The 56080-nt window shown below is 59.9% G+C and carries 53 protein-coding genes (2 of these 53 only partly in view); 27 read left to right on the top strand and 26 right to left on the bottom strand.

The genetic code is table 11. The features are described from left to right. Positions 1–1044, bottom strand: the 5' portion of a protein-coding gene (sapA, locus tag ACUTQY_RS00770; protein WP_033643238.1) for an ABC transporter substrate-binding protein SapA. It extends 606 nt beyond the left edge of the window; the window shows 1044 of its 1650 coding nt (coding positions 1–1044); its start codon is at positions 1042–1044; its stop codon lies off the left edge, out of view. Positions 1045–1248: 204 nt separating this feature from the next. Between sapA and folE2 the strand changes: the two genes are divergently transcribed. The 5 genes from folE2 (at position 1249) to ACUTQY_RS00745 (ending at position 6428) form a co-directional block, all read left to right on the top strand. Then, positions 1249–2175 carry a GTP cyclohydrolase FolE2 gene (gene folE2, locus ACUTQY_RS00765; protein WP_046687140.1) on the top strand — a complete coding sequence of 309 codons (927 nt, stop codon included), beginning with the start codon at positions 1249–1251 and terminating at the stop codon, positions 2173–2175. Then, positions 2165–2725 carry a carbonate dehydratase gene (locus tag ACUTQY_RS00760; RefSeq protein WP_033643236.1) on the top strand — a complete coding sequence of 187 codons (561 nt, stop codon included), beginning with the start codon at positions 2165–2167 and terminating at the stop codon, positions 2723–2725. Before folE2 ends, ACUTQY_RS00760 begins: the two co-directional genes overlap by 11 nt. 10 nt (positions 2726–2735) lie before the next feature. Continuing rightward, positions 2736–3923: a zinc metallochaperone GTPase ZigA gene (zigA, locus tag ACUTQY_RS00755; protein ID WP_046687139.1), complete on the top strand. Its 1188-nt coding sequence runs from the start codon at positions 2736–2738 to the stop codon at positions 3921–3923. Between the two features lie 378 nt (positions 3924–4301). Beyond that, complete coding sequence (locus tag ACUTQY_RS00750; protein WP_046687138.1) at positions 4302–5267, top strand: SDR family NAD(P)-dependent oxidoreductase; 966 nt, start codon at positions 4302–4304, stop codon at positions 5265–5267. Positions 5268–5297: 30 nt separating this feature from the next. After that, entirely contained in the window at positions 5298–6428 is a 1131-nt protein-coding gene (locus ACUTQY_RS00745) for an MFS transporter (protein WP_046687137.1), read from the top strand. Between the two features lie 155 nt (positions 6429–6583). Here ACUTQY_RS00745 and pspF read toward each other — a convergent pair whose 3' ends face one another. Continuing rightward, a complete protein-coding gene (gene pspF / locus ACUTQY_RS00740) occupies positions 6584–7591 on the bottom strand; it encodes a phage shock protein operon transcriptional activator (protein WP_046687136.1) in 1008 nt (335 codons plus the stop codon). A gap of 184 nt (positions 7592–7775) precedes the next feature. Between pspF and pspA the strand changes: the two genes are divergently transcribed. The 7 genes from pspA (at position 7776) to tyrR (ending at position 13776) form a co-directional block, all read left to right on the top strand. Continuing rightward, the gene (pspA, locus tag ACUTQY_RS00735) at positions 7776–8441 is read left to right on the top strand and encodes a phage shock protein PspA (protein WP_046687135.1); all 666 of its coding nucleotides are present in this window, start codon (positions 7776–7778) and stop codon (positions 8439–8441) included. A 63-nt stretch (positions 8442–8504) separates the two neighbouring features. Continuing rightward, complete coding sequence (pspB, locus tag ACUTQY_RS00730) at positions 8505–8732, top strand: envelope stress response membrane protein PspB (RefSeq protein WP_004930553.1); 228 nt, start codon at positions 8505–8507, stop codon at positions 8730–8732. Further along, a complete protein-coding gene (gene pspC, locus ACUTQY_RS00725; protein WP_033643233.1) occupies positions 8732–9091 on the top strand; it encodes an envelope stress response membrane protein PspC in 360 nt (119 codons plus the stop codon). The genes pspB and pspC overlap by 1 nt, the downstream gene beginning before the upstream one ends. Positions 9092–9188: 97 nt before the next feature. After that, entirely contained in the window at positions 9189–9455 is a 267-nt protein-coding gene (pspD, locus tag ACUTQY_RS00720) for a phage shock protein PspD (RefSeq protein ID WP_072055823.1), read from the top strand. Continuing rightward, positions 9436–10833, top strand: a complete 1398-nt coding sequence (locus ACUTQY_RS00715; RefSeq protein WP_046687134.1) for a YcjX family GTP-binding protein — start codon at positions 9436–9438, stop codon at positions 10831–10833. Before pspD ends, ACUTQY_RS00715 begins: the two co-directional genes overlap by 20 nt. Continuing rightward, the gene (locus tag ACUTQY_RS00710) at positions 10830–11891 is read left to right on the top strand and encodes a YcjF family protein (RefSeq protein ID WP_046687133.1); all 1062 of its coding nucleotides are present in this window, start codon (positions 10830–10832) and stop codon (positions 11889–11891) included. Before ACUTQY_RS00715 ends, ACUTQY_RS00710 begins: the two co-directional genes overlap by 4 nt. Before the next feature lie 313 nt (positions 11892–12204). Continuing rightward, positions 12205–13776 carry a transcriptional regulator TyrR gene (gene tyrR, locus ACUTQY_RS00705; RefSeq protein ID WP_033643230.1) on the top strand — a complete coding sequence of 524 codons (1572 nt, stop codon included), beginning with the start codon at positions 12205–12207 and terminating at the stop codon, positions 13774–13776. Positions 13777–13832: 56 nt separating this feature from the next. Here the strand turns inward: tyrR and tpx are convergent, their stop codons facing one another. Beyond that, on the bottom strand, positions 13833–14336 hold the full coding sequence (gene tpx, locus ACUTQY_RS00700) for a thiol peroxidase (RefSeq protein WP_004930536.1): 504 nt from the start codon (positions 14334–14336) through the stop codon (positions 13833–13835). Positions 14337–14561: 225 nt separating this feature from the next. On the opposite strand from tpx, the gene ycjG reads away from it, so the two are divergent. Further along, complete coding sequence (gene ycjG, locus ACUTQY_RS00695) at positions 14562–15536, top strand: L-Ala-D/L-Glu epimerase (protein WP_046687132.1); 975 nt, start codon at positions 14562–14564, stop codon at positions 15534–15536. Positions 15537–15539: 3 nt separating this feature from the next. On the opposite strand, the gene mpaA is transcribed toward ycjG, so the two are convergent. Next, positions 15540–16247 carry a murein tripeptide amidase MpaA gene (gene mpaA, locus ACUTQY_RS00690; RefSeq protein WP_033643228.1) on the bottom strand — a complete coding sequence of 236 codons (708 nt, stop codon included), beginning with the start codon at positions 16245–16247 and terminating at the stop codon, positions 15540–15542. Between the two features lie 206 nt (positions 16248–16453). Between mpaA and ACUTQY_RS00685 the strand changes: the two genes are divergently transcribed. After that, positions 16454–16804 carry a hypothetical protein gene (locus ACUTQY_RS00685; protein ID WP_015378006.1) on the top strand — a complete coding sequence of 117 codons (351 nt, stop codon included), beginning with the start codon at positions 16454–16456 and terminating at the stop codon, positions 16802–16804. A gap of 158 nt (positions 16805–16962) precedes the next feature. Next, on the top strand, positions 16963–18597 hold the full coding sequence (locus ACUTQY_RS00680; protein ID WP_046687130.1) for a peptide ABC transporter substrate-binding protein: 1635 nt from the start codon (positions 16963–16965) through the stop codon (positions 18595–18597). Between the two features lie 158 nt (positions 18598–18755). Here the strand turns inward: ACUTQY_RS00680 and ACUTQY_RS00675 are convergent, their stop codons facing one another. From ACUTQY_RS00675 to ACUTQY_RS00665, 3 genes are all read right to left on the bottom strand, one after another. After that, on the bottom strand, positions 18756–19004 hold the full coding sequence (locus ACUTQY_RS00675; protein WP_004930507.1) for a hypothetical protein: 249 nt from the start codon (positions 19002–19004) through the stop codon (positions 18756–18758). 194 nt (positions 19005–19198) lie between these two features. Next, positions 19199–20290, bottom strand: coding sequence for a hypothetical protein (locus ACUTQY_RS00670; protein ID WP_103101517.1), 1092 nt, complete (start codon positions 20288–20290; stop codon positions 19199–19201). Then, positions 20242–20946, bottom strand: coding sequence for a hypothetical protein (locus ACUTQY_RS00665; RefSeq protein WP_033643225.1), 705 nt, complete (start codon positions 20944–20946; stop codon positions 20242–20244). The genes ACUTQY_RS00670 and ACUTQY_RS00665 overlap by 49 nt, the downstream gene beginning before the upstream one ends. Before the next feature lie 155 nt (positions 20947–21101). On the opposite strand from ACUTQY_RS00665, the gene zntB reads away from it, so the two are divergent. Beyond that, complete coding sequence (gene zntB, locus ACUTQY_RS00660) at positions 21102–22085, top strand: zinc transporter ZntB (RefSeq protein WP_033643224.1); 984 nt, start codon at positions 21102–21104, stop codon at positions 22083–22085. A 217-nt stretch (positions 22086–22302) separates the two neighbouring features. Here zntB and ACUTQY_RS00655 read toward each other — a convergent pair whose 3' ends face one another. From ACUTQY_RS00655 to nifJ, 3 genes are all read right to left on the bottom strand, one after another. Further along, on the bottom strand, positions 22303–22701 hold the full coding sequence (locus ACUTQY_RS00655) for a VOC family protein (RefSeq protein WP_033643223.1): 399 nt from the start codon (positions 22699–22701) through the stop codon (positions 22303–22305). A 147-nt stretch (positions 22702–22848) separates the two neighbouring features. Further along, positions 22849–23787 carry a tRNA 2-thiocytidine(32) synthetase TtcA gene (gene ttcA, locus ACUTQY_RS00650; RefSeq protein ID WP_033643222.1) on the bottom strand — a complete coding sequence of 313 codons (939 nt, stop codon included), beginning with the start codon at positions 23785–23787 and terminating at the stop codon, positions 22849–22851. 229 nt (positions 23788–24016) lie between these two features. Next, entirely contained in the window at positions 24017–27550 is a 3534-nt protein-coding gene (gene nifJ, locus ACUTQY_RS00645) for a pyruvate:ferredoxin (flavodoxin) oxidoreductase (RefSeq protein WP_128868464.1), read from the bottom strand. 237 nt (positions 27551–27787) lie between these two features. On the opposite strand from nifJ, the gene ssmE reads away from it, so the two are divergent. Together ssmE and ACUTQY_RS00635 are read left to right on the top strand one after the other, a co-directional pair. Beyond that, complete coding sequence (gene ssmE / locus ACUTQY_RS00640; RefSeq protein WP_046687127.1) at positions 27788–28120, top strand: multidrug efflux SMR transporter SsmE; 333 nt, start codon at positions 27788–27790, stop codon at positions 28118–28120. Positions 28121–28621: 501 nt separating this feature from the next. Next, positions 28622–28876 (top strand): DUF333 domain-containing protein, encoded by a 255-nt coding sequence (locus ACUTQY_RS00635; RefSeq protein WP_015377999.1) that lies wholly within the window; start codon positions 28622–28624, stop codon positions 28874–28876. Between the two features lie 29 nt (positions 28877–28905). Here ACUTQY_RS00635 and hslJ read toward each other — a convergent pair whose 3' ends face one another. Then, on the bottom strand, positions 28906–29331 hold the full coding sequence (hslJ, locus tag ACUTQY_RS00630) for a heat shock protein HslJ (protein ID WP_033650286.1): 426 nt from the start codon (positions 29329–29331) through the stop codon (positions 28906–28908). Between the two features lie 52 nt (positions 29332–29383). Then, on the bottom strand, positions 29384–30376 hold the full coding sequence (locus ACUTQY_RS00625) for a 2-hydroxyacid dehydrogenase (RefSeq protein WP_033650287.1): 993 nt from the start codon (positions 30374–30376) through the stop codon (positions 29384–29386). 443 nt (positions 30377–30819) lie between these two features. On the opposite strand from ACUTQY_RS00625, the gene ACUTQY_RS00620 reads away from it, so the two are divergent. The 3 genes from ACUTQY_RS00620 to ACUTQY_RS00610 are packed head-to-tail and all read left to right on the top strand — an operon-like array spanning position 30820 to position 33958. After that, positions 30820–33432, top strand: a complete 2613-nt coding sequence (locus ACUTQY_RS00620) for a YdbH family protein (protein ID WP_046687126.1) — start codon at positions 30820–30822, stop codon at positions 33430–33432. Continuing rightward, positions 33429–33626: a YnbE family lipoprotein gene (locus ACUTQY_RS00615; RefSeq protein ID WP_025302979.1), complete on the top strand. Its 198-nt coding sequence runs from the start codon at positions 33429–33431 to the stop codon at positions 33624–33626. The genes ACUTQY_RS00620 and ACUTQY_RS00615 overlap by 4 nt, the downstream gene beginning before the upstream one ends. An 8-nt stretch (positions 33627–33634) precedes the next feature. Then, the gene (locus ACUTQY_RS00610; protein WP_033643218.1) at positions 33635–33958 is read left to right on the top strand and encodes a YdbL family protein; all 324 of its coding nucleotides are present in this window, start codon (positions 33635–33637) and stop codon (positions 33956–33958) included. A 119-nt stretch (positions 33959–34077) separates the two neighbouring features. Here ACUTQY_RS00610 and azoR read toward each other — a convergent pair whose 3' ends face one another. Beyond that, positions 34078–34683, bottom strand: a complete 606-nt coding sequence (gene azoR, locus ACUTQY_RS00605; protein WP_015377994.1) for an FMN-dependent NADH-azoreductase — start codon at positions 34681–34683, stop codon at positions 34078–34080. 269 nt (positions 34684–34952) lie between these two features. Here azoR and hrpA point away from each other — a divergent pair, with 269 nt between their 5' ends. Further along, a complete protein-coding gene (gene hrpA, locus ACUTQY_RS00600) occupies positions 34953–38840 on the top strand; it encodes an ATP-dependent RNA helicase HrpA (RefSeq protein WP_072055822.1) in 3888 nt (1295 codons plus the stop codon). A gap of 96 nt (positions 38841–38936) precedes the next feature. Here the strand turns inward: hrpA and ACUTQY_RS00595 are convergent, their stop codons facing one another. Then, complete coding sequence (locus ACUTQY_RS00595) at positions 38937–39749, bottom strand: trypsin-like serine peptidase (RefSeq protein WP_046687125.1); 813 nt, start codon at positions 39747–39749, stop codon at positions 38937–38939. A gap of 295 nt (positions 39750–40044) precedes the next feature. Further along, positions 40045–40323, bottom strand: a complete 279-nt coding sequence (asr, locus tag ACUTQY_RS00590; RefSeq protein WP_033643216.1) for an acid resistance repetitive basic protein Asr — start codon at positions 40321–40323, stop codon at positions 40045–40047. Between the two features lie 185 nt (positions 40324–40508). On the opposite strand from asr, the gene ACUTQY_RS00585 reads away from it, so the two are divergent. Further along, entirely contained in the window at positions 40509–41414 is a 906-nt protein-coding gene (locus ACUTQY_RS00585) for an alpha/beta fold hydrolase (RefSeq protein WP_046687124.1), read from the top strand. 170 nt (positions 41415–41584) lie between these two features. Here ACUTQY_RS00585 and ACUTQY_RS00580 read toward each other — a convergent pair whose 3' ends face one another. The 4 genes from ACUTQY_RS00580 to folM form a co-directional block, all read right to left on the bottom strand. After that, entirely contained in the window at positions 41585–43084 is a 1500-nt protein-coding gene (locus tag ACUTQY_RS00580) for a carboxypeptidase M32 (protein WP_046687123.1), read from the bottom strand. Positions 43085–43119: 35 nt separating this feature from the next. Next, on the bottom strand, positions 43120–44424 hold the full coding sequence (gene rstB, locus ACUTQY_RS00575) for a two-component system sensor histidine kinase RstB (RefSeq protein ID WP_033643213.1): 1305 nt from the start codon (positions 44422–44424) through the stop codon (positions 43120–43122). After that, positions 44421–45146 carry a two-component system response regulator RstA gene (gene rstA, locus ACUTQY_RS00570; RefSeq protein ID WP_004938307.1) on the bottom strand — a complete coding sequence of 242 codons (726 nt, stop codon included), beginning with the start codon at positions 45144–45146 and terminating at the stop codon, positions 44421–44423. Before rstA ends, rstB begins: the two co-directional genes overlap by 4 nt. Positions 45147–45221: 75 nt before the next feature. After that, the gene (gene folM / locus ACUTQY_RS00565) at positions 45222–45944 is read right to left on the bottom strand and encodes a dihydromonapterin reductase (RefSeq protein ID WP_033643212.1); all 723 of its coding nucleotides are present in this window, start codon (positions 45942–45944) and stop codon (positions 45222–45224) included. Positions 45945–46127: 183 nt separating this feature from the next. On the opposite strand from folM, the gene ACUTQY_RS00560 reads away from it, so the two are divergent. Then, positions 46128–46538: a hypothetical protein gene (locus ACUTQY_RS00560; protein ID WP_033643211.1), complete on the top strand. Its 411-nt coding sequence runs from the start codon at positions 46128–46130 to the stop codon at positions 46536–46538. A 99-nt stretch (positions 46539–46637) separates the two neighbouring features. Here the strand turns inward: ACUTQY_RS00560 and ACUTQY_RS00555 are convergent, their stop codons facing one another. From ACUTQY_RS00555 to ACUTQY_RS00545, 3 genes are all read right to left on the bottom strand, one after another. Next, positions 46638–47033, bottom strand: a complete 396-nt coding sequence (locus ACUTQY_RS00555) for a pyridoxamine 5'-phosphate oxidase family protein (RefSeq protein ID WP_033643210.1) — start codon at positions 47031–47033, stop codon at positions 46638–46640. A gap of 31 nt (positions 47034–47064) precedes the next feature. Beyond that, entirely contained in the window at positions 47065–47550 is a 486-nt protein-coding gene (locus ACUTQY_RS00550) for a hypothetical protein (protein WP_046687122.1), read from the bottom strand. A gap of 221 nt (positions 47551–47771) precedes the next feature. Beyond that, the gene (locus tag ACUTQY_RS00545) at positions 47772–49163 is read right to left on the bottom strand and encodes an amino acid permease (RefSeq protein ID WP_046687121.1); all 1392 of its coding nucleotides are present in this window, start codon (positions 49161–49163) and stop codon (positions 47772–47774) included. A 57-nt stretch (positions 49164–49220) separates the two neighbouring features. Between ACUTQY_RS00545 and ACUTQY_RS00540 the strand changes: the two genes are divergently transcribed. After that, positions 49221–49415 carry a hypothetical protein gene (locus ACUTQY_RS00540; protein WP_127897184.1) on the top strand — a complete coding sequence of 65 codons (195 nt, stop codon included), beginning with the start codon at positions 49221–49223 and terminating at the stop codon, positions 49413–49415. Here the strand turns inward: ACUTQY_RS00540 and ydgH are convergent. Then, on the bottom strand, positions 49408–50358 hold the full coding sequence (gene ydgH / locus ACUTQY_RS00535; RefSeq protein ID WP_025302966.1) for a DUF1471 family protein YdgH: 951 nt from the start codon (positions 50356–50358) through the stop codon (positions 49408–49410). The two genes, ACUTQY_RS00540 and ydgH, sit on opposite strands and share 8 nt — an antisense overlap. A gap of 537 nt (positions 50359–50895) precedes the next feature. Between ydgH and pntA the strand changes: the two genes are divergently transcribed. Together pntA and pntB are read left to right on the top strand one after the other, a co-directional pair. Then, positions 50896–52425, top strand: coding sequence for a Re/Si-specific NAD(P)(+) transhydrogenase subunit alpha (gene pntA, locus ACUTQY_RS00530; RefSeq protein ID WP_033643207.1), 1530 nt, complete (start codon positions 50896–50898; stop codon positions 52423–52425). A gap of 10 nt (positions 52426–52435) precedes the next feature. After that, complete coding sequence (gene pntB / locus ACUTQY_RS00525; RefSeq protein WP_025159771.1) at positions 52436–53830, top strand: Re/Si-specific NAD(P)(+) transhydrogenase subunit beta; 1395 nt, start codon at positions 52436–52438, stop codon at positions 53828–53830. 61 nt (positions 53831–53891) lie between these two features. On the opposite strand, the gene uspE is transcribed toward pntB, so the two are convergent. The 3 genes from uspE to ogt all read right to left on the bottom strand — a co-directional run. Then, a complete protein-coding gene (uspE, locus tag ACUTQY_RS00520; protein WP_004938281.1) occupies positions 53892–54854 on the bottom strand; it encodes a universal stress protein UspE in 963 nt (320 codons plus the stop codon). Positions 54855–54980: 126 nt separating this feature from the next. After that, entirely contained in the window at positions 54981–55745 is a 765-nt protein-coding gene (locus tag ACUTQY_RS00515) for an FNR family transcription factor (protein WP_004938278.1), read from the bottom strand. Between the two features lie 280 nt (positions 55746–56025). Next, a protein-coding gene (gene ogt / locus ACUTQY_RS00510) for a methylated-DNA--[protein]-cysteine S-methyltransferase (RefSeq protein WP_004938274.1) crosses the window boundary here: on the bottom strand, positions 56026–56080 show its final stretch. It continues 470 nt past the right edge of the window; the window shows 55 of its 525 coding nt (coding positions 471–525); its start codon lies beyond the right edge, outside the window; it ends in the stop codon at positions 56026–56028.

Genomic DNA, 56080 nt, shown 5'->3' with positions numbered 1-56080 from the left:
GCGCGGCAAGATCGAGGCGGCGGTTTCCGCCGTGCCGTAATAGATAGACTGCATCAACCGCTGGTTGTTGATCGCCAGCGAGATCGCCTGGCGCACATTGAGGTTGTCGAGCGGCGGTTTGCGGGTGTTGAACGCCAGATAGGCGATGTTCATCCCCGGACGCAGCGTCAGGCGCAGGCGCGGATCGTCGCGCAGGATAGACAGCTGGCTGGCCGCCGGATAAGCCAGCACGTCGCATTCGCCGGTCAGCAGTTTGGAGAGGCGGCCGGTACCGCCGGCGCCCAGATCGATCACCACCTGCGGCATGCGCGGCAGCCCTTTCCAGTAGGCGGCGTTGCGCGCCAGGCGAATATATTGCCCCGAGCGGTATTCGTTGAGCAGGAACGGGCCGCTGCCGACCGGCTCGCGGTCGATCAGCTCCTGATGGCCCTCACGCGTCAGCAGATCGGCGTACTCGGCGGACAGCACCGGCGCGTAGTGGGTCGCCAGATGCCACAGGAACGAGGCGTCCGGCGACTGCAGGCGAATCTCCACCGTATAGTCGTCGAGCTTTCTCACGCTCTGCACCGAATCGCCGAACTGCAGGCTGTCGAAATAGGGGTATTCGCCGCCGTTCACGTCGTGATACGGGTGTTTCTGATCGAATACGCGGGCGAAGCTGAATACCACGTCGTCGGCGTTCATCTTGCGGGTGGGCGTGAACCAGGCGGTGGTCTGAAACGGCACGTCCTTGCGCAGATGGAAGCGGTAGGTGGCGCCGTTGTCCAGCACCTCCCAGCTCTGCGCCAGCTCGGGGATCAGGCGATAGGTGTAGGGGTCGACGTCCAGCAGGCGATCGTACAGCTGGGCGGCCAGGGTATCCACCGTCAGGCCACTGCTGGCCATTTGCGGGTTGAAGGTATTCAGTATGCCGCTGACGCAATAAACAAAGCCGCTCTGGCGAATGTCCGGCAGCGGCGCCGCGCTGGGCGCGGGCGGTGTTGTCGCGGCCAGGGCAGAGCCCGTCAGGCACAACGACAGTATCCAAAAGGGTAAACCACGCATAGAGGCTCATGGGTTAATCAGCAATAGCGTTAGTGTATCGCACTCTGACCAGCAGCCCAATCCATTGAGCAAAATCGCTGAGTTTTCTGCGACTTGATTGATCAGCCCGTTCAGCGGCAAGAAAAAAGTTTTCCATGTTATGTTATAATATAACAAAATCATGTTACCGTTCCCCGGCAAAGTCACAATAACGCAAGGGGATGTATGAACGAAGTTGCACTTCCACCACGCCGTTCGCTGCCGGATGCTCAGGCATGGCGCGGCGAAATGAGTGATGTCGGGCTCGATTGGGTCGGGATGCAAGGGATCGCGCTGCCGCTGGAGCTGGCCGGCAAGCCATTGATGGCGAAGGTCGACGCCGGTATCAACCTGCGCGCCGAAGCGGCGGGCGAGCGCGGCATTCACATGTCGCGGCTGTATCTGGCGCTGGACGAGTTGACGCAGGGCGAGCTGACGCCGCAGCGCATCGGCCGAACGCTGCAGGCCTTTTTGGCTTCGCAGCCGGAACACAGCGATCGCGCCAGCTTGTCGATCGGCGGCGAGCTGTTGCTGTCACGCCCGGCGCTGCTGTCGCCGCAGCGCGGCTGGAAAGCCTATCCGCTGCGCATCGAGGCCACTCTGACGGATACGCTGACGCTGGCACTGACCGTCGGCGTGCCTTATTCCTCCACCTGCCCGAGTTCGGCGGCGCTCAGCCGTCAGTTGGCGCAGCAACAGTTCCAGTTTGATTTTGAACAGGCGGCGGAGCGGGTCAGCCAACGGCAGGTGAGCGAGTGGCTGTTGGAGCAAGGGATGCCGGCCACCCCCCACAGCCAGCGCAGCTGGGCCTGGGTCACCGTGACGCCCGAGAATGAACGGGCGTTTGAGCTGGTGAAACTGATTGACCGCATCGAACACGCGCTGGGCACGCCGGTGCAAACGCTGGTGAAACGCCGCGACGAACAGGCCTTCGCATTGGCCAACGGTCAGAACCTGATGTTTTGCGAGGACGCGGCGCGCCGTCTGTATCGCATGCTGCGCAGCCAGTGCGACTACCGCGCTTTTTCGCTGCGCGTCGAGCATCAGGAGAGCCTGCATGCCCACAATGCGGTGGCGGAGCTGAGCTGGCGGGGAGAACACCATGCTGCGTAAAAATCCCAGCGGCCATCTGCCGCAGGTCTCACCGCTGGCCTACATCGATCCCACCGCCATTATTTGCGGCCGGGTGATCGTCGAAGACTTCGTTTACGTCGGCCCTTATGCGGTAATTCGCGCCGACGAATTGAACGCCGTCGGCGACATGGAGCCGATCGTCATCGGCTCGCACTCCAATATTCAGGACGGCGTGGTGATCCATTCCAAGAGCGGGGCGGCGGTGACTATTGGCCGTTACAGCTCGATCGCCCACCGCGCCATCGTGCACGGCCCGTGCCGCATCGACGATCGGGTGTTTATCGGCTTCAACAGCGTGCTGTTCAACTGCCACGTTCAGTCCGGCTGCGTGGTGCGCTACAACGCGGTCGTGGACGGCGTAACGCTGCCGGAAAACCGCTATATCCCCTCGACCGAGCGCGTGGGGCCGGACAGCGACCTGTCGCGCTATCGCCAGGTCGATCGCGGCGCGCTGCAGTTTTCGGAAGAAGTGGCCGCCACCAACGTCGAACTGGTGCGCGGTTACCAGGCATTACGCAATGAATTTTAATGAGGTCCTCATGAAACAACTTCCCGTGACCGTGCTTTCCGGCTTTCTCGGCGCCGGCAAGACCACGGTGTTGAACCACATCCTGAACAACCGGCAGGGCATGCGCGTGGCGGTGATCGTCAACGACATGAGCGAGGTGAATATCGACGCCGCGCTGGTGGAGAATGAAGTGCGCCTCGATCGCCAGCAGGAGAAGCTGGTGGAGATGAGCAACGGCTGCATCTGTTGCACGCTGCGCGAAGACCTGCTGGTGTCGGTGCGCGAGCTGGCGCAGGACGGGCGCTTCGATTATCTGTTGATCGAATCGAGCGGCATCTCCGAACCGCTGCCGGTGGCGGAAACCTTTACCTTTGAGGATGAACAAGGGGAAAGCCTGTCGCAGTTCGCCCGGCTGGATACCCTGGTGACGGTGGTCGACGGGGTGAATTTCATCCGGCAATACCAGCAGGCGCAAAGCCTGCAGGAAGCTGGCCAAAGCCTGGGCGAGGACGATCTGCGCAGCGTGGCGGACCTGTTGATTGAGCAAATTGAATTTTGCGACGTGATCCTGGTCAGCAAGACCGATCTGTTGACGCCAACGCAGCAGGGCGAAGTGATGGCGCTGCTGGCCAGCCTGAATCCCGAAGCCCGCATTGTGCCGATCGCGCCGGGCAAACTGCCGCTGGAGGCGGTGCTGAATACCGGCAGCTTCAGCTTTGAAAAGGCGCAGCAGGCACCCGGCTGGCTGAAAGAGCTGCGCGGCGAACACGTGCCGGAGACGGAAAGCTACGGCATCAGCAGCTTTGTCTATCAGGCGCGGCGGCCGTTTGCGCCGGACAAGTTCTACCGCGTGATCAACGGCGACTGGGGCGGCGGCAAGCTGCTGCGTTCGAAAGGCTTCTTCTGGCTGGCGACGCGGCCGCGGCAGGCCGGGCAGTGGAGCCAGGCCGGCGGCATCGCCCATTACGGCCTGGCGGGCACCTTTTGGCGCGCGATCCCGCAAGACAATTGGCCGCAGGATCCGCAAACGCGGGCGCATATACAGGAGAAATGGGTGGAGCCGTTCGGCGACATGCGCCAGGAGCTGGTGTTTATCGGCCAGCACTTGCAACAGGCGGCGATCGTGCGTCTGCTGGACGACTGCCTGCTGAGCGACGACGAAATGGCCGCCGGCGTGGACTATTGGCTGGAGATGGCAGACCCGTTCCCTGAGTGGTAATTGCGCAATCTTCGTGTGGTAATGAGAAAAATTCTCAACAAAGTGCTTTACAGACGATACTGATAACTATTATCATCGCCTGGCAGTTCACGGAAGGCCACAGTTTGCGGCTCTGATGTGGAAGGCACGACATTGCTCACATTGCTTCCAGTGTTTTTTAAGCCAGCTCGGGTGCTGGCTTTTTTTTTGCCTGTTTCAGACCGGAAACCTCGCCTGGCGAGCCGCCATGCCCCACTTTCTTCTTTTTTGCCGTGTAACCTGGACGATCTCGACAGAAGTTCGGGGTTTCATGCATTCACAGTCCCGTGACGGAATTTCATACTCCTTCTCATCGACGCGCCGGCTGCGTTTGGCCGGCCACTGTTAACCGTGAGGAGAATGCCTGTGATTACCCAACAAACCCCCATCAAGTCAGGATTCGGGCCCAAAACGACCGCCGGCGAGGTGCTCGCGGGCCAGGATCTGTCAGGCACGCTGGCCATCGTCACCGGTGGCCATTCAGGCCTCGGTCTGGAGACGACGCTGGCGCTGGCCGACGCCGGCGCACGGGTTATCGTCGCTTGCCGGGCACCGGCGGCAGCCAAAGCGGTGTTAGGGCTGAGCGCCGGCGTCGAGATCGCCGAACTCGATCTCGCCGATTTGAACAGCGTGCGTCGTTTCGCTGCAGACTTTACCGCATCGAGCCTACGGGCGGATATCGTCATTAACAACGCCGGGGTGATGGCATGCCCGGAGGCGCGGGTAGGGCACGGTTGGGAAAGGCAGTTCGCCACCAACCATCTCGGCCACTATGCGCTGACCAATTTACTGTGGCCGACCATTGCCGATGGCGGGCGGGTGGTCACCGTCTCCTCCGCCGGGCATCACCATTCGGCGATCCGCTGGGAAGATGTGCAGTTCGAGCGCGGTTACGACAAGTGGCTGGCGTACGGTCAGTCGAAGACGGCGAATGCCCTGTTCGCCGTCTGGTTGGATCTTCTGGGCCGCTCGCGGGGGATCCGCGCATTTAGCCTGCATCCGGGCAGCATCGCCACGCCGCTGCAGCGGCACATATCGAGAGCAGAGATGATAGCCCTGGGCTGGATGGACGAAGAGGGCAATCCGGCCGATCCCGATGCCCTTAAAACGCCTCAGCAGGGGGCTGCTACGCAGATCTGGGCCGCCACCTCACCGCAGTTGCAGGGATTAGGGGGCCTCTACTGCGAGGATGGCGATATTGCCGGCATCGCCGTCCACGACAGTCAGGCGCTGGTCGGCGTGAAGGAATACGCGATCGACCCGGAACAGGCGCAGCGTCTGTGGGCGCTTTCGGCATCGCTGACCGGCATTGATGCCTTCGCCTGACCAGGCCGCTAATCGGATAAGGGGGAGCCCATGATGTCGATGATGAAAGAAAAAAATCTGGCGATATCCAGCATGTTTTTCATGCTGGGGCTGTGTTTCGGCAGTTTGAGTTCAAGGATGGCGACGATCAAGGGAGGGCTTGCGTTGTCTGACGGCGTATTCGGTACCGTCCTGTTCGCCATGTCGGCTGGCGTGGTCGTGTCGCTGCCGATATCGGGATGGGCGATCGCCAAACTCGGCAGCAGGGTGGTCGGCGTCGCGGCTATTCTGATCAACGCCACGCTTTTGCTTCTGGTGCCCTTCGCCGCGACGGTCCTACAACTGGCGGTGCTGCTGTTTTTATGCGGGTTCGCTTACAGCGCGGTCAATGTCTCGAACAACATGCAGGCCAGTATCGCCGAGGCGGTCAGCGGTAAAACGAGGCTGCCGTTCTTTCACGGTATATGGGGCGTGGCGGGGTTCGTCGGCGCAGGGATCGGGGCGTTAATGATCGGTCGGGATGTCGCCTTGCCGCTGCACTTTGCGGGCATAGCGGCGGTGGCTCTGATGTCCGCCTTGCTGTGTCGGCGGGCATTGTTCGACAAACCGGAACTGGAACAGACCGGGCGCGCTTTCGCCATCCCGGACCGCTCGCTGTTCAACTATGGCCTGATCGTTTTCTGCTCGATGGCTTGTGAGGGCATTATGTATGACTGGAGCGTCGTTTATTTTCAGGACGTCGTCTCGGTCGATCGAAAATACATCGGCCTGGGTTTTACGGTATTTATGGCGGCCATGACGATCGGCCGACTCATGCTGAACCGGTTCGTGGATCGGATCGGAGTGAGAAGAACGTTGCAATGGGGCGGGATGCTGGCATTCACCGGCATGACGCTAACGACCTGGTTACCGGGTTTGGTGACGTCGATAATCGGTTTTTTCCTGGTTGGGCTTGGCATTTGCGCCATTATTCCGCTGGTTGCGGGGGCGGCCGCAAGGTCTTCTTCCATGGCGCCAAGCGCCGCCATCGCGGCAGTGCTGACCATCGGTTTTCTGGGGACGCTGATCGGGCCGCCGTTAATCGGGTTCTTATCCGAAACTGTCGGTTTGCGCTATGCCTTTCTGGTCTGCGTCGCGTTGTCGCTCGGCGTTATTTATCGGGCAGGAAAAATACCGCTGTGATCTTACAAGAAGGTGATTCATCGGCGGGTTATTCGCAGATAGACGTGACCGTCGAGAAAGGCCGACCTCTCCAGGCGGCCGTTCTCAGGCCACATCACTCAACCTGGAGCTAATAGCTGACGGCCGGGAAAGACCGGCACCCAATCCCCGCGTTGCTAATCCTCGTCTTGCTCGCCGTTTTGCAGCAGCGCATGCTTTTTCAGCATACCGCGTAGCTGATGGTAGGTGAGCCCCAGCAGCTGCGCCGCCTTGCGCTGGTTGAATCGCCCTTGCTGCAGCGCTGCTTCGATCAGCGCCTTCTCTTGCTCCAGCTGCCAGTTTTTCAGCTCCAGAGGCAGCGCCGGCAACGCGCCGGCGCCTTCAGGGGCAGGCGTAAGCGGCGTGGCCTCGCGTGGCGCAAACGGGTTGATGACGATCTCATCCAGCGGGTTGGCGCTGTCGCCGTGACGATAGACCGAACGTTCCACCACGTTTTTCAGTTCGCGCACGTTGCCCGGCCAGCCGTAGTTGAGCAACGTCTGCCTGGCGCGTTCGGTAAAGCCGGGAAACAGCGGCAGCGCCAGCTCACGGCACATTTGAATGGCGAAGTGCTCGGCCAGCAACATGATATCGGGTCGGCGTTGGCGCAGCGGCGGCAGCTGCACCACGTCGAACGCCAGCCGATCCAGCAGATCGGCGCGGAACTTGCCCGCCGCCGCCAGCGCCGGCAGATCGTCGTTGGTGGCGCACACCAGGCGCACATCTACCCGCAGCGGCTGGCTGCCGCCCACGCGTTCCAGCTGGCCGTATTCGATCACCCGCAGCAATTTCTCCTGCACCAGCATTGGCGCGGTCGCCAGCTCATCGAGGAACAGCGTGCCGCCGTCGGCGCGCTCGAAGCGGCCCAGATGACGTTTCTGCGCACCGGTAAAGGCACCGGCCTCGTGGCCGAACAGCTCGGAATCCAGCAGGTTTTCATTCAGCGCCGCACAGTTGAGCGAGATGAACGGCCCTTGCCAACGGTTGGAGAGGTAGTGCAGACGATGGGCGATCAGCTCTTTACCGGTGCCGCGCTCGCCGATCACCAGCACCGGTTTGTTCAGCTTTGCCACCTGGGAGACTTGCTCCAATACTTCGACAAAGGCGTTTGCTTCGCCCAACAAATTCTCTGGCTGTTCGTTCATGATGAAATTCGCCAATGTTTGGTGAAAATAATCACTCTACAGCAAGCGCGCAGAGAGTCAAAAATAAAGAGTTGTTGTTTTTCAATTAGATAAAAGTTGGCACGGGTTTTGATTATCTCTTTGGGCAAGCTGTACGACTTAACGCGGCGCTTCAGACGCCATCAGAACCAAGAGGAAGTGAATTATGGGTATTTTTTCTCGTTTTGCCGACATCGTGAACGCCAACATCAACACCCTGCTGGACAAGGCGGAAGATCCGCAGAAGCTGGTGCGGTTGATGATCCAAGAGATGGAAGACACGCTGGTTGAAGTCCGTTCTACGTCGGCGCGCGCGCTGGCGGAGAAAAAGCAGTTGCTGCGTCGCATCGAGCAGGGTGAAAGCCAGGTAAGCGACTGGCAGGAAAAAGCCGAGCTGGCGCTGCGCAAAGATAAAGAAGACTTGGCCCGCGCGGCGCTGATCGAAAAACAAAAGGTTGCCGACCTGATCGCCACGCTGACGCAGGAAGTGGCGACCGTAGAAGAAACGCTGGCGCGCATGAAGAGCGAAATCGGTGAGCTGGAAAACAAGCTGACCGAAACCCGCGCGCGGCAGCAGGCGCTGGCGCTGCGCCATCAGGCCGCATCTTCCTCGCGCGAGGTGCGCCGTCAGCTCGACAGCGGCAAGCTGGATGAGGCGATGGCGCGTTTCGAACAGTTCGAACGTCGCATCGACCATATGGAAGCCGAAGCGGAAAGCATCGGCATCGGTAAAAAGAAGTCGCTGGACCAGGAGTTTGCCGAGCTGAAAGCCGATGACGCCATCAGTGAGCAACTGGCGGCGCTGAAAGCCAAGATGAACCGCTCCGAGTAAGGCGAACCGCGGCCACACGCCGGAGGTGGCCGCCTATCCAGGATCCGATAAGAAGGAATAACAATGAGTGCTTTATTACTTGCCATTCCGCTGACAATTTTCGTGCTGTTTGTCGCGCCGATTTGGCTTTGGCTGCATTACAGCAATCGGCAACAGACCGGCATCCAGCTGAGTCAGCAAGAAATGCAGCGCCTGGCGCAGCTGGCGGAAGACGCCAAACGCATGCGTGAACGCATTCAGGCGCTGGAAGAGATCCTCGATGCGGAACACCCGAACTGGAGACAGTCCTGATGAGCATGACGCTGGGCAGTAAAAAGCTTTATCGCGTACCCGAAGAAGGCATGGTAAAAGGCGTCTGCGCCGGTCTGGCTCACTATTTCGACGTGCCGGTGCGCCTGATCCGCGTGATGGTGGTGCTGTCGCTGTTCTTTGGGCTGTTTTTCTTCACGCTGGTGGCCTATATCGCGCTGGTGTTCGTGTTGGACGAAGCGCCGGCCAGCCGTTTCGAGGGCGAGCATCAGAAGACGCCGCGCCAGTTGCTCGATCAGCTGGAATATGAGCTGGGCAGCGGCGAACAGCAGCTGCGTCAGGTCGAGCGTTACGTGACGTCCGACACCTTCGGCGTTCAGAGCCGCTTCCGCAAGCTGTAACTCTTCTTGCGATATCCGGCCTGTGCAGGCCGGGTATCTTCTCCGCCGTCATCCCGTTGAAGATCATCTTAATCGTCTTGTGCCGGAGGGCATTGTCATGAATAAAATTGATGTCGCGAACGCCCCCAGAACGGGTGGATTTAAATCAGGAGCGGCGGCAATGTTGAAGACATTGGCTAAAGTCATCATCATAGCGTTATTGAACTATGGCCCGGCGGGCGCCGCCGGCTGGCTGTTGAAGACCGTCGGCCGCAAACCGGTGCGCTTCGTGCTGGCGCTGGTGCTGGAACCGCTGTTCCGTAAAGGCCTGAACAAGGCATTCGGGCGTTACGTCAAGGAGAGCAATGAAACGACTGCAAAATGAGTTAACCTCGCTGGTCAACCGCGGAATGGATCGCCATCTGCGCCTGGCGGTGACCGGCCTGAGCCGCAGCGGCAAAACCGCCTTTATCACCGCCTTCGTCAATCAACTGCTGCATGTGCACAGCGGCGCGCGCATGCCGCTGTTTTCACCGGTGCGCGAAGAACGCCTGCTGGGCGTCAAGCGCATCCCGCAGCGCGATCTCGGCATCCAGCGTTTCACCTATGACGAAGGGCTGGCGCAGCTGTACGGCACGCCGCCGGCCTGGCCGACGCCGACGCGCGGCGTCAGCGAAATCCGGCTGGCGCTGCGCTACCGCTCCAACGACTCGTTGCTGCGCCATTTCAAAGACACCTCGACGCTGTACCTGGAGATCGTCGATTATCCGGGCGAATGGTTGCTGGATCTGCCGATGCTCGAGCAGGATTACCTGGCCTGGTCGCGGCAGATGACCGGGCTGCTGCAGGGGGAACGCGCCGAATGGGCCAAGCCTTGGCTTGACCTGTGTAAAACCTGCGATCCGCTGGCTCCGGCCGACGAAAATCGCCTTGCGGCGATCGCCCTGGCCTACACCGATTATCTGTTGCGCTGCAAAAGCGAAGGTCTGCACTTCATTCAGCCGGGCCGTTTCGTGCTGCCGGGCGACATGGCCGGCGCACCGGCGCTGCAGTTTTTCCCGTGGCCCGATGTTGCCGCGGTGGGCGAGTCGAAACTGGCGCAGGCCGACAAACACACCAATATCGGCATGCTGCGCGCTCGGTTCAACTACTACTGCCAGTCGATCGTCAAAAACTTCTATAAAGAGCATTTTGTCCGTTTCGATCGGCAAATCGTGCTGGTTGACTGCCTGCAGCCGCTCAACAGCGGCCCGCAGGCGTTCAACGACATGCGCCTGGCGCTGACCCAACTGATGCAGAGTTTCCATTACGGCAAACGCACGCTGTTTCGCCGCTTGTTCTCGCCGACCATCGACAAACTGATGTTCGCCGCCACCAAGGCGGACCACATCACCGCCGATCAGCACGCCAATCTGGTGTCGTTGCTGCAGCAGCTGGTGCAAGAGGCGTGGCAGAACGCGGCGTTCGAAGGCATCAGCATGGATTGCGTCGGCCTGGCCTCGGTGCAGGCGACCGAGAGCGGCATTGTCGATCATCAGGGGCAGCGTATTCCGGCGCTGAAGGGCAATCGCCTCAGCGACGGCGCGCCGCTGACGGTGTTCCCCGGCGAAGTGCCGGCCCGTTTGCCGGGGCCGACGTTCTGGCAGAGCCAGGGATTTCACTTCGATGAGTTTCGCCCGCGTGCCATGAGCGTGGACAGCCCGTTGCCGCATATCCGTCTGGATGCGGTGATGGAATTTTTACTGGGAGACAAATTGCGATGAGCGAGCCGATCAAACCGCGTATCGATTTTGACGAGCCGTTGCAGCCGCCGCAGGAACCGACGTTGCGCGCCGGCGTCGCTTTCGACGCCGAGCAGGCGGAGAGCTTCTTTCCGGCGGCGCCGGAGCTGCAGCAGGAGGAGGAAGAAGGGCGCGCCGAGGGCATCATCAACGCTGCGCTGAAGCCGAAACGCAGCCTGTGGCGCAAAATGGTCACCGCCGGGCTGGCGCTGTTCGGCGTCAGCGTGGTGGCGCAGGGCGTGCAGTGGGTGCATACCGCCTGGGTGCAGCAGGACTGGATCGCCATGGGCGGCGGCGTGGCCGGCGGCCTGATCGTGTTCGCCGGCGTCGGTTCGGTGGTCACCGAATGGCGGCGTTTGTATCGGCTGCGCCAGCGCGCGGAAGAGCGCGACGTGGCGCGCGAGCTGTTGCACAGCCACGGACTGGGGCAAGGGCGCGAATTCTGCGAGAAGCTGGCGCGCCAGGCCGGGCTGGATCAGGGGCATCCGGCGCTGCAGCGTTGGCAGGCCTCGCTGCATGAAACCCAAAATGACCGTGAAGTGGTGGAGCTGTACGCCAAACTGGTGCAGCCGGTGCTCGACAACCAAGCGCGGCGCGAAATCAGCCGCTCCGCCGCCGAATCGACGCTGATGATTGCCGTCAGCCCGTTGGCGCTGGTGGATATGGCGTTTATCGCCTGGCGCAACATCCGTTTGATTAACCGCATCGCCGCGCTGTACGGCATTGAACTGGGCTACTTCAGCCGCATTCGTTTGTTCCGGCTGGTGCTGCTCAACATCGCCTTCGCCGGCGCTTCCGAACTGGTGCGCGAAGTGGGCATGGACTGGATGTCGCAGGATCTGGCGGCGCGGCTGTCGGCGCGCGCGGCGCAGGGCATCGGCGCCGGGTTGTTGACCGCGCGGCTGGGCATCAAGGCGATGGAACTGTGTCGCCCGCTGCCGTGGCTGGAAGGGGAAAAACCGAAGCTTGGCGATTTCCGCAGCCAGCTGATCGGCCAGTTGAAAGACACGCTGAAAAAGAGCGACGACAAGGCCAAATAACCCCGCGACGGCGCTCCTGGCAGCGCCGTTATTTCACCGGCGCCAACGCCGGACGTAATCGAGACTTGACGATAGTCGATCCCCCTGCGCTTGCGTGATAAATATCTGCAAAATTAATTCTGTTTGTGATAACTCTCTGTTTGTGGGCTAAAATGACGCCGATGCTGTTATTCGCTTGCGTTTAAAATCAGCAACCACGGCAATAAATCAGAGTTCTGTCAACTTTTGCTGACAGATCGCTTCTACCGCCCGGTGCGAGGGAGTATCATCATCGCTAACGATCCCCGCACCTGCAGAGATAAGGCCAACACTGATGCGTTTGGAAGTATTTTGCGAAGACCGCCTCGGTCTCACTCGAGAATTACTCGATCTTTTGGTATCGCGCAGCATTGACTTACGTGGCATCGAGATCGATCCCATCGGCCGCATTTACCTCAATTTCTCCCAGCTGGACTTCGATACTTTCCGCGCGCTGATGGCGGAGATCCGCCGCATCGCCGGCGTGACCGACGTGCGCACCGTCAGCTTTATGCCTTCCGAACGCGAGCATCGCGCGCTGCGTGCGCTGCTGGAGTCGATGCCGGAGCCGGTGTTCTCTATCGACATGAAGGGCAAGGTCGAGCTGGCCAATCCGGCGGCGCTGGCGTTGTTCAGCCTGAACGAAGACAAGATCCGCAACCAGACCGCCGGGGCGCTGATCGGCGGCTATAACTTCAGCCGCTGGCTGGAGAGTGAGCATACGGCGCCGCACTCAGAACGGGTGGTGATCCGCAGCCAGGACTTCCTGATGGACATTACGCCTATCTATCTGGAGGACGAACAGCAACAGCCGGCTGCGGTCGGCGCGGTGGTGATGTTGAAGTCCACCGCGCGCATGGGTCGCCAACTGCAAAATCTGTCGGTGAACGACGATACCGAATTCGATCACATCGTCGCGGTGAGCGCCAAGATGCGTCACGTGCTGGAGCAGGCGCGCAAACTGGCGATGCTCGATGCGCCGCTGCTGATCGTGGGCGATACCGGCACCGGCAAGGATATTCTGGCTCGCGCCTGCCACCTGCGCAGCCCGCGCGGCAAACAGCCGTTCCTGGCGCTGAACTGCGCCGCGCTGCCGGATGACGTGGTGGAGAGCGAGCTGTTCGGCCATGCGCCGGGCGCTTATCCCAACGCGCTGGAAGGCAAAAAGGGCTTCTTCGAGCAGGCCAACGGCGGTTCGGTGCTGCTGGATGAGATTGGCGAAATGTCGCCGCGCATGCAGACCAAACTGTTGCGTTTTCTCAATGACGGCACGTTCCGCCGGGTCGGCGAAGAGCATGAGGTGCACGTCGACGTGCGCGTGATCTGCGCCACCCAGAAGAACCTGACCGAGCTGGTGCAGCGCGGCGAATTCCGCGAAGACCTCTATTATCGCCTCAACGTGCTGACCATCACCATTCCGCCGCTGCGCGAACGTCCGCAGGACATCATGCCGCTGACCGAGCTGTTCGTGGCGCGCTTCGCCGATGAGCAGGGCGTGGCGCGGCCCAAGCTGGCGAACGATCTGGGTAGCTTCCTCAGCAAATACGGCTGGCCGGGCAACGTGCGCCAGCTGAAAAACGCCATCTACCGCGCACTGACGCAAACCGAAGGCTACGAACTGCGGCCGCAGGATATCGTGTTGCCGGAGTTCGAGGTGGAGATGTCGCTGGGCGACGAGGTGCTGGACGGTTCGCTGGACGACATCAGCAAGCGTTTCGAGCGCTCGGTGCTGACGCGCCTGTATCGCACCTATCCCAGCACCCGCAAGCTGGCGAAGCGGTTGGGCGTTTCCCATACCGCCATCGCCAACAAGCTGCGCGAATATGGCCTGAGCAGCCGCAAAGGCGGCGCTGAGGGCGAAGAATAAAAAAGGCGCCTTGCGGCGCCTTCCCGTGTATCCAAAGCCGGCGTTCGCCGGCTTTATTATTTCAGCGCTGCCAGCGCCGCGTCGTAATCCGGCTCGGTGGTGATTTCGTTCACCAGCTCGCTGTACAGCACGTTGTCCTGGCCATCCAGCACCACGACCGCGCGCGCGGTCAGGCCCGCCAATGGACCTTCGGCGATTTCAACGCCGTACGCCTGTTTGAACTCGGCGCCGCGCAGGGTGGACAGCGTGACCACGTTGCTCAGGCCTTCCGCGCCGCAGAAACGAGACTGGGCGAACGGCAGATCGGCGGAGATGCACAGCACCACGGTGTTATCCAGGCCGCTGGCCAACTGGTTGAATTTACGCACCGACGTCGCGCAGACGCCGGTATCGATGCTTGGGAAGATGTTCAGGACTTTGCGTTTACCCGCGAAGCTGCTCAGCGCTACGTCTGACAGGTCTTTGGCAACCAGCGAGAAGGCCTTGGCCTGTTCGCCCTGCTGTGGCAGTTTGCCCGCTACGCTGACCGGATTGCCTTGAAAATGTACTGTCTGAGTCATTGCTAGATTCCTTTTACAGGTGTTTATACAAAAGGTATGAACCTGATGAAACGGCGCGCCGGCGGCGGCTGTTAACATCAGGTTCACACCCTGACGCCAGTTTATGACAAGCGGGGCGGATTGGATATCAAAGTTTGCTAAATAGTTGTATATATTAGGCTGTTCTATAAAACATCACCGGCGCATCAGCCTGCCTGGATGCGCAGTTTTCGCTCAGGAGCCGTTATGAGAGACATGCGTTTTTACCCGGAAGCCTGGCCGCTGCACACCGCCTTCGTGATCGCGCGCGGCAGCCGCACCGAAGCCCGGGTGGTGGTGGTCGAAATCGAACAGCAGGGCGTGCGCGGCGTCGGCGAATGCACGCCGTATCCGCGCTATGGCGAGAGCGAGGAATCGGTGATGACGCAGCTGGCTGAGATGGCGCCGGCGATCGCGCAGGGCATCACCCGCGAACAACTACTGACGCAGATGCCGGCGGGCGCGGCCCGCAACGCGCTGGACTCGGCGCTGTGGGATTTGGAGTGTGGTCTGCACGGGCAGAGCCTGTGGCAGCGCAGCGGCGTGACGGCGCCGGCGCAGATCCGTATGGCGCAGACCGTCAGCATCGGAACGCCGGAAGCGATGGCCTTCGCCGCGCGTGAGCTGGAGCGGCAGGGCGCCACGCTGCTGAAGATCAAACTCGACGATCACTATATCAGCGAGCGGCTGGTGGCGATCCGCGCCGCGGTGCCGCAGGCGACGCTGATTGTCGACGCCAATGAATCCTGGCAGGCGGAAGGGCTGGCGGCACGCTGCCAGCTGTTGGCCGATCTCGGCGTAGCGATGCTGGAGCAGCCGCTGCCGGCCGGTGACGACGCCGCATTGGAACACTTTATTCATCCGCTGCCGATCTGCGCCGATGAGAGCTGCCACACCCGCGCCGATCTGCCGCGGCTGGCACAACGCTATCAGATGGTCAACATCAAACTGGACAAAACCGGCGGCTTGACCGAGGCGCTGGCGCTGGCGCAGGCCGCGCGCGAACAGGGATTCGCCATCATGCTCGGCTGCATGTTGTGCACGTCGCGGGCGATATCCGCCGCCTTACCGCTGGCGCCGGCGGCGCGCTTCGTCGATCTGGACGGCCCGACCTGGCTGGCGCGGGACGTCGAACCGGGTCTGGCGTTCGAATGCGGGGCGATCGTCGATCTCGCCCCGTAGGGATTAATTCGGGTAGGTCAGCAGTTCGGTCATGGCGTCGATGTAGCGCTCGCTGGCGGCATCGGCGGAGATCGGCGGGAATTCGGCGGTGATGCACGGCAGGGACAGATCCGCGCACCAGCTGCCGAACGAACCGGGCGTTTCATAGCCGACGCTGGTCACCAGCGGGAGTTCGAACTTGTGCGACAGCCAAACGCCGAGCCGCGAGCTGGCGGGATCTTCGATGCAGGCCAGCGGCTCATGGAACGACACCACCCAATGCGGCTTCAGGCGATGGATCAGATGACACAGCGCCTGGGTTTCCGGTTCGGAGCCGGGACGCCCGCCGGTGGAGAGCCTGACGTCGCGCACCGGCGCCGCGCTGTTCCAGCGATAGACGGTGTCCCCGGAGCGCCAGTTGGCGGCCGGGAAGTTGCGGTTCAGATCGACGCCGTTGGCATTGGCGCGCAGCCCCAGCTGACAGCCGTCGGGGTTGACCGCCAGCACCACGTGGTGGCGCAACTGTTCGGGGGCGATGCTGCGCAGCGCGCAGGACAGGGTTACGATGGCGGCGCTCTCATCGCCGTGGGTGCCGGCGATGATCAGCCCGGTTTCCGGGCCGCTGACCGCCGCCGGGAAATAGAGCAGCGGCGCGCCCAGCAGCGAGCTGCCGTAGTTCTCTCCTGCGACGGCCAACTGGCCACGTTCACTGCGCGGTCGATGTTCGGTCATGGTGTTGTCCCTGAGTTAAAGGCCGAGAGTCATTGTCATTTTATTCAGTGTATTACGCTTTGAGACATCTTTCCCATCGCAATTGTGCGGCGTTTGCGCGATCTGTGATGCGGTAGCGGCGAAAACGCCAATTAAACCGCACCTGGCCTGAGGCTGTTGTTATACTAACGGCAGAGCTAAGCCAATCACCCGCAAGAGGATTTAACATGCCAGTAGCCAGAATCATCGCCAGCTATAGCGAAAATGAAAATGACACCATCACGCTGCTGTGCGGCGTAGACGCTGAAAACCAGATCCGTCAGGGGGAATGGTTCGGCGTGGTGAAAAATGACGACGGGCGCGGGGACGAATCGAACTATCCGTTCACCCTGCATATCGATTACCAGAAAGATGCCTTCTATCTCGATTACGGCTACGACGACGCGGATGCGCGTCAGCTGCAAAAAACCGATATCTCGGCCCGTCCGCTGGCTGAGAAAGGCTTTTTCACCGTGTTCGATGAAGAAGAGGGTGAAGAGTTCAGCTACCGCATCAACAGCATCCACCTGTACGACTGACGGTCGCTGCCGCAATCCCACCCGTGCCGCCCTGCGCCGCACGGGTTTTTTATCGCCTGAATCGCACTTTTTGCAACTTCTCGCCCGCGGGCTCTAGGCCGGATGGATCTTGTGCTATATGATAAAAAATTCAGATGGTTAACGGGGGACAAATCATAATGACGGGAAAAAAAATGCAACGGGGTTTTCGTTTGGCGCTCTGCGCGGCGGCGATCGGCGCCTGTATGAGCAGCGCCATGGCGGCGCAGGTTCCCCCGGGCACCGCGCTGGCGGACAAACAGGAAATCGTGCGCCACATTAAAGACGAACCGGCCTCGCTCGATCCGATCAAAGCGGTTGGCTTGCCGGAGGCTCAGCTGGCGCGCGATCTGTTCGAAGGGCTGGTCAATCAGGACGCCAACGGGAAAGTGATCCCCGGCGTCGCCACCCGCTGGCAGACCAGCGACAATCAGACTTATATTTTCTATCTGCGTAAAGACGCGCGTTGGTCAAACGGTGACCCTGTCACGGCAAAAGACTTCGTCTACAGCTGGCAGCGGCTGGTAGAACCGAAAAATCTGTCGCCGTTCGCCTGGTTCGCGCAGCTGGCGGGGATCCAGAACGCCGAGCAGATCATCAGCGGCAAACTGCCGGCCGATCGCTTGGGCGTATCGGCGCCGGATGACTACACGCTCAAGGTGCAGTTGGACAAGCCGGTGCCGTACTTCGTCAGCCTGACGGCCAACTTCAGCCTGTTCCCGGTGAATAAGGCGGTGGTGGAAAAATACGGCAACGACTGGACCAAGGTCGGCAATCTGGTGGGCAACGGCGCGTTCAAACTGCAGGAGCGGGTGGTGAACGAGAAGCTGGTGCTGACGCCTAATGACCATTACTGGGATCATGCGCGCACCGTGCTGACCAAAGTGACCTTCGTGCCGATCAACCAGGAATCCAACGCCACCAAGCGTTACCTGGCGGGTGACATCGACATCACCGAATCCTTCCCGAAAAACATGTATCAGAAGCTGCTGAAAGACATCCCGGGGCAGGTGTACACCCCGGATCAGCTCGGCACCTATTATTACGCGTTCAACACCCAGCGTGCGCCGACCAACGACGTGCGGGTGCGTCAGGCTTTGTCCTACGCCATCGATCGCAAGATTATCGCGGAGAAAGTGTTGGGCACCGGTGAAAAACCGGCTTATCATTTCACGCCGGACGTCACCGCCGGGTTCAAACCCGAGGCGAGTTTGCTGCAACAGCAGCCGCAGGCGGAGCTGGACGCACAGGCCAAGGCATTGCTGCAGTCGGCCGGTTACGGCCCGAACAACCCGCTGAAGCTGACGCTGCTGTATAACACTTCCGAGAGCCACCAGAAGATCGCCATCGCCGTGGCCTCGATGTGGAAGAAAAAGCTGGGGATTGACGTCAAGTTGCAAAACCAAGAGTGGAAAACTTACATCGACAGCCGCAATACCGGCAATTTCGATGTGATCCGCGCCTCCTGGGTGGGTGACTATAACGAGGCGTCGACCTTCCTGTCGCTGCTGACCTCCACCCACAGCGGCAATATCGCCAAGTTCAAGAACGCGGACTACGACAAGCTGCTGGCGCAGGCGGGGCGGGAAACCAACCCGGCGGCGGTGACTGCCGATTACAACAAGATGGAACAGATCATTGCCGATCAGGCGCCAATCGCGCCGATATACCAATACACCAACGGCCGCCTGATCAAACCGTGGGTAAAAGGCTACCCGATCACCAATCCGGAAGACGTGGCCTATAGCCAAACGATGTATATCATCAAACACTGAGTGGGCTTATTTATCGCCCCCGCGCAATGCGGGGGCGTTATTTCCTCGGCGGCGAAACCACGCGGCTAATTAATTTTTCCACGCGATAAACCCCGTTTAATAATAAACAGGGTTGCCATCATCACATTAATATTGTCTATTTCAGAGAGCGGTTACGCTTACAGACAGTCCCGCATGGCGTCCACCACTACGCGGCCACTCATATCGGTCTGAGTAATGCGGTAGCTGGTGGGATAAGAACGACGGGTACTGAAACGATCGTGGACGGAGACCTTGCCAATTTGCAGGCCGGCGGCGTTTTTCACCACAAACTCACTGATCTCTTCCTGGCCCTGGTTTTGCAAATGGATATTGCTGATTTTTTCCAGCGTATCGCTGGCGTTTATTTTTAAATGGTCGCGTAACATAACTACCTCCTCGTAGTGAGAAAAGTATATGCCCCTAAAATTTGCGCTGAAACAGCTTTGTGTTGATTTATTATTATCATTTTGAATTAAAATTGATAACAATATGTTAAGTCATAATAATAACGGCATTACCAGCGCTTTATCGGCGATATTGTCTGATTTATCGGCAATGGTTTATTTCAATGCCGTTATTATTAGTCTGCATTAATGGAGAACAGCGCTTGCCTGGCCGCCGGCGCGGGAAAGACGCAGGCGACGTTGTGTCCGCAGCCGGGAACGAGGGTTAACCGATGCGGCTTCTCCGGCGCCAGATAGCGCCGGTCATAGTCGGCATAGGCCAGGGCGCGCTGCAACCGGTAGGGACCCTGCAGCTGGGCGGCGCAGGATTTGTCGAGTATCCGATAGTAGGCCCCCGGCGCGGTGCCGGTATCACCGTCTGCGGCCAGGTAGGTGATATCCGCCGCCGCATAGCGCCGGCGGGCTGCGTCGGCGGTGCGCTGCAGGTGAACGGGAAGCGCTTCCGTACCATATTTCCACTGGTTAGCCTGTGGGCACTGGCCGGCGTCCAGCGTTTGCCAGCGGAAGCGACAGGTTTTTTCACTGCCACAGAGCTCCGGGTGAAGGGGCTGGGGACGCAGGTTGTCAAAATAGAGCCAGCTGCCCGGATCGGCGACGACATAGCGCAGACGCACTCCGTCCGGCGGGTTGGCGAAGCCGACATAATGCTGCACGAATTGGGCGCCGGCGGAGAAACCGGCGACGGTGATCGACTGCAACGACGGCCAGCGCCGTTTCAGATCGGCCAGCAGGTTATCCATGGCGTTGAACGAGCCGGTTTTCCCGCCATTATCCAAACCGCCTTCGATCCAGGAGCCGCAGCGCCACAGGGCGTCCCCCTCTTGCGGCGCCGGCAGCCCGGCGGAACGGCAGCGGGCGGCAAGCGTCTCCGGTACCTGGAACAGCGGGGCGACCAGCAAGCTGTTGTCTCCCGCTCCCTGCGCGGCGTCGATCGCCGCTTGCAATGTCTTGGCGACATCGCGCGGGTGGCCGTGCATCACCACCAGCGCGGTGCGCGGCTGGGGGGAGTGAGCGTGCGCGACAAAATAAGGCAGTGAACCCGCCGCCGTCGGCGCGTGATAGGGTGTGGCGAGGCGTTCTAACACCGGCTCTGCACGAGCCGATTGGCCGAACAGCAGCAGGGCGGCCATTGCGATGCAGCGCAGGCGGCGCATTCTCGTCAGGTTCGGCGCAGCGCAGCGCGCAGTTGTCTCAGGACTTCCCGGCATCGTTGTTCCTCACGCGCTCGTTGATAGTAGCGATAAAAGGCGCGTTCCGAACTGAGGTTACCCGCGCGTGCCAGCTGCCTGAAGGTCAGGTATGCCAGGCTGAACATAATGATAATAAACAATAAGCCGGGGAACAGCAGCTGCCAGCCGTCGGTGATGCGCGCATTAGGCAGATAGCGGAGTGAATAGGGCGTAATCAATACCCCTAACTGCTGCAGCCCCCATTGAGTCAACGCAGGGAACAGCACCAGCAACGTAACGAACACCAAATACAGCAAGAAATAGCGACAGGAAAGCAAGAAACGCTTGAACGCGTTATTGGCGCTTGGCCGCAAAACGAAGCCTGCGGGCGTGGCGCGCAAGATTTGCTGACGGCCACCGGTGAAACGATAGCGTTCCAGCGCCGCTACGCTATCCGGCAATGCCAGCAGCAGCTGCAGCGCAACAAGGCCGGCGCTGCGGTTGCCGATATAGTCGCGAAACCGCAACAGACGTATGGGGGCGCTTTGGGGCTTCTCGACGGATTCGAGCAGGTTTAACAGCTTATCGTGGTTTTCCCGCCGAATGCGAAAAGGCGTTTTGACCACGGCGATAAACAGCGTAATGACGGTCGGTAGGACGATTTTCAAGATATCTGCGGTGCTGATTTGTAACATGCGAGTTTCCTCTCGGGCTGTCTTGCGTTCCTGGCAGCAGAAGTATAGACCACGCTTATGGGACAACATGAAAACTGGCGTTACAGCTTGGTCTTTGATCTCCAAGGCGTTAACGCTAGACTCAGCAACATAAGCAAGACTGAGGGGATAAATGAATGGATGTGATTGAGGGGAGCGAGCTGCAGGTCGCCGACGCGGTCTACGCCTACCAGCTGGATGGCAAGGGCGGCGTCACGCCGATCGAGCGGGATGACAAGATCACCTGCGACGCGCCTTGCTGGCTGCATCTTGATTACGCGCACCCGGCCAGCGCCGAATGGCTGAGCACCACGCCGCTGCTGCCGGACTCGGTGCGCGAAGCGCTCTCCGGCGAAAGCTCACGGCCGCGCGTCAGCCGCCAGGGCGAAGGCACCATGATCACGCTGCGCAGCATCAACTTTAACGCCAACTCACGGCCGGACCAGTTGGTCACCATTCGCGTGTACATCACCGATAAACTGATTATCTCCACGCGGCACCGCAAGGTGTATTCCATCGATCAGGTGGTGAACGATTTGCAAAGCGGCGCCGGGCCGACCAACAGCGGCAACTGGCTGGTGGAGATTTCCGATGCGTTGACCGATCACACCAGCGAATTCATTGAGGATCTGCACGACAAGATTATCGATCTGGAGGACGCCTTGCTGGAACAGCAGGTGCCGGAGCGTGGCCAGCTGGCGTTGATCCGTAAACAGCTTATCGTGCTGCGCCGTTACATGGCGCCGCAGCGTGACGTTTTCGCACGGCTGGCCAGCGACCGCCTGCCGTGGATGAGCGACGACGATCGCCGCCGCATGCAGGACATCGCGGATCGCCTGGGGCGCGGGTTGGACGATCTGGACGGCAGCATCGCGCGCACCGCCATCTTGTCCGACGAAATTACCACGGTGATGGCCGACGCGATGAACCGCCGCACTTACACCATGTCGCTGTTGGCGATGGTATTTCTGCCGACCACCTTCCTGACTGGGCTGTTTGGCGTCAACCTTGGCGGCATACCGGGCGGCGGCAACCCCTTCGGTTTCGCGGCATTTTGCCTGATGCTGGTCGGGTTGGTGCTTGGCGTCGCCTGGTGGCTGAAGCGCAGCCGCTGGCTGTAGGCGAAAATGACGAAAACCCGGTTAACATTGAGCAAAATCAACATTTAGCCGGGGGAAATGGGGCATGATCTCTCTCGCAGGTGAATGCAACGTCAAGCGATGGGCGTTGCGCTCCATAATTGTCTTACTTTCTTATTTTTGAATTACTGCATAGCACATTTGATTCGTACAATGCCGGTTTAATCACCGGCATTTTTTTATTCGATTTCTCTCTTCCTCAGGCCGCGCTTTCATCCCAGAAGCTGGCTTCAATCTTATGCCCATCCAAATCACGGACAAAGCAGCCGTAGTAAGCCTCACCGTAATGCGGCCGCGAACCGGGCGCGCCTTCATCGACGGCGCCGGCCAGCAGCGCCTGGCGATGGAATTCATCCACCTGTTGCTTGCTGGTCGCGAAAAAACCGACGTGCGTGCCGTTGCCGGGTGAAGCGGGCTGGCCGTCGATCGGCACCTGCAGCCAGAACTCCGGGTAGTCGCGGCCATAACCGATCGCGCCGGGATGCTCCAGCACCCGTCGGCAACCCAAGGCGGCCAGCGTGCGATCGTAAAAGGCCGCGGCGGCGACGAAATCGTTCGAGCCCAGCGAGACGTGGGACAGGCAGGGGGTGATATTCATTGCGCGATCTCCATATGACTGTATAAATGCACAGTATAGGGTAAAAACGGCATCGCCCAGCAAATTATGCGCAAACTGTGAACAGGATCGAGATCGTCGAGAGAGGGAAAAGGTCGCCGCTCGCAGGGTGGCGAGCGGCGAGGGGACTTATTTGATTTCCAGCACGTCCAAACGCGCCGGCGCAGGCGCCGCGTCGTCCGAATCTTCCGGCTGCCAGCCGACCGGCTGCATCGGAATGTCTTCGCGATCGAAGGCCAAATCGCCGCCGTCCACCACCGCGCTGCCGTGGTGAATGCCTTTGAAATCGAACAGATTGATATCGCTCAGGTGCGAAGGCACCACGTTTTGCATGGCGCTGAACATGGTTTCCAGCCGGCCTGGGTAACGTTTGTCCCAGTCGCGCAGCATGTCGCCGATCACCTGGCGCTGCAAATTAGGCTGAGAGCCGCACAGATTGCATGGAATGATCGGGAACGCTTTGGCGATCGAGAAACGCTCGATGTCTTTCTCGCGGCAATAGGCCAGCGGGCGAATGACCACGTGCTTGCCGTCGTCGCTCATCAGTTTGGGCGGCATGCCTTTCATCTTGCCGCCGTAGAACATGTTGAGGAACAGCGTCTGCAGAATATCGTCGCGGTGGTGGCCCAGCGCGATCTTGGTGGCGCCCAGTTCGGTGGCGGTGCGATACAAAATGCCGCGGCGCAGGCGCGAGCACAGTGAACAGGTGGTTTTACCTTCCGGGATCTTGTCTTTAACGATGCTGTAGGTGTTTTCTTCGACGATCTTGTACTCCACCCCCAAGCCTTCCAGGTAAGCAGGCAGAATATGCTCAGGGAAGCCGGGCTGTTTCTGGTCGAGATTCACCGCCACCAGCGAGAAATTGATCGGCGCGCTCTGCTGCAGATTGCGCAGGATCTCCAGCATGGTGTAGCTGTCTTTGCCGCCGGACAGACAGACCATGATGCGGTCGCCTTCTTCAATCATATTGAAATCGGCGATCGCTTCGCCCACGTTGCGGCGCAGGCGTTTTTGCAATTTGTTCAGGTTGTACTGCTCTTTTTGGCTAACGGATTGCTTTTCTGACATTTAAATCGTGCTCATTCTCAATGGGGGGCACTAGGGGCATGGCGTTGTAGACCGCGAGTTTACCATTCAACCGGCCGATTTTGATCATTATTCATCATCCAGCTTCCACGCGCCCGACGCGAGGCCTGTATGGTACGGATTGCGCGCAGGAATGCCAGCAGGTTTTATTGCTACGCCTTACGTCAACGGTAAAAGATCAGGGCGCGAATCGCTCGCGCCCTGAGGGAGGTTACTCAGCGGCGGACTTTTCCGCCTTGCCGGCCAGCAGGCTGAGGAAATCGTATTTCTCCTTCAGCTCTTTCTCGGCGGCCTGATACAGCGCGCTGGCCACCTCCGGCTGCTGCGCGTTCAGGCGGCGGAAACGCTGTTCTTTTAGCAGCGTTTCCGACAGGTTGCTGTTCGGCGGCCGTGAATCCAGCGCCAATGCGGCCTTGCCCTCGGCGCTGCGGCGCGGATCGAAGCGGTACAGCGGCCAGAAGCCGGTGGCGGTCAGCTGTTTCATCTGATCGTGGCTGAGCGCCAGATCGTAGCCGTGCTCTTCGCACGGGCTGTAGGCGATGATCAGCGACGGTCCCGGATAGGCCTCGGCCTCCTGAATCGCTTTCACCGTCTGGTTGAGCTGCGCCCCCAGCGAGATCTGCGCAACGTAAACATGGCCGTACATCATCATGCTGACGCCCAGATCCTTGCGCGCCTTGCGCTTGCCGTGCTCGCCGAATTTGGTCACCGCGCCGAGCGGCGTGGCCTTCGACTGCTGGCCGCCGGTGTTGGAGTAGCACTGGGTGTCGAGCACCAGCACGTTGACGTTCTCCGTCAGGCTGAGGACGTGATCCAAACCGCCGAAGCCGATGTCGTAGGCCCAGCCGTCACCGCCGATCAGCCAGATGGATTTATCCACCAGATAGTCGGCGTCGGTCGCCAGCTGGCGCGCATCTTCACCTTCAATACTCGCCAGCAGCGCGCGCAGTTCGGCGATTTGCTTGCGGCGCGGCTCCGGCGCCACGTCTTCCATCTGCAGGGCATTGACCAACTGCTCCGGCAGCTGCGGCGCCAGCGAATTCAGCAGGCGCAGCACCCGCGCGCGATGTTGATCGACCGTCAAACGGAAGCCCAGGCCGAATTCGGCGTTGTCTTCGAACAGCGAGTTGGCCCATGCCGGCCCGCGCCCTTCGGCGTTGGTGGTGTACGGCGTGGTCGGCAGGTTGCCGCCGTAGATCGACGAACAGCCGGTGGCGTTGGCGATCAGCAATCGGTCGCCATAGAGCTGGGTCAACAGCTTGATGTACGGCGTTTCGCCGCAGCCGGAACAGGCGCCGGAGTACTCGAACAGCGGCGTGATCAGCTGCGAGGTGCGAATGTCGATGCGCTCCAGCTGCGCCGTATCGATTTCCGGCAGCTGCAGGAAGAAATCGTAGTTGTCTTTTTCCGCCGTCAGATTATCGAGGCGTGAAGCCATATTGATGGCCTTGATCTCCGGGTTCTGGCGATCTTTCGCCGGGCAGACCTCGACGCACAGGTTACAGCCGGTGCAATCCTCCGGCGCCACTTGCAGCACGTATTTTTGCCCGCGCATATCGCGCGCTTTGACATCCAGCGACTGCAGGGAGGCGGGGGCGTGTTCCATCTCCGCCGGCTGCACGACCTTGGCGCGAATGGCGGAGTGCGGACAGGCGGCGACGCAATGGTTGCACTGGGTGCACAGGTCGGGCTGCCAGACCGGGATCGCTTCGGCGATGTTGCGCTTTTCCCACTGGGTGGTACCCACCGGCCAGGTGCCGTCCGGCGGGAAGGCGGAAACCGGCAGCGCATCGCCCAGTCCGGCCAGCATCGCGGCGGTAACGGTTTTGACGAAGTCAGGCGCGGCGTCCGAGACCACCGGCGGGCGCATCGGGCTGCTGTCGTCGACCGGCTGCAGCGGGATTTCAATCAGCGCGCCGCGGGTGGCGCCCAGCGCCTGCCAGTTGCGCTCGACGATCTCCTGGCCTTTGCTGCTGTAGCTGCGGGCGATGGCGTCCTGCAGCTGTTGCAGCGCCACGTCGCTCGGCAGGATCTGCGTCAGATGGAAAAACGCCATCTGCATGACGGTGTTGATGCGCGCGCCGAGCCGGCATTCACGCGCCAGCTTGGCGGCGTTGATGATGTAGAAACGCGCCTGGCGTTGATGCAACAGCGCCTGTACCTCCTGCGGCAGGCGCGACCAGACTTCGTCGGCGCCGTAAGGGGTATTGAGCAGGAAGGTGCCGCCGGGTTTGAGGCGCTCAACCATCTGGTACTTATCGATAAACTGCAGCTGGTGGCAGCCGACGAAATCCGCCTGGCTGACCAGATAGGCCGAATTGATCGGCTGCTCGCTGACGCGCAGGTGCGAGACCGTCAGGCCGCCGGCCTTTTTGGAGTCGTAGACGAAATAGCCCTGCGCATACAGCGGCGTGGCGTTGCCGATGATTTTGATGTTGTTCTTGGTGGCCGAGACCGAGCCGTCGCTGCCCAAACCGTAGAATAGCGCTTCCAGCGAGGCGCGCTGCGGCAGGATTTCGTCGCTCAGCGGCAGCGAAAGCCCGGTGACATCATCGAAGATGCCGACGGTAAAGCGCGGGCGCGGCTGCGGCTGGGCCAGCTCGCGGAATACCGCCAGCGCACAGTCCGGGCCGAACTCTTTCGACGACAGGCCGTAGCGGCCGCCGATCACCCGCGGCAGCGTGGCGCGTTCACCCCGGCTGTAGGCTTCCGCCAGCGCGGTCATCACGTCCAGATACAGCGGTTCGGCCAGCGCGCCCGGTTCTTTGGTGCGATCGAGCACCGCGACGCTGCGCACGCTGTCCGGCAGCGCGCCGAGCAGGTGTTTGGCGGAGAACGGCCGGAACAGCCGCACTTTCAGCACGCCGACTTTTTCGCCGCGGGTCAGCAGGGTGTCAATCACCTCTTCGCAGGTGCCGGCGGCGGAACCCATCACCACCACCACGCGTTCGGCCTGCGGGTGGCCGTAATAGTCGAATGGCCGATAGTGGCGGCCGGTAAGGGCGGCGAAGGCCTCCATGGCGTCGATCACGTGCTGGCCGGTAGCGTCATACCACGGGTTGGTGGCTTCGCGCGACTGGAAATAGGTGTCCGGGTTGGCGGAAGTGCCGCGCACCACCGGATGATCCGGCGACAGCGCTCGGCTGCGGTGAGCGTCGATCGCCGCCTGCGGCAGTATTTGCCGCAGCGTATCGTCGCTGAGCGGCACGATCTTGTTGATTTCATGCGAGGTGCGGAAGCCGTCGAAGAAATGGATAAATGGCACGCGCGCGTTGAGGGTGGCGGTCTGCGAGATCAGCGCGAAATCCTGCGCTTCCTGCACGCTGCCGGCGCACAGCATGGCGCAGCCGGTCTGGCGCACCGCCATCACGTCAGAGTGATCGCCGAAGATTGACAGCGCGTGCGTGGCCACGGTGCGTGCGGCGACGTGCAGCACAAACGGCGTCAGCTCGCCGGCCAGTTTGTACAGCGTCGGGATCATCAGCAGCAGACCCTGCGATGAGGTGAACGAGGTGGACAGCGCGCCGGTCTGCAAGGCGCCGTGCACGGTGGCGATCGCGCCGCCCTCCGACTGCATTTCCACCACGCGCGGGATATCACCCCAGATGTTTTGCCGGCCATCGCCGGACCAGGCGTCCGCCTGCTCCGCCATGGTGGAACTTGGCGTGATAGGGTAGATGGCAATCACTTCGTTGGTGCGATAGGCCACGGAAGCGACTGCGTTATTACCATCTGTAGTTATCATCGACGTTACCTTTTCATTGCTCACAAAGCCGCGAAAGCGCACTTTCGCAGTAATGGAAAAAAGTCTAACAGAGGGTTTGAACGTGGCTTTATCGTGTTTGTGTGGCGGGTGATAAATCGTCAAGGGCGTATTTCCTCGTCGATTGGGGGCGACGGCAATAAATTGTTTTCGCCGTTTAAAGACAATTTATTGCCGGCGCGTCATAATTGCGCATCGGTAAACTGACAGAAGAAAATCATGAGCGCATTTGTGTATTTGACGATGGCGATTGTCGCGGAAGTGATCGCCACCACCATGTTAAAAGCCTCCGAGGGCTTTACCCGCCTGTGGCCGTCGCTGCTGGTGGTGCTGGGCTACGGCGTGGCGTTTTGGGGGCTGTCGATGGTGGTCAAGAGCATGCCCTTGGGTATCGTGTATGCGATTTGGTCGGGCATGGGCATCGTGCTGGTGTCGATCGCGGCGGTATTTGTTTATCAGCAAAAATTGGATTGGCCGGCGATCGTCGGCATGGGATTAATTATTGCCGGCGTGCTGGTGATTAATTTACTGTCCAAAGCCTCGGTGCACTGAGTGTTATTTTAATGTGAAAAAAGGCCGGCGTGACCGTAAGTCGCGCCGGTTGAAGAATTCAGCCATCATTCACTGAAAATAGTGGAATGCTAATTACTTAGCGCCGCCAGCATAGTCGCAAATATCATCCTCTCCGGTAGCAAAAAATGCGCCGTCACGCCGAAAGCACGCGGGGTTAATTAATACCGATATCATGCGAAGAAACCCCGTCGCCGACAACGGTGACGTTATCACTTTCTCTCTGCGGCCGGGGCCGGGCAGCGGGTGGCGCCGTCACGTTTAACGCCTCGCAATAGGGGCGGAAATATTCTGCAAACAAAATAAATGTCCGGCCGGCGCAAAAAAAACACAAATAATGGCCGGAATATATTTTCATTATTTATATATCGAGCTAGATTAAACAAGTTTGCATCAAAGATAGCGAAACGTGTCCGCCAAGTGACGCGCGTTATCGGCAATGGCGATTTTACACAGCGCAGTTCCGGGTTCAGGAGTGGGATAATGACGACATCAAAATGGCTGCTTGCCAGCGCCGTGCTGCTTTTAGCCGCCTGCAGCAGCAACAACGAAGAGCCAGTACAGCAGGGCAACAGTGCCAGAATCAATACGTTGCAGACCAGCGCCGGTTGCGCGGCGGTCGGCGGCGTCACCACCATCGCGCACAACTTGAACGGTGAAGCGTTGCGCATGTGCCAAATGCCGAACGGCAAACAGTGTGAGGAACGCACGCTGGGCCTGGGCAGCTGCGCCGGGTAAGCCCACGGCGCCAGGCCTGGCGTCCAGAATCAATATACCCAGTCGCGCAGGGCATAAACCAGCGTGTGGCCGCTGCCGTTGAGCGTCAGCTGCTGCGCGCTCAGCGTCACTTCGGCGCCGTTTTCCAGCACGGTGCCGATCACCCGATCCCAGCGATTGCGCTGCTCATCAGGGCACAGCCTGCGCGTCGAGGCCAACGGTTTTACCGTCAGTACGCCGTCGCGTAATTGCCCCTGGCCGAAAAAGCGGTTGCACATCGCGCCGGACACATGCAGGTTCTCGCCGAACTCCAGATTGAGCAGGACGCCGCCCGTTGGAGATTTTGCCGCTTCGCCATCGACGCTCTGCAACACGAAATTATGATGCATCAGATCGCCGGGCGTAACGGTCGCGGGTGGTTTCATGCTGCATCCCCCCAAGACCAGCGCCGCAAAGGCGGCCATCGTTGTTCTCATCGTCGCGCTCTCAAATAAACAGGGCGCCGCAAGGGGCGCCCTGAGATGCCGTTCACGCGTTCAACTGGTTCGGGCAGGCTTCGCCGCGATCCAATTGGCTGATGTTCTGCAGCGTGGTTTGCGAAATGCTGGTCAGCGCCTCTTCGGTCAGGAAAGCCTGATGGCCGGTGAACAGCACGTTGTGGCAGGCCGACAGGCGGCGGAACACGTCATCCTGAATCACGTCGTTAGACTTGTCTTCAAAGAACAGATCGCGTTCGTTCTCGTAGACGTCCATCCCGAGCGCGCCGATTTTTTGCTGCTTCAACGCGTCGATGGCGGCGGTAGAGTCGATCAGCGCGCCGCGGCTGGTGTTGATCACCATTACGCCGTTTTTCATCATCGCGAAGGCGTCGGCATTCAGCAGATGGTGGTTTTCCGGCGTCAGCGGGCAGTGCAGGGTGATTACGTCGGATTGCGCGTACAGCGTTTTCAGGTCGACATACTCTGCGCCCAGTTCCAGCGCCTGTTCGCTGGGGAACGGATCGTAAGCCAGCAGCTTCATGCCGAAGCCTTTGAGAATGCGCATCGTCGCCACGCCGATTTTACCGGTGCCGATCACGCCGGCGGTGCGATTGTGCATGTTAAAGCCGATCAGCCCTTCGAGAGAGAAATTGGCGTCGCGGGTGCGTTGATATGCGCGGTGAATACGGCGGTTCAGGCACATCATCATGCCTACCGCGTGTTCCGCCACGGCTTCCGGCGAGTAGGCCGGCACGCGCACTACCTTGATGCCCAGCGCTTTGGCGGCGTCCAGATCGACGTTATTAAAACCGGCGCAGCGCAGGGCGAGAATTTCGACGCCCAGCGCCGCCAGTTCTTCGAGCACTTCACGGCTACCGTCGTCGTTGACGAAGATACACACCGCCTTGCAACCGGCGGCCGTTTTGGCGGTTTTTTTACTGAGTAAAAAGTCGAAGAATTCCAGCTCATAGCCAAACTGCTGATTCACCAGTTCGAGATATTTACGGTCATACTGTTTGGTGCTGTATATCGCCAATTTCATCGTGGTTTCTCCACCGTGATTTTGTGATCAATTTAACAGATTTTAGTAAATTCGACAATTGGTTAGCCACGCTGCAAGGCTGCTGTGGGCTGGCGGCGGTGAAGGGAAGGCGACGGTGAGGCGGGCGACAAAAAAATCCCCACGGGGGTGTGGGGAATGGCTTCTCTAGTACACAGTTAGCTAGCAGCTAAACTTTTATTAGAATGCTTGCAAGACTATTAATCATCAACGGTAACAACAATAACAAAAGTCTGAAAACTGTCCTATTTATGTGATGTATATGTAACGAAAATCTACAACTCCGCGCGCGCTTGCGCCAAAAGGGTGCAAATCGCCTCTGCGACCGCGCTCAGCTTCACCCTATGTCAAATTCGTGCCATCATTATTGTCAATTCAGGCATAGACTTAACCAATGCCTAACACAGGAACGAAGCAATCATTTAATGACCAGGCGATTGAAAGTATTCATAGGGACGGTGGCGGGCTGCGCAATCCTGGTGCTGGCGTTGTGGCAAACCTTGCCGCGCTGGCTGCCGGGGGTGTTATCGCATTGGTTGCCGGCGGGAAGCCGACTGGAGTTGCAGGGCAAATTGCATTGGCGCCAGGGCGGCCTGACGTTGGCGGGGGCGCGTTTCACCGCGCAAGATTGTCTGCTGGCCAGCGTCGGGCCGACGCGGCTGGCTTATCGGCAAGGCCGCTGGCAGCTGTCGAGCGATAAGGTCAGCGTCGATAGCGCCTGTTTGTCAAAACTGCCGGGCGGCGACGCCAACAGCGCGCCGCTTGCGCTCGATCAACTGCAGCGGCAGCTGCCGCCGCTGGATCTCACCATTCATGACCTCACGCTCATTCCCTGGCAGCGTTATGCCGGGAAGCTGCAGCTTTCCTCCGGCTCTGACGGGCAACGTCTGCATTATCGGGGGCCGAATCTCAGCGCCGAGGCGCAGCTGGATGAAAAACAACAGCTGACGTTGCACAGCCTGACCGTCATTCCGCCCAACAGCGCGCAACCGCTGCGCCTCGCCGGCAAGATAACCATTCCGCTGGATCTGGCCAGCCTGCCCACGCAGGGCGCGCTGCAGGGTGAAATGCAGACGGCCTATCTGGAAAAACCGGTTTTGCTGGATATGCGCTGGCAACAGCAGCAGGGCGTGTTGACGGTGAGCGAGAAAGGCGACGATCGGCCTCTGGCGGTGCTGCCGTGGGAAGTGACCCCGCAGCGGGTCAGCATCAAGCAGGGCGAGTGGCGTTGGCCCTACAGCGGACAGCCGTTGAACGGCGGCCTCAGCATCGCGCTGCACGACTGGAGCAAGGGACTGGATGAAACGGAGATCAGCGCGCGGCTGAACGTGATCACGGCCGGCCACAACGGCAAGGGCAATGCGGTGCTGACGCTTGGGCCGGGCAAGGTGGGGCTGACCGACAGCGATCTGCGGTTCCAACTGACCGGCCAGGCCAATCTGGCCGACTTCTCCGCTACCGCGTCGATCCCGGGCGTGCTCGGCGGCAGCATTCTCAACCCGACGCTGGTTCTGCAGCCGGGTTCGTTGCTGCGCCTGTGGGGCAAGGTGACGCCGGAAATGACGCTGGAAGAGGCGCGTTTGCCGCTGGCGGGCGTGAAGGTGACCGCTGCCGGTATTACCGGCCGCCTGCAGGCGATTTTGAGCGCCAGCGACAGTTACTGGGGCCGCTTCAAGCTGCATCTGGACGGCCAGGCGCAGGATTTCTGGCCGGACAAGGGCCACTGGCAATGGCGCTACTGGGGCAATGGCCGCTTGCCGCCGCTGCAGGCCGCCTGGGACGTGGCCGGCAGCGGCAGCTGGCGCGACAGCGAGTTGGTGCTCGATAAACTCTCCACCGGCTTCGATAAGTTGAAGTACGGCCTGGTGACGGTCGCCGCGCCGCGCTTGAGCCTCAACCAGCCGCTGCGCTGGCGGCGTGATGAACAAAGCCCGCAGTTCAACGGTGAGCTGCAGCTGGCGGCGGATAAGGTCAGCTTCAGCGATGGCGGTTATCTGCCGGCGCCGGTGCTGGCGCTGCAGGTGAACGGCCGTTCGCCGGACAGTTTCCAGATGCAGGGCAAGCTGCAGGCGCAACAGATCGGTCCGATCGCGCTGCGCGGCCGTTGGGACGGCGAACGTCTGCGCGGCGAAGGCTGGTGGCCGAAACAGTCGCTGAAGGTCTTCCAACCGCTGCTGGCGCCGGATCTCAATCTCACGCTGCGCGACGGCGAGTTTTACGCGCAGTCGGCGTTTTCCGCCGCCCGCGAACAAGGGTTCGAGGCCGGTGGCCACTGGGTGGTGAAAAACGGCGGCATGTGGCTGAAGGACGGGGAGATGAGCGGCCTGGATTTCATCCTGTCGTACCGGTTCAAGCAGCATCACTGGCAATTGGGAGCTAAACAGCCGGTATCGCTGCGCATCAAGTCTTTCACCAACCTGTTCGAGATGCAGAACATTTCCGCCGATTTGCAGGGCACCTATCCTTATAGCGAAGGGCAGCCACTGACGTTGAGCAACGTCGGCGTGGACATGCTCAACGGGCATATCAGCCTGTCGGCGCTGCGGTTGCCGCAGCATGACGCCGCAGTGCTGAAGCTGGACAAGGTCGATCTCAGCGCGCTGTTTACCGCCCTGAAACCGAAGCAGTTCGCCATGTCCGGCCGTGTCGACGGCGAGTTGCCGCTGTTCCTGAACCATCCGAAGTGGCTGGTGCAAAACGGCTGGATCGCCAACGCCGGCACGTTGACGCTGCGCCTGGACAAAGACATGGCCGACGCCATCGGCAGCAACAACCTGGCGACCGGCGCGGCGATCGACTGGCTGCGCTACATGGAAATCAACCGTTCGCATGCCCGGGTCGATCTCGACAACTTGGGCGAGCTGACGCTGAGCGCGCGCATCGACGGCATCAACCCGCAGAAAAGCGCTAAGCGCGAGGTGATCCTGAACTATCGCCATCAGGAAAACGTGTTTCAGCTGTGGCGCAGTTTGCGCTTCGGCGACAATTTACAGGAGTGGCTGGAGCAGGCCCTCTCACAACCTGGGGAGCAACAATGAAAATCATGAGTGTGTCGACGCTGGCAGCGGTGCTGTGCGTTTCGCTGCTGAGCGGCTGCGTGCCGCGCATCGAGGTGGCGACGCCTAAGGATCCGATCACCATCAATATGAACGTCAAGATCGAACATGAAATTCATATCAAGGTGGATAAGGACGTCGAAAACCTGCTGAAAACCCAAAGCGGTCTGTTCTAGGAGCCGACATGAAAAAACGTTATTTGTGGCTGGCCGGCGCCGCCTGGCTGTTCAGCGGCCTGGCGATGGCGCTGACGCTGGATGAGGCGAAGCAGCAAGGGCGGGTGGGGGAAACCCTGAGCGGCTACATCGCGCCGGTGCAGCAGGACGCCGAAACTTTGGCGCTGGTGAAGCGCATCAACGCCGGCCGCGCCGAGAAGTATCAGGAAGTGGCGGACGGCAACCATATCGCCGTCGATGAAGTGGCGCGCATGGCCGGCCAGAAGCTGGTGACGCGGGCGCAGAGCGGCGAGTATGTGCGCGGCATCAACGGCCAGTGGCTGAAGAAGTAAAAAAAAGCGCGCCGTCTGGCGCGCTGAATGATACGGATAGATGATTATTATGAGGGTAGTGCAGGTTTGACAAGGCTTGCCTCTTGTCCGGCAGGGGCATGGCGCCCCTGCGCTGGCTCTTACGCGGCAACCACCTGAGACAGGGCCGCTTTGGCGTCTTCCTGTGCTTTGGTCGCCACTTCCGGACCGTAGGCGATGCCTTCCGCGAAGACGAACTCCACGTCGGTGATGCCGATGAAGCCCAGGAACAGACGCAGGTAAGGTTCCACCAGGTCGGTTGGGGTGCCTTTATGAATGCCGCCGCGGCTGGTCAGGATCACGGCGCGTTTGTTTTTCACCAGGCCTTCCGGACCGTTTTCGGTGTAACGGAAAGTCACGCCGGCGCGGGCGACCAGATCGAAATAGTTTTTCAGCTGGGTCGGGATGTTGAAGTTGTACATCGGTGCGGCGATCACGATAACGTCATTGGCCTGCAGCTCGGCGATCAGTTCGTCCGACAGGGCCAGCGCTTCTTGTTGACGCGGAGTCAACGGAGCATCGGAAGGACGCAGCGCGCCAACCAGCTCGCCGTCCAGCACCGGGATTGGCTGTGCGGCCAGATCGCGCACGGTGATGGTGTCGCCGCTGTGGGCGTTGCTCCATTGCTCTACGAAGAAATCGGCCAGTTGGTTAGACTGAGAGTAGGTCGCCAGGATGCTTGATTTCAGAACCAATACGTTGCTCATCGATAATTCCTTACGTTGTGACAGTGACATCAGGACTCAGCGTCCCTTGCATGAACTACATGCTATTCACATTCCCCCAACAGTGATAGCGCAATATTTCGAGATCTTCGTTCGATTTTATTGAATAACCTGCCGAGGCGTTACTCGCGAAAGTAGGGGGAAAAAGCCGTTTGTGATAGGCTGTGCGGCTAAAGCAAAAAAATCGCTAAAAAAACATTAAACCGTTGCTAAGCCTGGTCTTGGCCACGATGAAACAAGGAACACCGAACGTGAAATCTCCGCTCGAGGCACTGCCGGCCCAACTGGGCGAGCTGATGCTCCGCGATCAACAACGCCTGCGTCGTCGCCTGCAGGGCGCACGAAAAATCAAAAATCCCGATGCCCAGCTGGCGGTCGCCGCCGAAGTGGAAAGCGACATCGCGACGGCGCGGCAAAAAGTGCAGGCGCGCGCCGCGTCTTGCCCGCGCATTACCTATCCGGAAAGCCTGCCGGTCAGCCAGAAAAAGCAGGACATCTTAAAAGCTGTCCGCGACCACCAGGTGGTGATCGTCGCCGGGGAGACCGGCTCGGGGAAAACCACCCAGTTGCCGAAGATCTGTCTGGAGCTGGGGCGTGGGGTGAAAGGGCTGATCGGCCATACCCAGCCGCGCCGCCTGGCGGCGCGCACCGTCGCCAACCGCATCGCCGACGAGCTGGAAACCCCGCTCGGCGGCAGCGTCGGCTACAAGGTGCGCTTCAACGATCAGGTGGGAGAAAACACCCTGGTCAAACTGATGACCGACGGTATTTTGCTGGCGGAAATTCAGCAGGACCGTCTGCTGATGCAGTACGATACGCTGATCATCGATGAAGCGCACGAGCGCAGCCTCAACATCGACTTTATTCTCGGTTACCTGCGCGAACTGTTGCCGAAGCGACCGGATCTCAAGGTGATCATCACCTCGGCGACCATCGATCCGCAGCGCTTCTCGCGCCATTTCAACAATGCGCCAATCATCGAGGTTTCCGGCCGCACCTACCCGGTGGAGGTGCGCTACCGCCCGGTGGTCGACGACGGCGACGATACCGATCGCGACCAGCTGCAGGCGATTTTCGATGCGGTGGACGAGCTTGGACGCGAGGGGCCGGGCGACATTCTGATCTTCATGAGCGGCGAGCGCGAGATCCGCGATACCGCCGATGCCCTGAACCGTCTCAATCTGCCGCATACCGAAGTGCTGCCGCTGTATGCGCGCCTGTCGAACAGCGAGCAGAACCGGGTGTTCCAGTCGCATCACGGCCGCCGCATCGTGTTGGCCACCAACGTGGCTGAAACCTCGCTGACGGTGCCGGGCATCAAGTACGTCATCGATCCGGGCACCGCGCGCATCAGCCGCTACAGCTTCCGCACCAAGGTGCAGCGCCTGCCGATCGAACCGGTGTCGCAGGCCTCCGCCAACCAGCGTAAAGGGCGTTGCGGCCGCGTGTCGGAGGGGGTGTGCATCCGTCTGTACTCCGAGCAGGACTTCCTGTCGCGGCCGGCGTTTACCGATCCGGAAATTCTGCGCACCAACCTGGCGTCGGTCATTCTGCAGATGACCTCGCTGGGCCTGGGCGACATCGCCGCGTTTCCGTTCGTCGAGGCGCCGGACAAACGCAACATTCAAGATGGCGTGCGCCTGCTGGAAGAGCTGGGGGCGATCACCACCGCCGATAACGGCCACTATCAGCTGACGCCACAGGGCCGGCAGCTGGCGCAGTTGCCGATCGACCCGCGTCTGGCGCGCATGGTGCTGGAAGCGCAGAAGAGCGGCAGCGTGCGCGAGGTGATGATCATCACCGCCGCGTTGTCGATTCAGGATCCGCGCGAGCGCCCGATGGATAAGCAGCAGGCCTCGGATGAAAAACACCGCCGTTTTGCCGACAAAGATTCGGACTTCCTGGCGTTCGTCAACCTGTGGGATTATCTGCAGGAGCAGCAAAAGGCGAACTCCTCCAGCCAGTTCCGCCGGCTGTGCCGCAACGATTTTCTCAACTACCTGCGGGTGCGCGAGTGGCAGGATATCTATACTCAGCTGCGCCAGGTGGTGAAAGAGCTGGGGCTGCCGATCAACAGCGCGCCTTCCGACTACCGCAGCGTCCACACCGCGCTGCTGACCGGCCTGTTGTCGCACATCGGCCAGAAGGATGCGGACAAGCAGGAATACACCGGCGCGCGCAACGCCCGCTTCTCGATCTTCCCCGGCTCCGGCCTGTTCAAGAAGCCGCCGAAGTGGACCATGGTGGCTGAACTGGTGGAAACCAGCCGCCTGTGGGGGCGCATCGCCGCGCGCATCGAACCGGAATGGATCGAGCCGCTGGCTCAGCACCTGGTGAAACACAGCTACAGCGAACCGCACTGGTCGAAGTCGCAGGGGGCGGTGATGGCCAGCGAAAAGGTCACGTTGTTCGGTCTGCCGATCGTCGCGGCGCGCCAGGTCAATTACGGCGCCATCGATCCGCTGCTGTGCCGCGAGCTGTTTATCCGCCATGCGCTGGTGGAGGGCGACTGGCAGACGCGCCATGCTTTCTTCCGCGATAACCAAAAGCTGCGCGCCGAAGTGGAAGAGCTGGAGCATAAATCGCGCCGCCGCGATATTCTGGTAGACGACGAAACGCTGTTCGGCTTCTACGATCGCCGTCTCCCCAACGACGTGGTGTCCGGCCGTCATTTCGACAGCTGGTGGAAGACCGCCGCCAAACAGCAGCCCGACCTGCTGAACTTCGAAAAAGAGATGCTGATCAAGGATGGCGCCAACAAGATCAGCGCGCTCGACTACCCGAACTTCTGGCATCAGGGCAACCTCAAACTGCGGCTGAGCTATCAGTTCGAACCAGGCACTGACGCCGACGGCGTGACGGTGCACATCCCGCTGCCGATCCTCAATCAGGTGGAGGAGCAGGGGTTCGAATGGCAGATCCCCGGCATCCGCCGTGAGCTGGTGATCGCGCTGATCAAATCGTTGCCGAAACCGGTGCGTCGCAACTTCGTGCCGGCGCCGAACTACGCCGAAGCGTTCCTTGGCCGCGTAACGGCGCTGGAATTGCCGCTGCTTGACGCGCTGGAGCGCGAGCTGCGGCGCATGACTGGCGTGACCGTGTCACGTGATGACTGGCAGTGGGATCAGGTGCCCGATCACCTGAAAATGACTTTCCGCGTGGTGGGCGAGAAAAACCAGACGCTGCGCGAAGGCAAAGATCTGGCCGCCCTGCGCCTGCAGTTGAAAGAGAAGGTGCAGGAGACGCTGTCGGCGGTGGCCGATGACGGACTGGAGCAGAGCAACCTGCATGTCTGGAGCTTTGGCCAATTGCCGGCGTTCTACGAGCAGAAGCGCGGCGGCTATTCGATGAAAGCCTATCCGGCGCTGGTGGATGAAAAGGACAGCGTGGCAATCCGCCTGTTCGACAGCGAAAGCGAACAGCAACAGGCGATGTGGCAGGGCACGCGCCGCCTGCTGTTGTTGAATATTCCTTCGCCGATCAAATATCTGCATGAAAAGCTGCCGAACAAGGCCAAGCTGGGGCTTTATTTCAACCCGTACGGCAAGGTGCTGGAGCTGATCGACGACTGCATTTCGTGCGGCATCGACAAACTGATCGCCGAACACGGCGGCCCGGTTTGGCAGGAGGAAGATTTTGCACGGTTGCAGGAGCAGATCCGCGCCGAGCTGAACGACACGGTCGTTGAGGTGGCCAAGCAGGTTGAACAGATCCTGACGGCGGTCTTCAACATCAACAAACGGCTGAAAGGCCGGGTGGACATGTCGTTGGCGCTGGCGCTGTCGGACATCAAGACCCAGCTCGGCGGGCTGGTCTACCGCGGCTTCGTCACCGGCAACGGATGGAAACGGCTGCCGGACACGCTGCGCTACCTGCAGGCGATCGAACGCCGATTGGAGAAACTGGCTATCGATCCGCACCGCGATCGCGCGCAGATGCTGCGGGTGGAGCAGGTGCAGCAGGCGTGGCAGCAGTGGCTGAACAAGCTGCCGCCGAAGCGACAGCAGGAGGAAGAGGTGAAAGCGGTGCGCTGGATGATTGAAGAACTGCGCGTCAGCCTGTTCGCGCAGCAATTGGGCACACCTTACCCGATCTCCGACAAGCGCATTCTGCAAACCATCGAACAGCTTTCGGGCTAAGCTCAGGCGCGCCGGCCGGCAAACGGCCGGCGCAGCGCAAGTTGAAATTCAGGGAACAGAGAAACAGCAACGGCGCTTGATGCGCCGTTGCGAGAGCTACTTGCCTGCCGCCAGGGCGTCCAGCGCCTCGCGGATGCCGGGCACCGCCAGAGCGCGGTTATCGGCGCGGTAACGATCTTTCGCCGCCGGCGCCGAACTCTGGATGGCGATCAGCTGCCAGCCGTCGGCGGTTTTCAGCAGCAGCGGTGAGCCGCTGTCGCCGGGCAGGGTATCACACTGGTGCGACAGCACCCCTTGCTGGGCCCAGCCGGTCACCTTGCAGTTTTGGTGGCTGTAGAGGTCATCAAGATGGTCCTCCGGGTAGCCCGCCTGGGTGATCAGCCGTTTGGCCTGTTTCAGGGCCTGAGTCAACGCCTTGCTGTCGCCTTGCCACAGCGGCAGCGGGGCGATCGGCAGCGGCGTTTTGTCTTTCAGCCGGATCAGCGCAAAGTCATAAGCGGCGGCGGCGGGCGGCACGATCCAGCCGTCGCCGTCCGCTTTCAGCTTTTTGCCCAGTTTGCTGTCGACCAGGGTTTCAATATTGTCGGTTTGATACTGCCATGATTTATCGCCCGCCACGAAGCGCAGGGCGACGGCTTTATCCAATTGTCCCGGCGGCGCCAGCACGCAATGGCCGGCGGTCAGCGCCAGGTGTGGGGAGATCAGCGTGGCGGTACACAGATTGCCGCTGGCGGTTTCGACCTGGCCGATGGCTTGCCACGGCTGGGCGGCGGTATCCGTGACCTTGATTCGTTCATCTTTGCCGAAAAACAGACGCGTTTGCTCGGCCTTGGACGGGCCGTCGGCGCGTGCCGCCTGGGAGGCGATGAGCGGGAGTGAGCACAGCAACAGTAAAACGGATATGCGCATAGATCTCTTGCCTGACAAATACGGATCATCCATAAACACACTGAATGCTAACTATAGACTGATTTAGCAGCCATGTGGATGGGCAATAACTGATTTTTCAATAATTTCCCGCCGGCGAGGCGACAGGCTACAGATAAAAAAAGACGGCGATCAGTCCACAGAGGATCAGGGCGGTCAGAATGATCTCGAACAGGTAGCGGCGCAGCATCAATGAGAACCCCCCGGATGAAAAAACACCCGGTGAACCGGGTGTCGTGCACGTCAAGCCTGAAGCGGTGAGGGGAACCTCACGACATTACGCTTTTTTGTGGCTGGCTTTCTTGTGGTGCTTTTTAGCCGCCTGGGCTTTTTGCGCCGGGGCTTTTTTGCCGGCTTTCTTGTGATGCTTTTTGGCCGCCTGAGCTTTCTGTACCGGGGCTTTCTTGCCGTGGTGTTTCACCTGAGCTTTAGCCGGCGCAGCGGTGGCGGTGGTTGCGGTAGCCGCAGGCGCGGTAGTGGTGGCAGCCTCGGCAGCGAAAGCCACGGAAGACAGACCCATTGCAGCGGCAACAACCAGAGCTAATACTTTTTTCATCGCAGAATCCTCAACATGACTTTTGGGTATCAACCCCACTGCGGGGCCGTTGAGATGATAGTAGGCAAACGGCGTCCGGCTTTCCGTGAGTGATTGGTTTCGGCTTGTAACCTAATGTACAGGGCGGCGGCGGCAGGAGGGATTGCTGCTATAATGACCGTCAGGCTCGATAAAAGGGATTTAAAATGAACGAGATAACGGTTCGTTGTGGCGTGACGGAACAGGGTGAGGTGCCGCTGGCCTATGAAGACTGGGGCGATGAGGCGCATCCGCCGCTGTTGTTAATCATGGGCATCGGCGCGCAGCTTTTGCTGTGGCCTGACGATTTCTGCCGCGCTCTGGTCGCCAAGGGATTTCGGGTGATCCGCTACGACAACCGCGACGTCGGCCTTTCCGGTAAAACGCGGGCGCAGCGCAAGACGCCGCTGTGGCTGTTGATGTTGCGTGCCCAGCTCGGCTGGCAAACGCCGGTGCCTTATACCCTGGCGGATATGGCGACGGACGCGGCGCATCTGCTCGATCATTTACGCATTCCGCAGGCCCATGTCCTTGGCGCCTCGATGGGGGGGATGATCGCCCAGGTGTTGGCCGCCGAATACCCGCAGCGCGTCGCCTCGTTATGCATCTTGTTTTCCAGCACCAATCAACCGCTGTTACCGCCGCCGGCGCCTTCGCTGCTGTGGTTGCTGGTGCGCCGGCCTGCCGCCGATATGACGCTTCAGCAGCGCCAGGAAGGGATGAAGGCCTTTCTGCGCGCGCTTGGCACCGCGACTTATCCGCCGGAGGAGGCGGAGCTGGATGCCCTGGTGAAGCGGTTGCTGAAGCGGGGCTTGGATCCGGAGGGCATGCAGCGGCAACTTTCCGCGCTGCTCGGCAGCGGCGATCTGCGGCGTTACAGTCGGCGCATCGCCGCGCCGACGCTGGTGATTCACGGCGATCGCGATCGGCTGGTGCGCAAGGCCGGCGGGGTGGCGATCGCTCGGGCCGTCGCCAACGCCAGATTGCAGATTATGCCGGGCATGGGGCATGATCTGCCCGCCGCGTTGAGACCACAATTGGTGACGATGATCGCCCGTCATGCGCTGGGATGAGAGGCAGATAGGGGCGCGGCTGTTTATGGTATTAGTTACAACATACTATTGGTAGGTAACAACCCGCCACCCTGTAGCCAAGGCGTTGCCGGCAAGGAAAGCGCGCTATGTAGCATTATTAGGTCAAGCAGGGGAAAAAGGGCGCGGCCGTGGCCGCGCACGGGGAGAGATTACAGGTAGCGGTTTTCCAAATGCTGGCGGAAGTAGCGCGGATTGAGCGCTTCACCGGTTGCATTGGCGATCAGCGTGTCGGTCGGGAAACGGCTGCCGTGGCGCCAGATGTTATGCTGCAACCAGTGGAACAACGGCTGCAGATTGCCGGCGGCGATGTCCTCGTTCAGCGAAGGCAGGGCCTGACGCACGCTGTGGAACAGCTGCGCGGCGTACATCGCGCCGAGAGTATAAGTCGGGAAGTAGCCGAAGGCGCCGTCGGTCCAGTGGATATCCTGCATGCAACCGTTGCGGTAGTTGCCGATGGTATCGAGGCCCAGGTAAGCGTGCATCTTTTCATTCCACAGCGCCGGAATGTCCTCCACTTCGATCTCGCCTTCGATCAGTGCTTTTTCAATTTCGTAGCGCAGGATGACGTGGGCAGGATAGCTCACCTCGTCGGCGTCGACGCGGATCAGGCCCGGTTTCACCCGCTGGTTGAGGCGAATGAAGTTGGCTTCTTCCAGCGCCGGCTGTTCGCCAAACTGCGCGGTAACCAGCGGACGCAAGATTTTCAGGAATTCATTGCCGCGCGCCAGCTGCATTTCGAACAGCAGGCTCTGCGATTCGTGGATGGCTGTGGAGCGAGCCAGGGCGACCGGCTGGCCGAGCAGATCGCGCGGCAGGTTCTGTTCGTAACGGGCGTGGCCAGTCTCGTGTACGATCCCGAGCAGCGCGGTCAGGAACTCTTTCTCGTTGTAACGCGTGGTGATGCGCACATCTTCCGGCACGCCGCCGCAGAACGGGTGGGCGCTGACGTCAACGCGGCCGTTGTCGAAGTTGAAACCGAGCAGCTTCATCACGCTCAGGCTTAGCTGGCGCTGGGTGTCCACATTGAACGGGCCCTGCGGCGCCAGGCAGGGTTCATTGGCCTGTTTGGCCACCACGCGCTGCAGCAAATCCGGCAGCCAGGTTTTCAAATCGCCGAAGATGCGATCGAGATCGCTGCTGCGCATGCCCGGCTCATACAGGTTGAGCAGGGCATCGTAACGGCTGGTGTCGGCCGCCTGCGCGCGGATCTGCGCCTCTTCCCGGCTGAGTTTGACCACGTCGCGCAGATTCTCCGCGAAGCCATCCCAGTCGTTGGCCGGGCGCTGGGCGCGCCAGGCGTGTTCACAGCGGGCGCCGGCCAGCGATTTGGCTTCGACCAGCGACGCCGGCAGCAGCACCGCGTCTTCATACTGGCGGCGCATTTCGCGCAGGTTGGCGCGGTCGATCTCGTCCAGCGTCTCCTGCTGCGCGCGATCCAACAGCGCGCCGGTGCTTTGTGCCGTTAAAATCTGGTGCTGCAGCACGCTCAATTCGGCCAGGGCTTCGGAGCGCGCCTTGCTGCCGCCCGGCGGCATCATGGTTTGCATGTCCCAACCGGCGATGGCGGACAGGTGGCCGAAACGCGACAGCCGGCTAAAAAGCGCGCGCAGGTGATCGTAAGCAGATGTGTTGGAAGGTGCAGATGTCATTATTATTCGGCTCCAATGAGAAGGGTCCGGCGGTATTACGCCAGATCGGCTTTTAAACTGAATGTCGGCTTCACCGGCCAGCAGAAACGGAAGCTGGCGCCGCCGAGCGAACTGCCTTCGACGAACACCTGTCCCTGGTAGGCGACGGCGATGGAATGGACGATGGCCAGCCCCAGCCCGCAGCCGCCGGTGGCGCGATCGCGGCTGGGATCGAGGCGAACGAAAGGCTCGAACACCCGCTCGCGCTCTTCCGGCGGGATACCCGGCCCGTCGTCCTCGACCTGCAAACAGGCGAGATCGCCGTCGAACCACAACCCAACGCGCAGGCGCTGCTCGGAATAGCGCAGCGCGTTGTTGACCAGGTTATCGAGCACGCGCTCCATCAGGCGTAGATCGACGCCGCCGAAGTCGCCGACGTGCGGGATGTCGAGCTGGATGTCGCGTTCCTGATGGATAAGGCGGATATCATCGACCTTGTCCTCCAGCCACTTTGGCAGATCGATGGGTTCAATGTTTAGCGCAACCTGCGGCCGATCCAGGCGGGCATAGGTCAGCAGCTCGTCGATCAGCGACTCCAGTTGGCCGATATCGCGGTTCAGCGCCTGCTGCTCGCCTTCGGACAGGTTATCGCTCATCTCGAGCCGATAACGCAGGCGCACCAGCGGCGTGCGCAGCTCGTGGGCGATGCCGTCGATCAGCTGTTTCTTGCTGGCGATCAGGGTGTTGACGTTGTCGGCCATCTGGTTGAACGCCACGCCGAGCCGGCTCAGGCTGGAAGTGGGATCGAAGTGGGTGCGTTCATCCAGATGCCCGGCGCCGAGCCGCTGGGCGGCGTTTTCCAGTTTGAGCAGGTCTTGCCAGTGCGGCCGCATCCACAGAAACACCGGCAGCGCCAGCGACATGCCGATAAACACCAGCAACACCAGATCCAGCAGACGCATCTGGTGCAGATAGAACAGATAAGGAATGGGGCCGACCACCAACACATAGTGGCTGCGCGGAATGCGTTGCATAAAGGTGTACTGATCGTCGAGGGCGATGATTTCACCCAGCCGCAGCCGCTTTTTCAGATCCTCGCTCAGTTCCTGTTTGCCGAGCGGTTCGATATGAAGCTTGAACGACAGATTGAGATCCAGCGTGGCGATAGTCTTGTTCCAGTCCTTCAGCGGGATTTCGCGCAGCTCGCTGCGCATCAGGTACAGCGAGCTTTTCATCAAATCGTCCATCGACTGGCGGCCGGCGCGCTCGGCTGTCACCTTGTACACCAGGCCGACCAGCATCGCCATCACCAGAAAACAGACGAACAGCAACAGGAAGAACTGGACGAAAAGTTTTCTCATTGTTGCACCGATGCCCAGGCGTTAGGGGCGAACAGATAGCCCTTGTTGCGCACCGTCTTGATACGGAAAGGCTCCAGCGCGTTGTCGTACAGTTTGCGGCGCAGGCGGGAGATCGCCACGTCGATGCTGCGGTCCATGCCGTCGTAGCTCACGCCGCGCAGGTTTTGCAGCAGCGCCTCGCGATCCATGATCTGCCCGGCGTGGGTCGCCAGCTCCCACAGCAGATCGAAATCCGAGGTGGACAGGGTGATGGTTTCCTCGCCCAGCGTAACCTGACGGTTGACCGGATCGATGCACAGCAGCCCGAAATGCAGCGCGTTATGCTGAGTAAGCGGCTGAACCGACTCTTCTTTCGGCTGCTGGCTGTGTTGACGCAGATGCAAACGCAGGCGCGCCAGCAACACCGCCGGCGGCGTGGTTTTCAGGATATAGTCGTTGGCGCCCATCTCCAGCGACAGGATATGGTTCATGTCGCTGTCGAGCGAGGTCAGCAGCACGATCGGGCCGGGGAAGGTGGGGCGCAGATCGCGGCACAGCGTCATGCCGTCTTTGCCGGGCAGCATGATGTCCAGCAGCACCAGATCGGGTTGCTCGCGCTCGATCCGCGCTTGCGCGCTGTCGCCGCGCGGTTCGATCAGCACCTCGATATCGTGTTTGCCCAGATAGGCGGCGATCAGTTTGCCGACTTCAGGATCGTCTTCCACAAAAACAATTTTATGCATATGCCCGTGTTTTAATAAGAAAAGCGGATTTCAGCATAGCGCGGCCCGCGAGCTTGCGCCAAGCGGATCTTTGCGTCAGCGCAGCGGCCGCCCGCCGTCGACGCCGTGGGTGCGGCCGGTGACGTAGCGGCTCTCCAGCAGGTAGTTCACCAGATTGACCACTTCGCTCTCGCCCGGCGCGACCTTCATCAGCGACTTCGCCAGCGCCTGCCGACGATAAGCTTCGTCGTCGCCCGGATTGAAGATGATCAGCGCCGGCGCGATGGCGTTGACTTTGACTTCGGGCGCCAATTTGCGGGCGAACGACCGGGTCATGTTGTCCAGCGCGGCTTTGCTGGCGGCGTAGGCGATATGCTTGTCGCTGCCTTTTTCCACCACATAGTCGGTCAGATGGATAATGTCGGCGCCGGCCTGGCCCTGGCCGGTCAGGCAGGACTCGAGCAGTTGATTGAGCAAATAGGGCGTGTAGACGTGAATTTGCAGCATCGCCGCCATGACCTGTTCCGGCGGCACCTCCGGTGACTCCGCCTGCCAGGCGCTGGCGTTGTGGATCACCGCGCGCAGCTTGGGCGCGGCCTGCCGCACCTGATCGGCGAAACGATAAATGCCTTCATGGGTGGAAAAATCGCCCTGAATGCAGCAGGCGCCCAAGGCTTTCAACTCGGCCATCGCCGGATATTCGCTGCGGTAGGCGATGATGACCGGAACGCCGCGCTGGAGAAACGCTCTGGCGAGCGCCAGCCCTATGCGCCGTGCGCCGCCGGTAATCAGCACCGGGGCGGAGTTGTGGTGTTCCATTGATTAAAGCTCCTGGACAGACTGGCAAACAATAGGGGAATTATGCCATCATACGGCGGAAAGTCGTTAAAGCTTCGCATGATTATCCATTTCTGGATATAAGATCCCCAATGCATTTCAGGTTGCCCCCGGCGGCGGCTTGAAAGACCACGGGTTAACACTGGCCATGAGAGGAATGAGGGGATGAACAGCAATCACCTTGCATCCATCGCGCGCAGTGAGAAAATCTGTTTCGACTATATGGATTTTCTGTCCGCATCGTGCAGGAAGCACTGGCGCTTTGTTGATGCTATTTATGGTGTGATGCCGATCTTCGGCATGGTGTTGAAATCGCGCGTGACCACGTCGCAAACGCGCAAAGAGCAGTTAAAAGAGTTGGCGCTGCAGGTGGTGTCGACGCAGGTCAGCGATGAAACCAACATCGTGCGCCTGATTGACCTGGCGCAGCAGCAGGGCCTGGCGGTGTTTGATATTCAGTTGCCTTATGCGCTGGAGGCTCAACAACTGGCGGCCATTCAGAAAGAGTGTGCGGAAGGCATTGCGATTACTCTGGTGGGTGAACGCATGACCGTCGCGATCCCTCCCAAAAGCTGACCGGGCATCAACCCGGCCGCCCGTTCATGGTTAGGCAATTGACTCGTCGCGATGGCCTAACCATGAACGTGATGTCTCACGCCGCATGACGGCCGGCGTCTAGAGCTGGGTCCCGGCATTCGGGCCGGAGCGCAGGGTATAAATACTGTCTATATGAATTAACACCGCGTACTTCGGCGGCTTCATTCCGTTTTTTTCCGCAAACGTCAACGCATCGTCAAACGGCTTGCCCGCCAGAAACAGTTCGGGCGTGCCAACGAAGCGGTAACCGTCCAGCGCCTCGCGATCGATGACCACAACGGCCATTTTCGAGCCGGCCTTGATGTTTTTCAGCGTTTGGCCTCCGGTATTTTCGTTGTAAATCAGCGTACGGTCATCATAGAGGCGCAAAGAGCGCTTGGGGCCGATATCGGGAACGCCGTTCGGGCTGCTGGTCGCCTGCACAGGCAGCTGTTTAGCCAGCATCTTCTTCATCTCGTCATTCAATTCATTCATTACAGATGGCCCTCAGATTGGTGTGTCACTTTTAATGCAAGGTAGCGGAAGCGTTGGCCGCCGGCGCGCAGACGCTGGTTTCCGGCAACCGGTGTTCGCGCAGCAAGTGCAGGGTTTCAATCCTGAAGCGCAGCAGGTGCCGTTCGGCGATCTGCTGCATCTGTTCGCACAGCGACGTATCGTCCAACAGTTGCTCGATAGCGACTCGGGCCTGATGAACATGCAGCTCGACGCCGCGCAGAGGCTTCTGCCGCAGGCGCAGATGGGTAATGTTGTTGAACGTGACGATCAGCGCGGCAAGGGCAGACTCGAAAATATTCAGCGCTTCAAATCTGGCGGTATAGTCCGCATTCAGCCAGGGCTTCTCGGCGATGATCGCCTGAGCCCCCTCCAGCGCCTGTTGATAGCGCGCCATCGCCTGGCGATCGTGCCGCTGATTAAACGCCATGTTGCCCTCGGCGATCAGCGCCTCCCAAGCGGTAAACAAAGGTAATGCGTGCAGCAGTTTCTCAGCCATGAAATGCCTTCCATTTTCAGCCTGTCTTCATCCGCCGCCTGACGCCTCTCGCCAGGGGCACTCGCGTCTTACCACTAATCAATAAATGATAATGATAATTAATTGCATTTGAGATCGCAAGCGAGACGCATGGCTGACTGTGCAAAGGGGGGGGAACGCGGTAGCAGGGGAAAAAGAGGAAGCAAAATGCGGCTGACGGGCAGCCGCATTGACGGGACACTTTAGTGCAGCATAAACCAGCCGGCGGGTAGCGTGGCCACCAGCAGCAGTAAGATGCTGCCTTTTTCCAGGCGATTCAGCAGATTGATATCCTGATGGCCGCGGCGGGCGTACATGAACACCAACAGGCCCGGCGCATACAGCAGCACCGACATCAGCAAGTGCATCAGCCCGGAAGCGTACAGCAGCCATAAACCATAGACGCAGGCGCCGGTGGCGGCGAAGATCAGGCGCTTGTCGCGGCGACGGTAAGCCACCTTGAACAGAAATGCGCCGACCAGGAAGTAAGGCACCAGGATCATTTCCGACGCGATGGTCAACAGCGAGTTGTAGTTGCTGCCGGTCAACCAGATCAGCACCAACGCCAGCTGCACCGCGATGTTGGTCAGCCACAGCGAAGACGATGGGGCGTGATGGCGGTTCTGTTTGCCGAACACGCGTGGAAATGCGCCGTGCTGTGCGGCCAGCAGGGGGACTTCCGCCGCCATGATGGTCCAGCTGAGGTAGGCGCCGCACACGGAAATGATAAGACCGGCGGCGATGATCACGTCTCCCCACGGGCCAATCAGTTCCACCATCAGCACTGCCATCGACGGGTTGCGCATGTCGGCCAGTTCGCTGCGCGGCACCACGCCCAGCGACAGCAAGGTGACCATCAGATACACCGCCAGCGCCGACAGTACCGCCAACATGGTCGCGCGGCCCACGTCCTTCTTATTGCGCGCGCGCGCGGAAACCACCACGGCGCCTTCCACGCCGATAAACACCCACAGGGTGATCAGCATGGTGTCCTTGACCTGTTCCCATACCGGTTTGCCGAGGGCGATCCCCTGGAAGTCCAGCGTGAACACGTCCATTTTAAAGGCGATCGCCGCCAGAACGGCGAACATCCCCAGCGGCAGCAGCTTGGCGAGAGTGGCCGCAAGATTGATGCTGGCGGCGGTTTGCACGCCGCGCAGCACCAGCGCGTGCACGATCCACAGCAGGGCGGATTCGGCGATCAGCGCCTGCCAGGTATTGCCGTCACCGAGAATAACGTTGCCGCCGCGATCGGTGAAAATGCTCAATGCCGCGAACACGATCACCAGATACGAGACGTTGGCGATTACGGCGCACAGCCAGTAACCCCAGGCAGAGCAGAAGCCCATCAGCTCGCCGAATCCCTCTTTGGCGTAGGTGAAGATGCCGCCGTCCAGATCCGGGCGCAGACGCGTAAGCAACAGCATGGCAAACGCCAAAAACAGAATGCCGATGCCGGTGATCCCCCAACCCAGCAGCAGCGCGGCGGGGCTGGCGACCTGCGCCATGTTTTGCGGCAGACTGAACACGCCGGCGCCCAGCATCGAGCTGAGCACCAAAGCGGTTAGCGCGGTAAGACCGAGTTTTTTTTCCAATGACGGATCCTGAACGCAGAATAAACAACTGGAAGGGAACTGCTTGGCGGCAACAATGTGTTAACAACCATTGCGCTAATAGACAATAGCCCTAAAAATTGGCGCAAATTCTACGGAGGGATGATTAGAGATGCAATGATTGAATATGCGGAATTTACAAAAAACTATTCAACGAGCGGCGAAAAGAGCGGCAATAAAAACGGGCAGCTCAAGGGCTGCCCGATGGTAAACCGAAAAGCGGGTTTTATTTGAACAGATCGGCGCTGACGGTCAGGTTGCCGCCGCTCTTGTTCTGCCACTGGCGAGTGACGTGGTAGTACTTGGCGCCTTTCTCGGCCGCGCGTTTCGCCACTTCGGTGGACACGTCGGTCATGCTGTTGAAGTGGCCGGTGAAGGTGACGGAATCGAATGGTACCATCTGCGCGGCGGTCACGTTGTTCACTTCCTGAATCTTGGTGCCGTTAGGCAGCGTGACGGTATAGCGTTGGCCGGTAGAGGACTGGGTTTCGAAGAAACGGCCCACTTCGCGGCTTGGTGAACCGGAAGACGCGACGCCAGGAATTTCGACTTTCGCGGCTGCGGCGCCGCCGGCGGCCAGCGCGGCGCGGCCGGCGTCAGAATCGGCCGGTATGGCGTCCGGGCTCTGCACGCGGCGTTTCGGCGCATCGGCCTTATAGATGTAGGCGGTGACGAACTGGTTGCCGCCGGAGTTGGCGTCAACCTGGCGCACGATGAAGAATGAGGCGGCGCCTTTTTTCTGCGCTTCTTTGGAGATGGCGTCGTTAATGTCCGGCTGGCTGCGGTAGAAACCGCTGACGCTCACGGTATCGTAAGGCTCCAGCAGGTAGGCTTCCTCTTTAGGCAGTTCATTCACGCCGTTAAATACGCGGTATTTTGGTGTTTTGCTCACTTCTGGCGCATCTTTATGATAAAGGTCTGCGGTGACGCGCCAGTTGCCGCCGTTGTTGCTGTTGTTGCTGTCCTGGATATAGAAGGAATCGGCACCCAGTTTGTCTGCACGGCGGGATACGGCGTCGACGGCTTCATTGATCGCATTGAAGCGGCCGGTAATCGTGATGCGATCAAACGGCTTCAGCGCCGCTGCTTTCTCAGGAGTTAACTCTTGCGCCGCATGAGCGGACAGCGCGGTGAGTGATAACAAGGCTGACGCGATGATCGTGGTCTTCAGCTTCATAAAAAATCCTTTCGCCTAGCGCATTAACGTTTATAACGTACTGAACTGTTTAAGTGTAATTCAGCCGTCGATTATTACATGTAATTCTGAAAACTGTCTCAGCATTTTATGTTATCCCGTGCGACAAATCCTTGACGGTGACGCGGGTCGCACGGATGGCGCCGCCGCCATAAGTTTCCATAATAAAGGCTTTGGTGTCATTAGTGTTAATTATTCACAAAATGATAACTTTTATGCTTATCCGCCCCGCATGGCGATAAATCGTTACGCCGGGCGCAAACCTCTAACCATGCAGAATGTGCTGTTCTGTATGCATTTTTTCACTGTAAATTGCGATTTGTCATATCGCGCCCGGCGTTTTTATGTAAAAACAGGGCTGAATGCGTAAGCAATTATGGATCATCGACCTTATTTTCAGTAGGTTATAGTTGGCGTCTGAAATCAGTGCGGGCAAGTTGACGCCTCGCTCGCCGATGGCGCCGTTCTATGGGCAGGAAAATAATAAACATCATCCAAGACAGGTGAGAAGGGAACATTATGCGTATTGGTGTACCAAGAGAGCGGTTGGCCAATGAAGCCCGGGTCGCAGCCACGCCGAAAACGGTGGAACAACTGCTGAAGCTGGGTTTTACCGTCGCGATTGAACGCGGGGCGGGCAAACTGGCCAGTTTTGACGACGTCGCCTACGAAGCCGCCGGCGCGGCGCTGGTCGACGAAAACGACGTGTGGCAGTCGGATCTGATCCTGAAAGTCAACGCGCCGCAAGACGACGAGATCGCCTTGATGCGCGAAGGCAGCACGCTGGTCAGCTTTATCTGGCCGGCGCAAAACCCCGAGCTGATGGCCAAGCTGGCGGCGCGCAACGTCACCGCGCTGGCGATGGACTCGGTGCCGCGCATCTCGCGCGCCCAGTCGATGGATGCGCTGAGCTCGATGGCCAACATCGCCGGCTACCGCGCCATCGTCGAGGCGGCGCATGAGTTCGGCCGCTTCTTCACCGGCCAGATCACCGCCGCCGGCAAAGTGCCGCCGGCCAAGGTGATGATCATCGGCGCCGGCGTGGCCGGCCTGGCGGCGATCGGCGCTGCGGGCAGCCTCGGCGCCATCGTGCGCGCCTTCGACACCCGCCCGGAAGTGAAAGAGCAGGTGCAGAGCATGGGCGCGGAATTCCTCGAGCTGGATTTTGAAGAGGAAGCGGGCAGCGGCGACGGTTACGCCAAAGTGATGTCCGAAGCCTTTATCAAGGCAGAGATGGCGCTGTTCGCCGCACAGGCGGCGGAGGTTGACATCATCGTCACCACCGCGCTGATCCCGGGTAAACCGGCGCCGAAGCTGATCACCAAAGAGATGGTGGCGTCGATGAAGCCGGGCAGCGTGATCGTCGATCTGGCGGCGCAAACTGGCGGCAACTGCGAACTGACCGTGGCCGACACCATTACCGTGACCGACAACGGCGTGAAAATCATCGGCTATACCGATCTGCCGAGCCGCTTGCCGACACAATCTTCGCAGCTGTACGGCACCAACCTGGTCAACCTGCTGAAGCTGCTGTCGAAAGAGAAGAACGGCGAGATCGATATCGATTTCGACGATACGGTGATCCGCGGCGTTACCGTGGTGCGCAGCGGTGAAATCACCTGGCCGGCGCCGCCGATCCAGGTTTCCGCCCAGCCGAAAGCGGCGCCCGCCGCCGCACCGGTCGCCAAACCTGAAGCCAAGCCGACCTCGCCGTGGCTGAAGTACGGCCTGATGGCTCTGGCGATCCTGCTGTTCGGCTGGCTGGCGGACGCAGCCCCGAAAGAGTTCCTGTCGCACTTTACCGTGTTCGCGCTGGCCTGCGTGGTCGGGTACTACGTGGTCTGGAACGTCAGCCATGCGCTGCATACCCCGTTGATGTCGGTCACCAACGCGATCTCAGGGATTATCGTGGTCGGTGCGCTGCTGCAAATTGGCCACGGCGGCTGGGTGAGTTTCCTCTCCTTTATCGCCGTGCTGATCGCCAGCATCAATATTTTCGGTGGGTTCACCGTCACTCAGCGCATGCTGAAGATGTTCCGCAAGAACTAAGGGGTAACAAATGTCTGGAGGATTGGTTACAGCTGCATACATTGTTGCCGCTATTTTGTTTATTTTCAGCCTGGCGGGCCTGTCGCGTCATGAAACGTCGAAGCAGGGCAACCTGTTCGGCGTCGCCGGCATGGCGATCGCGCTGATCGCGACCATTCTGGGGCCGGATTCCGGCAACGTCGGCTGGATCATCATCGCTATGATCATCGGCGGCTCGATCGGCGTCTATCTGGCGAAGAAGGTCGAGATGACCGAAATGCCGGAGCTGGTGGCGGTGCTGCACAGCTTCGTTGGCCTGGCCGCGGTGCTGGTCGGTTTCAACAGCTATCTGGATCACGGTGCGCCGATGGAACCGGTGATGGCGAATATCCATCTGACCGAAGTGTTCCTCGGCATCTTTATCGGTGCGGTGACCTTCACCGGGTCGATCGTCGCCTTCGGCAAACTGCGCGGCATCATTTCTTCCAAGCCGTTGATGCTGCCGAATCGCCACAAGCTGAACCTGGCGGCGCTGGTGATCTCGTTCCTGCTGCTGGTGGCGTTCGTGCGCACCGACAGCGTGGGCTGGCAGGTGGTGACGCTGCTGCTGATGACGGCGATCGCGCTGGCGTTCGGCTGGCATCTGGTCGCCTCGATCGGCGGCGCCGACATGCCGGTGGTGGTGTCGATGCTCAACTCCTACTCGGGGTGGGCGGCGGCCGCGGCGGGCTTCATGCTGAGCAACGATCTGCTGATCGTCACCGGCGCGCTGGTGGGCTCTTCGGGGGCGATCCTGTCTTACATCATGTGCAAGGCGATGAACCGCTCGTTTATCAGCGTGATCGCCGGCGGTTTCGGCAGCGACGGTTCATCCACCGGCGATGCCGAAGAGATGGGCGAATACCGTGAAACCACGGCGGAAGAGGTGGCCGAGCAGTTGAAAAACTCCACCTCGGTGATCATCACCCCGGGCTACGGCATGGCGGTGGCGCAGGCGCAGTATCCGGTGGCGGAAATCACCGAAAAACTGCGGGCGCGCGGCGTGAAGGTGCGCTTCGGCATTCACCCGGTCGCGGGGCGCTTGCCGGGCCACATGAACGTGCTGCTGGCAGAGGCGAAGGTGCCGTACGACGTGGTGCTGGAGATGGATGAAATCAACGACGATTTCCCGGATACCGACACCGTGCTGGTGATCGGCGCCAACGATACGGTGAACCCGGCGGCGCTGGAAGATCCGCGCAGCCCGATCGCCGGCATGCCGGTATTGGAAGTGTGGAAAGCGCAGAACGTGATCGCGTTCAAACGGTCGATGAACACCGGCTACGCCGGCGTGCAGAACCCGCTGTTCTTCAAGGAGAACACCCAAATGCTGTTTGGCGACGCCAAAGACAGCGTGGAAGCGATTTTGCGGGCGTTGCAGAAGTAAAATTGGGCAACCAAAGAAAAACGGGGCGCTTTTCAGCGGCCCGTTTCTTTATGCGCGAAGCTTAATCTTCGTCGTCGTGTTCATCGTCTTCATCCGCCTCGATCGGGCAGTTGAAGTTTTCCGGTTTAATCACCAGCAGGTCGCATTTCAGATGATCGATCACATGTTCCGCCGTGTTGCCGATAAAGGCGGCTGAAATGCCGGTGCGGCCCAGGGTGCCCAGCACCACCACGCCGGCCTGCAGGTGTTCGGCCAAATCGGGGATCACCTCTTCCGGCAGGCCTTTTTCCACGTGGGTGAACTCTTCCTTAATGCAGAATTTTTGCCGTAGCGCCTTCATGGCGATCAGATGCTGGCCGCGAATGGCGTCGTTGTAGACGCTCGGGTCGAAGTCGGGCAATTCGATGGCGATGTTGATCGGGGTAACGGGATAGGCGCCGACCAGGTGAACCTCGGTCTGGTTGACGTTTTGCGCCAGTTCGACGGTTTCTTGCACCAGTTTGATATTGAGCGGGTCGTGATAGGGTTCTTCGCTGGCCAGATTGACCGCCACCAGCGCCTTGCCGCCTTCCGGCCAGGGCTGGTCTTTCACCATCCACACCGGGCAAGGGCATTTGCGCAGCAGGTGCCAGTCGGTGGGGGTAAAGATCACCGACTCCAACCGGTCGTGTTGGTGTGCCATTTTCAGCAGCAGGTCATGTTGGCCGGAAAGCACTTCCTGAATGATGGCTTCGAAGGGGCGGTTATGCCAGACCACTTTGATTTCGATCGGCACGCCGTCGTTGAGATAGAAGCGGCACTGCTCGTTGATCCAGGCGGCGCGTTGGCTGATCACACCTTGCCGCATCGCCGTTCTTTCATCCGGGGAGAGCAGGGTCGTCATTTCGTAAGAGAAGTCATAGATGGGCAGGAAGGCCTTGATGCGCCCGCCGTTCCGTTTTACCAGGTACACGGCGCGGCGCAATGCCGGCTGATCGTCCTGATTGGGGTCAATAGCCACCAGAAGATTCTGATACTTCGCCATAGGGCCTCCTTACAGCTGAAATCAACAGTCTGTTAATTTACAGAGTAACCCAACATTGAAAAACAGAACAACAACAGAAGCGTGCCGGATCAACAATTTCGGGGAAATGGTGATCCGGCAGGAGAATCAGGCGTTGACGGTCACGTTGATACGCGGCGTACCGGCCAGCACCGACAGGGCGTCGGCGTTTTCGATGGTGATGTATTTGCCTTTCACGCTGAGGATTTCGCTTTTCTGGAAGCGGCCCAGCAGCCGGCTGATGGTTTCCACCGTCAGGCCGAGATAGTTGCCGATATCGCCGCGGGTCATGGTCAAACGGAACTCGCGCGGAGAGAAACCGCGCTCCGCAAAGCGGCGCGACAGGTTGTAAACGAACGCCGCCAGGCGCTCTTCGGCGTTTTTCTTCGACAACAGCAGGATCATGTCCTGGTCGCCTTTGATCTCGCCGCTCATCAACCGCATGATCTGCTGACGCAGGTTTGGCATTTTGCCGGACAGATCGTCGAGGGTCTCGAACGGAATTTCGCACACCATCGAGGTTTCCAGCGCCTGGGCGAAGCTTGGGTGCTTCAGGCCGCCGATGGCGTCAAAGCCCACCAGGTCACCCGCCAGGTGGAAGCCGGTGATCTGCTCGTCGCCTTGCTCGGTGATGGTGTAGCTCTTGATGGTCCCGGAACGGATCGCGTACAGCGATTTCAGCTCGTCGCCGGCCTTGAACAGGGTCTGGCCTTTCTGAATAGGCTTTTTCCTCTCGATAATGTTGTCGAGCTGATCCAGTTCGTGGGCATTAAGGGTGAAAGGAATGCACAGCTGGCTGATGCTGCAGTCCTGGCAATGGATCGCACAACCACCAGACTGGATACGACGAATCACGCGTTTTTCCGGGATCATAGATTACGCTCATTCAATAATTGATATGAGTCAATTTTAACATCTTTTGCCGCAGCTGATAAGGGTAGCATTAGTCTGAATAGGGGCATTGTGTGCGAATTTTACGCACACATGCCGCCGATTATTCTGTAGGGGACTGAAGTTATGAGTATTATTTGTGACTTATGCGTTTTATTCACACAAGTTATTCATAGGGCCCAGCGGCCTGCGAGCGTGGCGTTGAGCAATGGGCTTTATTAAGCGTCGCCAAACAATGGCGCCGGATAATCGCCTGGCGCGGCTACAGCAGGCTTTTAGGCAGGTAGCCTTCGTGCTGCAGCAGCCATTGTTTGCGC

It is taken from the genome of Serratia sp. TSA_130.1, from assembly GCF_052691795.1.
This window is presented reverse-complemented; position numbering and strand designations above follow the sequence as displayed.

Bases quoted from the DNA above. Each gene is read 5' to 3' on its own strand.
- ACUTQY_RS00620 (WP_046687126.1), top strand. From the start codon at position 30,820: ATGACCAGGCGATTGAAAGTATTCATAGGGACGGTGGCGGGCTGCGCA.
- ACUTQY_RS00625 (WP_033650287.1), bottom strand. From the start codon at position 30,376: ATGAAATTGGCGATATACAGCACCAAACAGTATGACCGTAAATATCTC.
- ACUTQY_RS00515 (WP_004938278.1), bottom strand. From the start codon at position 55,745: ATGATCCCGGAAAAACGCGTGATTCGTCGTATCCAGTCTGGTGGTTGT.
- uspE (WP_004938281.1), bottom strand. From the start codon at position 54,854: ATGGCGAAGTATCAGAATCTTCTGGTGGCTATTGACCCCAATCAGGAC.
- ACUTQY_RS00560 (WP_033643211.1), top strand. From the start codon at position 46,128: ATGAACAGCAATCACCTTGCATCCATCGCGCGCAGTGAGAAAATCTGT.
- ttcA (WP_033643222.1), bottom strand. From the start codon at position 23,787: ATGTCAGAAAAGCAATCCGTTAGCCAAAAAGAGCAGTACAACCTGAAC.
- ACUTQY_RS00710 (WP_046687133.1), top strand. From the start codon at position 10,830: ATGAGCGAGCCGATCAAACCGCGTATCGATTTTGACGAGCCGTTGCAG.
- ACUTQY_RS00745 (WP_046687137.1), top strand. From the start codon at position 5,298: ATGATGTCGATGATGAAAGAAAAAAATCTGGCGATATCCAGCATGTTT.
- ACUTQY_RS00635 (WP_015377999.1), top strand. From the start codon at position 28,622: ATGACGACATCAAAATGGCTGCTTGCCAGCGCCGTGCTGCTTTTAGCC.
- pspB (WP_004930553.1), top strand. From the start codon at position 8,505: ATGAGTGCTTTATTACTTGCCATTCCGCTGACAATTTTCGTGCTGTTT.
- ycjG (WP_046687132.1), top strand. From the start codon at position 14,562: ATGAGAGACATGCGTTTTTACCCGGAAGCCTGGCCGCTGCACACCGCC.
- ACUTQY_RS00760 (WP_033643236.1), top strand. From the start codon at position 2,165: ATGCTGCGTAAAAATCCCAGCGGCCATCTGCCGCAGGTCTCACCGCTG.
- ACUTQY_RS00550 (WP_046687122.1), bottom strand. From the start codon at position 47,550: ATGGCTGAGAAACTGCTGCACGCATTACCTTTGTTTACCGCTTGGGAG.
- pspD (WP_072055823.1), top strand. From the start codon at position 9,189: ATGAATAAAATTGATGTCGCGAACGCCCCCAGAACGGGTGGATTTAAA.
- ACUTQY_RS00670 (WP_103101517.1), bottom strand. From the start codon at position 20,290: ATGCCGGGAAGTCCTGAGACAACTGCGCGCTGCGCTGCGCCGAACCTG.
- pspC (WP_033643233.1), top strand. From the start codon at position 8,732: ATGAGCATGACGCTGGGCAGTAAAAAGCTTTATCGCGTACCCGAAGAA.
- zntB (WP_033643224.1), top strand. From the start codon at position 21,102: ATGGATGTGATTGAGGGGAGCGAGCTGCAGGTCGCCGACGCGGTCTAC.
- ssmE (WP_046687127.1), top strand. From the start codon at position 27,788: ATGAGCGCATTTGTGTATTTGACGATGGCGATTGTCGCGGAAGTGATC.
- ACUTQY_RS00665 (WP_033643225.1), bottom strand. From the start codon at position 20,946: ATGTTACAAATCAGCACCGCAGATATCTTGAAAATCGTCCTACCGACC.
- pntA (WP_033643207.1), top strand. From the start codon at position 50,896: ATGCGTATTGGTGTACCAAGAGAGCGGTTGGCCAATGAAGCCCGGGTC.
- pspA (WP_046687135.1), top strand. From the start codon at position 7,776: ATGGGTATTTTTTCTCGTTTTGCCGACATCGTGAACGCCAACATCAAC.
- asr (WP_033643216.1), bottom strand. From the start codon at position 40,323: ATGAAAAAAGTATTAGCTCTGGTTGTTGCCGCTGCAATGGGTCTGTCT.
- ACUTQY_RS00685 (WP_015378006.1), top strand. From the start codon at position 16,454: ATGCCAGTAGCCAGAATCATCGCCAGCTATAGCGAAAATGAAAATGAC.
- ACUTQY_RS00655 (WP_033643223.1), bottom strand. From the start codon at position 22,701: ATGAATATCACCCCCTGCCTGTCCCACGTCTCGCTGGGCTCGAACGAT.
- ACUTQY_RS00680 (WP_046687130.1), top strand. From the start codon at position 16,963: ATGACGGGAAAAAAAATGCAACGGGGTTTTCGTTTGGCGCTCTGCGCG.
- ACUTQY_RS00585 (WP_046687124.1), top strand. From the start codon at position 40,509: ATGAACGAGATAACGGTTCGTTGTGGCGTGACGGAACAGGGTGAGGTG.
- pntB (WP_025159771.1), top strand. From the start codon at position 52,436: ATGTCTGGAGGATTGGTTACAGCTGCATACATTGTTGCCGCTATTTTG.
- ydgH (WP_025302966.1), bottom strand. From the start codon at position 50,358: ATGAAGCTGAAGACCACGATCATCGCGTCAGCCTTGTTATCACTCACC.
- ACUTQY_RS00750 (WP_046687138.1), top strand. From the start codon at position 4,302: ATGCCTGTGATTACCCAACAAACCCCCATCAAGTCAGGATTCGGGCCC.
- zigA (WP_046687139.1), top strand. From the start codon at position 2,736: ATGAAACAACTTCCCGTGACCGTGCTTTCCGGCTTTCTCGGCGCCGGC.
- ACUTQY_RS00715 (WP_046687134.1), top strand. From the start codon at position 9,436: ATGAAACGACTGCAAAATGAGTTAACCTCGCTGGTCAACCGCGGAATG.
- nifJ (WP_128868464.1), bottom strand. From the start codon at position 27,550: ATGATAACTACAGATGGTAATAACGCAGTCGCTTCCGTGGCCTATCGC.
- hslJ (WP_033650286.1), bottom strand. From the start codon at position 29,331: ATGAGAACAACGATGGCCGCCTTTGCGGCGCTGGTCTTGGGGGGATGC.
- pspF (WP_046687136.1), bottom strand. From the start codon at position 7,591: ATGAACGAACAGCCAGAGAATTTGTTGGGCGAAGCAAACGCCTTTGTC.
- mpaA (WP_033643228.1), bottom strand. From the start codon at position 16,247: ATGACCGAACATCGACCGCGCAGTGAACGTGGCCAGTTGGCCGTCGCA.
- ACUTQY_RS00610 (WP_033643218.1), top strand. From the start codon at position 33,635: ATGAAAAAACGTTATTTGTGGCTGGCCGGCGCCGCCTGGCTGTTCAGC.
- ACUTQY_RS00555 (WP_033643210.1), bottom strand. From the start codon at position 47,033: ATGAATGAATTGAATGACGAGATGAAGAAGATGCTGGCTAAACAGCTG.
- tyrR (WP_033643230.1), top strand. From the start codon at position 12,205: ATGCGTTTGGAAGTATTTTGCGAAGACCGCCTCGGTCTCACTCGAGAA.
- ACUTQY_RS00675 (WP_004930507.1), bottom strand. From the start codon at position 19,004: ATGTTACGCGACCATTTAAAAATAAACGCCAGCGATACGCTGGAAAAA.
- rstB (WP_033643213.1), bottom strand. From the start codon at position 44,424: ATGAGAAAACTTTTCGTCCAGTTCTTCCTGTTGCTGTTCGTCTGTTTT.
- ACUTQY_RS00615 (WP_025302979.1), top strand. From the start codon at position 33,429: ATGAAAATCATGAGTGTGTCGACGCTGGCAGCGGTGCTGTGCGTTTCG.
- tpx (WP_004930536.1), bottom strand. From the start codon at position 14,336: ATGACTCAGACAGTACATTTTCAAGGCAATCCGGTCAGCGTAGCGGGC.
- folE2 (WP_046687140.1), top strand. From the start codon at position 1,249: ATGAACGAAGTTGCACTTCCACCACGCCGTTCGCTGCCGGATGCTCAG.
- azoR (WP_015377994.1), bottom strand. From the start codon at position 34,683: ATGAGCAACGTATTGGTTCTGAAATCAAGCATCCTGGCGACCTACTCT.
- ACUTQY_RS00595 (WP_046687125.1), bottom strand. From the start codon at position 39,749: ATGCGCATATCCGTTTTACTGTTGCTGTGCTCACTCCCGCTCATCGCC.
- ACUTQY_RS00580 (WP_046687123.1), bottom strand. From the start codon at position 43,084: ATGACATCTGCACCTTCCAACACATCTGCTTACGATCACCTGCGCGCG.
- rstA (WP_004938307.1), bottom strand. From the start codon at position 45,146: ATGCATAAAATTGTTTTTGTGGAAGACGATCCTGAAGTCGGCAAACTG.
- folM (WP_033643212.1), bottom strand. From the start codon at position 45,944: ATGGAACACCACAACTCCGCCCCGGTGCTGATTACCGGCGGCGCACGG.